Annotated in this window: 46 protein-coding genes and 2 pseudogenes (1 of these 48 only partly in view); 20 read left to right on the forward strand and 28 right to left on the reverse strand. The window is 69.1% G+C overall.

Features of this window, described 5'->3' with window-relative positions; all coding sequences use genetic code 11:
- Positions 1-2,188: the 5' portion of an efflux RND transporter permease subunit gene (locus HNR51_RS18500; RefSeq protein ID WP_182555920.1), read on the reverse strand. It extends 1,007 nt beyond the left edge of the window; 2,188 of the gene's 3,195 nt are visible here — the first part of the coding sequence; it begins with the start codon at positions 2,186-2,188; its stop codon lies off the left edge, out of view.
- Positions 2,189-2,291: 103 nt separating this feature from the next.
- Positions 2,292-3,554: an efflux RND transporter periplasmic adaptor subunit gene (locus tag HNR51_RS18505; RefSeq protein WP_182555921.1), complete on the reverse strand. Its 1,263-nt coding sequence runs from the start codon at positions 3,552-3,554 to the stop codon at positions 2,292-2,294.
- A gap of 88 nt (positions 3,555-3,642) precedes the next feature.
- Between HNR51_RS18505 and HNR51_RS18510 the strand changes: the two genes are divergently transcribed.
- Positions 3,643-4,257, forward strand: a complete 615-nt coding sequence (locus tag HNR51_RS18510; RefSeq protein WP_182555922.1) for a TetR/AcrR family transcriptional regulator — start codon at positions 3,643-3,645, stop codon at positions 4,255-4,257.
- A gap of 150 nt (positions 4,258-4,407) precedes the next feature.
- On the opposite strand, the gene rnk is transcribed toward HNR51_RS18510, so the two are convergent.
- The gene (gene rnk, locus HNR51_RS18515; RefSeq protein WP_182555923.1) at positions 4,408-4,821 is read right to left on the reverse strand and encodes a nucleoside diphosphate kinase regulator; all 414 of its coding nucleotides are present in this window, start codon (positions 4,819-4,821) and stop codon (positions 4,408-4,410) included.
- 890 nt (positions 4,822-5,711) lie between these two features.
- Here rnk and HNR51_RS18520 point away from each other — a divergent pair.
- Positions 5,712-6,161, forward strand: a complete 450-nt coding sequence (locus tag HNR51_RS18520; protein WP_182555924.1) for a GreA/GreB family elongation factor — start codon at positions 5,712-5,714, stop codon at positions 6,159-6,161.
- 185 nt (positions 6,162-6,346) lie between these two features.
- Here HNR51_RS18520 and HNR51_RS18525 read toward each other — a convergent pair whose 3' ends face one another.
- The 3 genes from HNR51_RS18525 to HNR51_RS18535 are packed head-to-tail and all read right to left on the reverse strand — an operon-like array spanning position 6,347 to position 9,497.
- Positions 6,347-7,198 (reverse strand): ABC transporter ATP-binding protein, encoded by an 852-nt coding sequence (locus tag HNR51_RS18525; protein WP_182555925.1) that lies wholly within the window; start codon positions 7,196-7,198, stop codon positions 6,347-6,349.
- Positions 7,195-8,046, reverse strand: a complete 852-nt coding sequence (locus HNR51_RS18530) for an ABC transporter permease (RefSeq protein ID WP_239681563.1) — start codon at positions 8,044-8,046, stop codon at positions 7,195-7,197. The genes HNR51_RS18525 and HNR51_RS18530 overlap by 4 nt, the downstream gene beginning before the upstream one ends.
- Before the next feature lie 8 nt (positions 8,047-8,054).
- The gene (locus tag HNR51_RS18535) at positions 8,055-9,497 is read right to left on the reverse strand and encodes an ABC transporter substrate-binding protein (RefSeq protein WP_239681562.1); all 1,443 of its coding nucleotides are present in this window, start codon (positions 9,495-9,497) and stop codon (positions 8,055-8,057) included.
- Between the two features lie 299 nt (positions 9,498-9,796).
- Between HNR51_RS18535 and HNR51_RS18540 the strand changes: the two genes are divergently transcribed.
- Both HNR51_RS18540 and HNR51_RS18545 read left to right on the forward strand, forming a co-directional pair.
- Complete coding sequence (locus tag HNR51_RS18540; RefSeq protein ID WP_012455910.1) at positions 9,797-10,561, forward strand: Crp/Fnr family transcriptional regulator; 765 nt, start codon at positions 9,797-9,799, stop codon at positions 10,559-10,561.
- A gap of 169 nt (positions 10,562-10,730) precedes the next feature.
- Entirely contained in the window at positions 10,731-11,351 is a 621-nt protein-coding gene (locus tag HNR51_RS18545; protein ID WP_182555926.1) for a pyridoxamine 5'-phosphate oxidase family protein, read from the forward strand.
- A 39-nt stretch (positions 11,352-11,390) separates the two neighbouring features.
- On the opposite strand, the gene HNR51_RS18550 is transcribed toward HNR51_RS18545, so the two are convergent.
- From HNR51_RS18550 to HNR51_RS18565, 4 genes are read right to left on the reverse strand one after another with little or no spacing between them, the layout of a single operon-like run.
- The gene (locus HNR51_RS18550) at positions 11,391-12,350 is read right to left on the reverse strand and encodes a HEAT repeat domain-containing protein (protein ID WP_182555927.1); all 960 of its coding nucleotides are present in this window, start codon (positions 12,348-12,350) and stop codon (positions 11,391-11,393) included.
- Positions 12,351-12,355: 5 nt separating this feature from the next.
- On the reverse strand, positions 12,356-12,589 hold the full coding sequence (locus HNR51_RS18555; protein WP_012455913.1) for a 4Fe-4S dicluster domain-containing protein: 234 nt from the start codon (positions 12,587-12,589) through the stop codon (positions 12,356-12,358).
- A gap of 15 nt (positions 12,590-12,604) precedes the next feature.
- Positions 12,605-14,347, reverse strand: a complete 1,743-nt coding sequence (locus tag HNR51_RS18560; protein ID WP_182555928.1) for a fumarate reductase/succinate dehydrogenase flavoprotein subunit — start codon at positions 14,345-14,347, stop codon at positions 12,605-12,607.
- Positions 14,348-14,358: 11 nt separating this feature from the next.
- Entirely contained in the window at positions 14,359-14,658 is a 300-nt protein-coding gene (locus HNR51_RS18565) for a gamma-butyrobetaine hydroxylase-like domain-containing protein (RefSeq protein ID WP_182555929.1), read from the reverse strand.
- Between the two features lie 265 nt (positions 14,659-14,923).
- Between HNR51_RS18565 and HNR51_RS18570 the strand changes: the two genes are divergently transcribed.
- On the forward strand, positions 14,924-16,960 hold the full coding sequence (locus HNR51_RS18570; RefSeq protein WP_182555930.1) for a YgiQ family radical SAM protein: 2,037 nt from the start codon (positions 14,924-14,926) through the stop codon (positions 16,958-16,960).
- 318 nt (positions 16,961-17,278) lie between these two features.
- Here the strand turns inward: HNR51_RS18570 and chrA are convergent, their stop codons facing one another.
- Both chrA and HNR51_RS18580 read right to left on the reverse strand, forming a co-directional pair.
- Entirely contained in the window at positions 17,279-18,688 is a 1,410-nt protein-coding gene (chrA, locus tag HNR51_RS18575; RefSeq protein WP_182555931.1) for a chromate efflux transporter, read from the reverse strand.
- Between the two features lie 2 nt (positions 18,689-18,690).
- Positions 18,691-19,521 (reverse strand): chromate resistance protein ChrB domain-containing protein, encoded by an 831-nt coding sequence (locus tag HNR51_RS18580; RefSeq protein WP_182555932.1) that lies wholly within the window; start codon positions 19,519-19,521, stop codon positions 18,691-18,693.
- A 349-nt stretch (positions 19,522-19,870) separates the two neighbouring features.
- On the opposite strand from HNR51_RS18580, the gene HNR51_RS18585 reads away from it, so the two are divergent.
- Both HNR51_RS18585 and HNR51_RS18590 read left to right on the forward strand, forming a co-directional pair.
- Positions 19,871-22,027 (forward strand): ATP-binding protein, encoded by a 2,157-nt coding sequence (locus tag HNR51_RS18585; RefSeq protein WP_182555933.1) that lies wholly within the window; start codon positions 19,871-19,873, stop codon positions 22,025-22,027.
- Between the two features lie 167 nt (positions 22,028-22,194).
- Positions 22,195-22,338: a hypothetical protein gene (locus HNR51_RS18590; protein WP_182555934.1), complete on the forward strand. Its 144-nt coding sequence runs from the start codon at positions 22,195-22,197 to the stop codon at positions 22,336-22,338.
- 223 nt (positions 22,339-22,561) lie between these two features.
- Here HNR51_RS18590 and HNR51_RS18595 read toward each other — a convergent pair whose 3' ends face one another.
- From HNR51_RS18595 to HNR51_RS18620, 6 genes are all read right to left on the reverse strand, one after another.
- Complete coding sequence (locus HNR51_RS18595) at positions 22,562-23,485, reverse strand: substrate-binding domain-containing protein (RefSeq protein ID WP_182555935.1); 924 nt, start codon at positions 23,483-23,485, stop codon at positions 22,562-22,564.
- A 26-nt stretch (positions 23,486-23,511) separates the two neighbouring features.
- Positions 23,512-25,200: a methyl-accepting chemotaxis protein gene (locus HNR51_RS18600; protein WP_239681561.1), complete on the reverse strand. Its 1,689-nt coding sequence runs from the start codon at positions 25,198-25,200 to the stop codon at positions 23,512-23,514.
- Positions 25,201-25,328: 128 nt separating this feature from the next.
- The gene (locus HNR51_RS18605) at positions 25,329-26,714 is read right to left on the reverse strand and encodes a carbohydrate porin (RefSeq protein ID WP_182555936.1); all 1,386 of its coding nucleotides are present in this window, start codon (positions 26,712-26,714) and stop codon (positions 25,329-25,331) included.
- Between the two features lie 553 nt (positions 26,715-27,267).
- The gene (locus HNR51_RS18610; RefSeq protein WP_182555937.1) at positions 27,268-28,602 is read right to left on the reverse strand and encodes a c-type cytochrome; all 1,335 of its coding nucleotides are present in this window, start codon (positions 28,600-28,602) and stop codon (positions 27,268-27,270) included.
- Positions 28,603-28,612: 10 nt separating this feature from the next.
- A complete protein-coding gene (locus HNR51_RS18615; protein ID WP_182555938.1) occupies positions 28,613-30,385 on the reverse strand; it encodes a GMC family oxidoreductase in 1,773 nt (590 codons plus the stop codon).
- Between the two features lie 38 nt (positions 30,386-30,423).
- On the reverse strand, positions 30,424-31,134 hold the full coding sequence (locus HNR51_RS18620; RefSeq protein ID WP_182555939.1) for a gluconate 2-dehydrogenase subunit 3 family protein: 711 nt from the start codon (positions 31,132-31,134) through the stop codon (positions 30,424-30,426).
- A 426-nt stretch (positions 31,135-31,560) separates the two neighbouring features.
- On the opposite strand from HNR51_RS18620, the gene HNR51_RS18625 reads away from it, so the two are divergent.
- Both HNR51_RS18625 and HNR51_RS18630 read left to right on the forward strand, forming a co-directional pair.
- Positions 31,561-31,998 carry a hypothetical protein gene (locus HNR51_RS18625; RefSeq protein WP_182555940.1) on the forward strand — a complete coding sequence of 146 codons (438 nt, stop codon included), beginning with the start codon at positions 31,561-31,563 and terminating at the stop codon, positions 31,996-31,998.
- A complete protein-coding gene (locus HNR51_RS18630) occupies positions 31,989-33,626 on the forward strand; it encodes an L-dopachrome tautomerase-related protein (RefSeq protein WP_182555941.1) in 1,638 nt (545 codons plus the stop codon). The genes HNR51_RS18625 and HNR51_RS18630 overlap by 10 nt, the downstream gene beginning before the upstream one ends.
- 7 nt (positions 33,627-33,633) lie before the next feature.
- On the opposite strand, the gene HNR51_RS18635 is transcribed toward HNR51_RS18630, so the two are convergent.
- Both HNR51_RS18635 and HNR51_RS18640 read right to left on the reverse strand, forming a co-directional pair.
- Positions 33,634-34,515, reverse strand: coding sequence for an IclR family transcriptional regulator (locus HNR51_RS18635; protein WP_182555942.1), 882 nt, complete (start codon positions 34,513-34,515; stop codon positions 33,634-33,636).
- Between the two features lie 45 nt (positions 34,516-34,560).
- On the reverse strand, positions 34,561-35,331 hold the full coding sequence (locus HNR51_RS18640; RefSeq protein WP_182555943.1) for an HpcH/HpaI aldolase family protein: 771 nt from the start codon (positions 35,329-35,331) through the stop codon (positions 34,561-34,563).
- 195 nt (positions 35,332-35,526) lie between these two features.
- Here HNR51_RS18640 and HNR51_RS18645 point away from each other — a divergent pair, with 195 nt between their 5' ends.
- Genes HNR51_RS18645 through iolE form a run of 6 tightly spaced genes read left to right on the forward strand, consistent with a single transcriptional unit; the run spans position 35,527 to position 43,139 of the window.
- Positions 35,527-36,660 (forward strand): M24 family metallopeptidase, encoded by a 1,134-nt coding sequence (locus HNR51_RS18645; protein WP_182555944.1) that lies wholly within the window; start codon positions 35,527-35,529, stop codon positions 36,658-36,660.
- Positions 36,661-36,706: 46 nt separating this feature from the next.
- On the forward strand, positions 36,707-38,581 hold the full coding sequence (locus HNR51_RS18650) for a thiamine pyrophosphate-dependent enzyme (protein WP_182555945.1): 1,875 nt from the start codon (positions 36,707-36,709) through the stop codon (positions 38,579-38,581).
- A gap of 11 nt (positions 38,582-38,592) precedes the next feature.
- The gene (locus tag HNR51_RS18655) at positions 38,593-39,801 is read left to right on the forward strand and encodes a mandelate racemase/muconate lactonizing enzyme family protein (RefSeq protein ID WP_182555946.1); all 1,209 of its coding nucleotides are present in this window, start codon (positions 38,593-38,595) and stop codon (positions 39,799-39,801) included.
- 2 nt (positions 39,802-39,803) lie between these two features.
- Positions 39,804-40,628, forward strand: a complete 825-nt coding sequence (locus HNR51_RS18660; protein ID WP_182555947.1) for an SDR family NAD(P)-dependent oxidoreductase — start codon at positions 39,804-39,806, stop codon at positions 40,626-40,628.
- Complete coding sequence (locus HNR51_RS18665) at positions 40,625-42,124, forward strand: sugar porter family MFS transporter (protein ID WP_301549780.1); 1,500 nt, start codon at positions 40,625-40,627, stop codon at positions 42,122-42,124. Before HNR51_RS18660 ends, HNR51_RS18665 begins: the two co-directional genes overlap by 4 nt.
- Positions 42,117-43,139: a myo-inosose-2 dehydratase gene (gene iolE / locus HNR51_RS18670; protein ID WP_182555948.1), complete on the forward strand. Its 1,023-nt coding sequence runs from the start codon at positions 42,117-42,119 to the stop codon at positions 43,137-43,139. Before HNR51_RS18665 ends, iolE begins: the two co-directional genes overlap by 8 nt.
- 59 nt (positions 43,140-43,198) lie before the next feature.
- On the opposite strand, the gene HNR51_RS18675 is transcribed toward iolE, so the two are convergent.
- On the reverse strand, positions 43,199-44,113 hold the full coding sequence (locus tag HNR51_RS18675; protein WP_012455937.1) for a LysR family transcriptional regulator: 915 nt from the start codon (positions 44,111-44,113) through the stop codon (positions 43,199-43,201).
- Positions 44,114-44,253: 140 nt separating this feature from the next.
- Between HNR51_RS18675 and HNR51_RS18680 the strand changes: the two genes are divergently transcribed.
- Entirely contained in the window at positions 44,254-45,753 is a 1,500-nt protein-coding gene (locus HNR51_RS18680) for a CoA-acylating methylmalonate-semialdehyde dehydrogenase (protein WP_182555949.1), read from the forward strand.
- A 553-nt stretch (positions 45,754-46,306) separates the two neighbouring features.
- On the forward strand, positions 46,307-47,311 hold the full coding sequence (locus tag HNR51_RS18685) for a LysR family transcriptional regulator (protein WP_182555950.1): 1,005 nt from the start codon (positions 46,307-46,309) through the stop codon (positions 47,309-47,311).
- Positions 47,312-47,334: 23 nt separating this feature from the next.
- Here HNR51_RS18685 and HNR51_RS18690 read toward each other — a convergent pair whose 3' ends face one another.
- Entirely contained in the window at positions 47,335-47,631 is a 297-nt protein-coding gene (locus tag HNR51_RS18690; protein WP_182555951.1) for a SemiSWEET family transporter, read from the reverse strand.
- Between the two features lie 200 nt (positions 47,632-47,831).
- Between HNR51_RS18690 and HNR51_RS18695 the strand changes: the two genes are divergently transcribed.
- The gene (locus HNR51_RS18695) at positions 47,832-49,232 is read left to right on the forward strand and encodes an amidohydrolase family protein (protein ID WP_210280120.1); all 1,401 of its coding nucleotides are present in this window, start codon (positions 47,832-47,834) and stop codon (positions 49,230-49,232) included.
- A 247-nt stretch (positions 49,233-49,479) separates the two neighbouring features.
- Here the strand turns inward: HNR51_RS18695 and HNR51_RS18700 are convergent.
- Positions 49,480-50,625: pseudogene (locus HNR51_RS18700) on the reverse strand (IS3 family transposase).
- A 67-nt stretch (positions 50,626-50,692) separates the two neighbouring features.
- Here HNR51_RS18700 and HNR51_RS27020 point away from each other — a divergent pair.
- Positions 50,693-50,913, forward strand: a pseudogene (locus tag HNR51_RS27020) (IS3 family transposase); the annotation flags it as partial.
- Between the two features lie 84 nt (positions 50,914-50,997).
- Here HNR51_RS27020 and HNR51_RS18710 read toward each other — a convergent pair.
- The 4 genes from HNR51_RS18710 to HNR51_RS18725 all read right to left on the reverse strand — a co-directional run bounded on the left by HNR51_RS18710 (position 50,998) and on the right by HNR51_RS18725 (position 56,082).
- Positions 50,998-51,762, reverse strand: a complete 765-nt coding sequence (locus HNR51_RS18710) for an ABC transporter ATP-binding protein (protein ID WP_182555952.1) — start codon at positions 51,760-51,762, stop codon at positions 50,998-51,000.
- Positions 51,759-52,799 (reverse strand): FecCD family ABC transporter permease, encoded by a 1,041-nt coding sequence (locus tag HNR51_RS18715; RefSeq protein WP_182555953.1) that lies wholly within the window; start codon positions 52,797-52,799, stop codon positions 51,759-51,761. The genes HNR51_RS18710 and HNR51_RS18715 overlap by 4 nt, the downstream gene beginning before the upstream one ends.
- The gene (locus HNR51_RS18720) at positions 52,796-53,773 is read right to left on the reverse strand and encodes an ABC transporter substrate-binding protein (RefSeq protein ID WP_182555954.1); all 978 of its coding nucleotides are present in this window, start codon (positions 53,771-53,773) and stop codon (positions 52,796-52,798) included. Before HNR51_RS18720 ends, HNR51_RS18715 begins: the two co-directional genes overlap by 4 nt.
- Positions 53,774-53,880: 107 nt before the next feature.
- Positions 53,881-56,082 (reverse strand): TonB-dependent siderophore receptor, encoded by a 2,202-nt coding sequence (locus tag HNR51_RS18725; RefSeq protein WP_373325217.1) that lies wholly within the window; start codon positions 56,080-56,082, stop codon positions 53,881-53,883.
- Between the two features lie 40 nt (positions 56,083-56,122).
- Here HNR51_RS18725 and HNR51_RS18730 point away from each other — a divergent pair, with 40 nt between their 5' ends.
- The gene (locus HNR51_RS18730) at positions 56,123-56,356 is read left to right on the forward strand and encodes an integrase core domain-containing protein (protein ID WP_283215068.1); all 234 of its coding nucleotides are present in this window, start codon (positions 56,123-56,125) and stop codon (positions 56,354-56,356) included.
- A 125-nt stretch (positions 56,357-56,481) separates the two neighbouring features.
- Here HNR51_RS18730 and HNR51_RS18735 read toward each other — a convergent pair.
- On the reverse strand, positions 56,482-56,857 hold a 376-nt coding region (locus tag HNR51_RS18735), incomplete at its 5' end, for a HupE/UreJ family protein (protein WP_182555956.1).

Below are 56,857 nucleotides of genomic sequence, written 5' to 3' on the forward strand. Positions count from 1 at the left end.
TCATCTGGAAGCTGGAGAACAGGCCGGCGAGCTCCGGCGCCTGCGCGGCCTTGGCCATGAATGCCTTGGTCGCCTCGTTCAGCGCCTCGTAGCCGAGGCCGGCGCGATCCTCGATCTGCAGCTTGAAGCCGCCGATCGTGCCCAGGCCATTGACCGGCGGGGGCGGGAACATCGCGATGAACGCTTCCGGGATCGCGGCGAACTTCCTGTTCAGGGATTGCGCGATGGCAGCCCCGCTCAGCGCGGGATCCTTGCGCTCCGCGAAGGGCTTGAGCGTCGAGAACACGATCCCCGAGTTCGAGCTGTTGGTGAAGCCGTTGATCGAAAGCCCCGGGAAGGCGACGGCACTCTCGACGCCGGGCTCCTTCAGGGCGATCTCGCTCATCGCCCGGATCACCTCCTCGGTCCGGTCGAGGGTCGCGCCGTCGGGCAGCTGCGCGAAGCCGACGAGGTACTGCTTGTCCTGCCCCGGTACGAAGCCGCCCGGGATCTGGCGGAACAGCGCAACGGTCAAGCCGACGAGCACGAGGTAGAGGACCATCATCGCGCCCTTTCGCGAGACGACGCCGCCGACACCGCGCCCATACCCGTCCGAGGCGCGCCCGAAGGCGCGGTTGAAGCGGCGGAAGAACCAGCCGAGCAGGGTGTCGAGCACCCGGGTCAGCCGGTCCTTGGGCGCGTGATGGTCTTTCAGGAGCAGCGCCGAGAGGGCCGGGGACAGGGTCAGCGAGTTGATCGCCGAGATGACGGTCGAGATCGCGATGGTCAGGGCGAATTGCTTGTAGAACTGGCCGGTCAGGCCACTGATGAAGGCGAGCGGCACGAACACCGCGACGAGCACCAGCGCGATGGCGATGATCGGCCCCGAGACCTCGCGCATCGCCTGGTAGCTGGCGTCCCGCGGCGACAGCCCGGCCTCGATGTTGCGCTCGACATTCTCCACCACCACGATGGCGTCGTCGACGACGATGCCGATGGCGAGGACGAGGCCGAACAGGCTCAGCGCGTTGATCGAGAAGCCGAAGGCATGCATCACCGCGAAGGTGCCGACGATGGAGACCGGCACGGCGAGCAGCGGGATGATCGAGGCCCGCCACGTCTGCAGGAACAGGATCACCACGAGGACGACGAGGGCGATCGCCTCCAGCAGCGTGTGGATGACGGCCTCGATCGAGGCGCGCACGAACTGCGTCGGATCGTAGACGATCTGATAGTCGACGCCCTCCGGCATATTCTTCTTGATCTCGGCCATGGTCCGGCGGACCTCGTCCGAGATCTGGATCGCATTCGATCCCGGCGACTGAGAGATCGGGATCGCCACCGCCGACTTGTTGTCGAGGAGTGAGCGGAGCGCATAATCCGAGGCGCCGAGCTCGATCCGGGCGATGTCGCGAAGCCGCGTGATCTCGCCGTTCTCTCCGGTCTTCACGACGATGTCGCCGAATTGCTCCTCACTGGTGAGGCGCCCTTCCGCGTTGAGCGAGAGTTGCAGGTCGAGGCCGGGAACGGCCGGCGAAGCGCCGATGACGCCCGCCGCCGCCTCCACGTTCTGCGCCTGGATCTCGCGCACCACGTCGCCCGCCGAGAGGCCGTGCTCGGCCACCTTCTGCGGATCGAGCCAGATCCGCATCGCGTAGTCGCCCGAGCCGAACAGCTGCACCTGTCCCACGCCGTCGAGACGGGCGAGGCGATCCTTGATGTTCAGCACGGCATAGTTGCGCAGATAGGTCATGTCGTAGCGCCCATTGGGCGAGACGAGGTGCACGACCATGGTCAGGTCGGGCGAGGACTTCACCGTGACGATGCCGAGCTGACGCACGATGGCCGGCAGGCGCGGCTCGGCCTGCGAGACACGGTTCTGAACGAGCTGCTGCGCCTTGTCCGGATCGGTGCCCAGACGGAAGGTGACGGTCAGGGTCATGATCCCGTCCGTCGTGGCTTGGCTCGACATGTAGAGCATGCCCTCGACACCGTTGATCTGCTCCTCGATCGGCGTCGCCACCGTCTCGACGATGACCTTGGGGTTGGCGCCCGGGAAGGTGGCCCGCACCACCACCGAGGGCGGCACCACGTCCGGATACTCGGAGATCGGCATCGCAAAGAGCGAGATGAGGCCGCCGATGAAGATGAGCACCGAGAGCACGCCCGCGAAGATCGGGCGATCGATGAAGAACTTGGACAGGTTCATGTCGCCCTCCGGGGACGGGCATCAGGCACAAGGCGTCGGGCGGCCGCCGTGAGGGCGGTCGCGCGCGTCGGGTCGGGTCGGGAACGGTCGGAGGCGCTGGACGCTACGGGGCCTCGGCGCTGGCGAGCGTGCGCGCTCCGGCACCGGGCGTGCGCTCGCCCATCGCCACCGGCTCAGGGCGCAGGAGCGTGCCGGGGCGGATGCGCTGCAATCCGTTGACGACGATGCGCTCGCCGCCGGAGAGGCCCGCGGTCACGACGCGCAGGCCCTCGACCGCCCGGCCGAGGGTGACGGCGCGGAACTCGGCGCGGTTGTCCGCTCCGACCACGAGCACGAACTTCTTGTCCTGATCGGTCCCGACGGCCCGTTCATCGACGAGGAGCAACCGCTCGGGCTTGGCCTGACCGAGGCGCATCCGCGCGAACTGACCGGGGATGAGGCGGCCGTCGCCATTGGCGAACGTGGCGCGCACCCGCACCGTGCCGCTGCGGGCATCGACCTTGTTGTCGATGAACTGCAGGTGCCCGCGGGCGCGAGCCCCGTCCACCGTCACCATCTCGACGGGGATGCGGTCGAGCCTACCGCGCCCGCCCGCCGGGCCGGCGATCGAGGCCAGTGCCTTCAGAACGACGGTCTCGTCCGCATCGAAGCTCGCGTAGACCGGATCGACCGAGACGAGGGTGGTGAGCACCGCCGCCCCCGCTCCCGTCGCCACGAGGTTGCCCGGCGTGATCTCCCGGCGCCCGACGCGTCCCCCCACCGCTGCCCGCACCTGGGTGTAGCTCAGGTTCAGGCGCGCCGCCTCCAGCGCTGCCTTCGCCGCATCGAGGCTCGCCTTCGCCTCCTTGAAGGCGTTGGCGCGCACGTCGAGGTCGCGTGCCGTGACGATCTGCTGGTCGGAGAGGCGGCGCCCGCGCTCCAGATCGCTCGAGGTCAGGCCGACGCGCGCCTCGGCGCCGGCCACCTGGGCTTCCAGACGCTGGACCTCCGCCGCGTAGGGCGCCGGATCGATGGTCACGAGAAGATCGCCGGCCTCGACAAGCTCGCCTTCCACGAAGTGCGTGGACTGGATCGCGCCGCCGACACGGGCGCGCACGTCGATCCGGTCGACGGCTTCGAGCCGGCCGGAGAACTCATCCCAGAGGAGGACGTCACGCGGCTCGACGGTGGCGACCGAGGCCGGCGCGGCCTGCTCGGCTGGCGGCGTCGCGGCAATCGCCGCATTCCCCTCAAACAGCGGAGCCGAAACGAATTGATAGGAAGCTCCCGCCAGCAGGGCGAGAGCGAGGCCGACCCCGGCGCTGCGCCGGACGAGAAAATGGCCTAGGGACGTTTCGCGATGGGGGTGCACGGCCGGCTCCGACATCTGTATCGTCCGATACACATGTCGACATGGACGCGGCCCGTCAAGAGACTTATCTACCACTCGATACAAAACTTGGAGCTTGCGGACAATGGCGATGGGGCGGCCCCGGTCGTTCGACACGGACAAGGCCCTTGATGATGCGATGGAGGTGTTCTGGCGCCACGGCTATGACGGCGCGAGCCTCGCGATGCTGACCAAGGCGATGGGTATCAAGCCGCCGAGCCTCTACGCGGCCTTCGGCAGCAAGGAGGGTCTGCTGAAGGCTGCCCTCGACCGTTACGCCCAGCGTCGGTCCGAGCACATGCGCTACGTGCTTGCGGGCCCCACCGCCCGCGACGTGGCCGAGCGCTTCCTGTTCAGCATCGCGGAGAGTCACACCGACCCGGCCAACCCGCCCGGCTGCCTCCTCGTCCAGGGCGGGCTCGCCTGCGGCCAAGGCTCGGAGAACATTCCGTTCGAGCTGGCGTCTCGGCGCGCGCTGTCGGAGACGGAACTGCGCGAGCGCTTCGTCCAGGCGCAGCAGGACGGCGACCTTGCCGAGACCGCCGATCCCGCAGCACTGGCGCGGTTTCTCTCAACGGTCGCCTCGGGCATGGGTGTCCTGGCGTCGTCCGGAGCGGATCGGGGCGCCTTGCGGGAGGTCGCGCGCGTCTCGCTCAGCGCCTTCCCGGAACGCGACGAGATGCGGATCGTGAAGCCGTGAGAAAGCGGTGAGCACCGCCGAGCCCATCACGCGGGGCTCCCGCGTTCTCCGGCCGGCCGCTGCCGACGCGCTCGCCACAAAGGGCCATCTCGTAGGGCCGGAACAGGACACGCGGAATCGTTCGTCGCTCGAATCGATCCGCAGGCCGTTTCAGGCGAGCGCGGCCTCGCGGACCTCGAGCACGGTCAGGCGTCGGATCTCGCCCGTGCGAGTGGCCCAATCGATGGACTGACCCTTGCTCAAGCCGATCAGGGCTGCGCCGATCGGCGTCAGGATGGAAACCTTGCCCTGCTCGATGTCGGCATCCCCGGGGTAGACCAGCGTCACGGATTGCATCCGACCCGTCGAATTGTCGCGGAAGTCCACCCGGCTGCCCATGCGTGCGAAATCGCCCTCAGCGGTCCCGCCACGGACGATCTGCACCCGGTCGAGTTCGTCCGAAAGAAAGGAGGCGACCTCCGGCGCGCGATCCATGGCGCTCGCCGCCAGTCGCGACAACCGTTCGTGGTCATCGGCCGTCATCTTGATGCGCGGCTTCGACCGAGCAGGGGAAACCTTCGTCAATTCCTTGGATCCTTTTCAGGGTGTTTTTACGACGTTGCACGCGGCCCCGGATCGTCCCTCTTCTCCGAACCAAGCAGGAGATCTTCTTCGATTTTTGCTGGACCGGACGAATACGCGTCGTTTCGGCGCGAGAACGGAAGCACGGTGCCTGAACGCGGTGCCGCGTCATGGACGGAGATAGGTTTTTCTTGTTTCGTCACCGCCTCACCTTCGCCGCCCGGAGGGTGAGGTGGCGGACCGCGCTCAGGGGCATCCATAGATCCCGCTCCGATACGGCATGAGAACGGCCTGTCCGGCAGCGAGACCGCGCATGGTCGTCGACGCGAAGGACGCGTTCGCTTCATAGGTCGGATGAAGGATTTGGTGTGGCGGTTGCCATGCGCTCTTGCCGCGACAGGCGACAGCGCCTCGGCAAAACCCTCGCGCATCCCCGAACTCTGCGGACGCTGCGCGTCGCCGGCCCGGGGCTACTCGCCCGCGATCAGGCGCCCTGCCCGAAGCTGGGCACGGTTGAGGACGGTCATGCTGCACATGATTGCCTGAGCATCAGCGAAGTTGATGATCGTGTCAATTCGCTGCGACAAGGCAATCGAGGCGACCCAGCATCGCAAAACCATCGTCCTTGGCCTGCTTGACAGCCGCACGGCCTAGCCTATGCTCGACTAGATTATGCCGAACCGTCTTCAAAGCATTCGCCTTCTCGGGCGTGCGGGCAGCTTGCAAGCAGGCTCTTAAGCCCTGGCGCTTGGCCGGCCTGACAAGGCGCGGCCCGCTCCAGGGATCGATCTCCAGCACTTCGTTTTTTCGACGCGCAGGTCCCGAACGGGCAGCGCCGTCAGCCACCCTGCGCGGCTTGGCCGTGCAGAGCGGTCCTGCTGTGAGGTGTCAGAATGGGCGCTGTTCGGAAACGTCCCCCGATTACGCTTCCAACCTACGACTTTGATCGTCTCGTCGCTTCTGGGCTTGCTGCGTATCAGCGCGGCGATCCTTATGCCGACCTTCTGCTTTCAAAACTCGAACGTGCGGCATCCTTTGCCGCTTCCCCGCCGCCCCGAGATGTCGTTGCCGTCACTTGTCGCGTGCGCTATCGGCTCGACGATGAGCCGACGGTGCGGGCGCATCGACTTGTCTATCCAGGCCACGTGATCGCCTCGGAAGAGGAGATCTCTGCGGCGAGTCCGCTCGGCGTTGCGATGCTCGGCCTCAGAAGAGGGGACCGCATCCCGTTTCGCGACAACGCCACGGGAAGCGAGCACGTCGTCGAAATCGCCGATGTCGGACCGCCACGGTCCACGGTCGACACCGTGCCGCCCAGGCCATTCGATCGTCTTCTGCGCTGATCCTCAGCCCTTGCCGGCAGCCGACCGGATCTGCGTTCGGCCGCATCATCGCGGCCGCAGCTTTGTAAAAACCTCACTCCCACAGGACCTTGCCTGATGATCGAGAGCCGTTGGCCCGTGCATCGCCGCATCACCGGTCCGATGGTCATGATCGGCTCCGGTCCTCGGAGCGGAAGGCGCCGAGGTCAGGCCGGCACCCCGATCGGGCTCAAGCGGGCGAGCGGCACATGGCCGGGATCGCTGTGCAGGAGCGCGAGGCAGCGTTGCTTGATCGCCGTGAAGCGCGGATCGGTGATCAGGCCGCGGTCGCGCGGGCGCCCGAAATCGAGAGGGATGTCGTCGAGGATGCGCCCCGGCCGCGGCGTCATGACGAGGAGGCGGTCGGCCAGGAACAGGGCCTCGTCGATGTCGTGCGTCACGAACAGGATCGTGGTGCGGTGCCGGGTCCAGATGTCGAGCAGCAATTCCTGCATCGTCAGCCGCGTCTGCGCGTCGAGCGCCCCGAACGGCTCGTCCATCAGCAGGATCCGGGGCCGGTTGATGAGCGCGCGGGCGATCTCCACCCGCTGCTGCATGCCGCCCGACAATTCGGCCGGATAGCGCCCGGCGAAGTCGGACAGGCCGACCTGCGCGAGCAGCGCGCGGGCGCGCTCCCGGCGCTCCCGGCGGCCGACGCCCTTCATCTTCAGGCCGAAGGCAACGTTGTCGGTGACGCTGAGCCAGGGAAACAGGGTGTGCTGCTGGAAGACGATGCCGCGGTCGGGATGCGGCCCGGCGATCGCCCGGCCGTCGAGGCTGACGCTGCCGCGCGACAGGGCGAGGTGCCCGGCGACCGCGCCGAGCAGGGTCGACTTCCCGCAGCCCGAGGGCCCGAGGATGCAGACGAACTGACGGCCCGGGATGTCGAGGCTGATGGCCTCGACCACGTCGAAGGCGGCCGTGCCCTGACCGAGGCGGATCGCCCCGTCGCGGATGGCGACGTGCCCGGCCTCGCTCCGATCGGTGCCCGCTTGGATCCGTGCCGCGCCCGCGCTCATCGCTGGCCTCCCGCGCCGATCCAGGGCGTCGCCCGCGCGCCGAGCCAGCGCACGATGAGGCTCGACCCCATCCCGAGCACGCCGATCAGCAGCATGCCGACGACGATGTCGTCGTAGTTCTGCAGGGTGTAGGATTCCCAGGTGAAGTAGCCGATCCCGTACTGGCCGGAGATCATCTCGGCGGTCACGAGGCAGAACCACGCCGTGCCCATGCCGATCGCCGCGCCCGTCACGATGCTCGGCGTGGCGCCGGGCAGGATCACCTCGCGCAGGATCGCGGCATCGCCCGCGCCGAGGCTGCGGGCGGCGGCCACCAGCCGGGGATGCACCGATTCCACGCCATGCACGGTGTTGAGCAGGATCGGGAACAGCGCGCCCGTAAAGGTGATGAAGGCCATCGACACCTCGGAGGACGGGAACATCAGGATCGCGAGCGGGATCCAGGCCACCGCCGGGATCGGCCGCAGCACCTCGAGCGGCGGCCACAGCAGGTCGCGGGCGGACCGTGAGCGGCCGATGGCGAGGCCGAGCGCGACCCCGACCACGAGCGCGGCGAGAAAGCCCGACAGCACCCGCGCGAGGCTGGCCCCCAGATGGGTTGGCAGCGCGGGGGCGTGGAGCAGCGCCCAGGCCGCCTGCGCCGCGGCCGCCGGGGTCGGCACGTTGCGGAAGGTGACGAGGCCGAGATCGAGCCGATAGCGCGCCGCCACGTGCCACGCGAGAAGGCTGAGGCCCAGGGCGAGCCCGCGCAAAGCGAGCCGCCCGAGTGGCAGCGTTCGCGGGAGCCGCACCGCCCGGCCGCGCGGCGCGCGGATCGGAGCACCCGTCTCGATCACCGAAGCGCTCATCGGCAGGCTCATCGCGCCGACAGCCGCGCGTGGCCGCCGCGCGCGGCAGCGAAGTCGATCACGTCGCCGCCTTTCGCCGCCGCATGGGCCTGCGCATCGCCCTTGAGCAGGAAGGCGCTCAACCGGCCTTGCGCATCGCGCACGTACCAAGCCTGATTGGCGAACAGCTTGATGCCGCTGCCCCGGTCCTGCGCGTAGATCGCGCGGGCCTCGCGTCCCTGGCTCTCCTGCTCGGCGAGCGCGGCGAACGCCGCCTCCGGCGAGGCGTAGTGGCGGACCTTGTCCTCGCCGCGGATCCAGAGCTGCGCGACGCGGGACGGATCGGTGATCGGCTGGCCGGTGGCGCTGTCGTTGGCCGTAAGCGGCAGCGGGGCGTATGCTTTCAGCCGCGCCTCGTAGTCGAGGCCGGCCTCGGCCGTCGCCGCGCGGATGAAGCGGTCATCGACGAAACGGTCGAGGTCGATGTCGGAATCGGCCTTCTTCAGGAGCTTGAGCGTCTCGAACGAGGTCTTCACCGCCTGCCGGTATTCCGGCTTCCAGGTCAGGTCGCGGGTCTGGAGGCCGAGCGGTCCGTGGAACAGGTAGGCGACCTCCGCCTCGATGCCGGTCACCCGCTCGATCAGTTCCGAATATTTTTCCGGCTCGGCGGCGATCAGCCGGTCCGCCTCGAGGGACGCGCGAAGATAGGCGGTGACGATCTCCGGGTATTTGTCCGCATAGTCGCCGTCGGCCAGGGCGCCGTGGAAGGTCGGGGCGTCGGCCTGCGCGCCGTCGTAGATCTTGCGGGCGAAGCCGCGCCAGGGGAACAGCTCGGCGAAGGGCACGAAGTCGGCATGCGCGTCGATCTTGTTGGCCAGCAAAGCCGCGCCCGCCACCTCCGGCGCCTGGGTGATGATGGTGACGTCGCGGCCCGGCTCCCATCCTTGCGCCTTCACCGCCCGCAACAGCAGCCCGTGCGCGGTCGAGGCGAACGGCACCGAGACCGTCTTGCCCTTGAGCTCGGACAGCGACTGCACCGGGGATTCCTTCGGCACGACGATGCCGTTGCCGCTGCCGCGCACGCTGCCCGACAGCACCGAGATGAACAGCGAGCGGCGCCCGGCCTTGGCGAAGGCGTAACCGTTGAGCGAGCCGGGGAAGTCGGCCATCGCCCCGAGATCGAGCTTGCCCGCCACCATCTCGTTGGTCAGCGGCGCGCCGCTGGTGAAGTTGCGCCACTGGATGTCGTAGGTCGCGTCCTTGTAGCGGCCGTCCCGCGGCAGGAATTTCTCGAGGAGCTTCAGTTCGCGGATCAGCAGGCCGCCGGTGGCGCAATTGATCGTGGTGTCCTGCGTGCCGACGGCGACCCGGATCGTCTCGGCCCGGGCCAAGCCGGGCGTCATCGCGCCGAACGCCGTGGCGGTCAGGAGGAGAGCGGCGAGGCGGCGGCTGAGCGGGGCGTGCTGGGTCACCGGGAGGCTCCGTGGGGCAGGTGTTTCCACCGCTCACGCGGGCGGCGATCCCCCGGATGTGCCGTTCGAACGCCGCGCGCGACGAGCAATTAATTTCGTCGGAGCCACGAGATGTGGGCAGAGGCACGACTGTTCTTGGTCATCGAAAAATCTCTTCTCGCGGAATGTTCGAGGGGAGAAGAATCTGTTCTGACGACATCCTGATTTGGAATTGCTCTCAGGCAGGCCGCGCCGATAATCGAGGCGGACGACGGGGCGGGCCCGCGGCTCCGTGCGCGAACGTTTTTCCGAGGTCCCTCATGTCGTCGGCATCGCTCGCCCTGTCCGAACCCCGCCGTCCGGCGCCCCTGATCGCCAGCGCCCTGTTCCTCAGCGAGACGGTCGAGGGCCTCGACGACGGCGCCGGCTTCCTCGACGGGCTCACCCCCGCCGAGATCGCCCGGGTGCGCGCCGCCGGCCGCCCCGTCAGCCTCGCGCCGGGCGAGAGCGTGTTCACGCAGGGCCAGCCGCACGAGGGGATCTTCCTGATCGAGGAGGGCCGGGTCCGGGTATTCTATTCCGGTCCGTCGGGCCGGCAGGTGACGCTGGCCTATTGGACGCCGGGCCACTTCATCGGCGGCCCGAGCATCTACGGCGGCGGTTGCCACCAATGGTCGGGCACGGCGATCGAGCCGGTGCGGGTCACGGTTCTGTCGAGCGCGACCCTGCGCGGGCTGATCCGCCAGATGCCGGGCTTCGCGCTCTGCCTCATCGCCGCTCTGGAGGCCAAGGGCCGCTGCTACACCGCCATGGCGCAGATGCTCGGCACGCGCTCGGTGATCGAGCGGCTGGCGCAGTTGCTGCTCAACCTCGGCGACCTCTACGGCAGTTCGGAGAACGGCACGGTGATCATCCGCCGCCGCATCACCCACGACGAACTCGCCGCCCTCGTCGGCTCGACGCGGCAATGGGTGACGATGATGCTCAAGCGCTTCCAGCGCGAGGGCATCGTGTCGATCGACGCCGCGCATATCCGCCTGCTGCGGCCGGGACGGCTGCAGGAGATCGTCCTGACGGAAGGCTAGCCGGACAGGTCCAGGGCCGATGCCTCGGAGCGCTCGGTTCGGGCCGTCATGGCGCCGCCGGTGCCGAGGTCTCGACCGATACGACCGGCAACGCCAACCCCGCGCCGGTCTTTGCGGCTGCAACCGCCCAGGCTAAGCCGTCCGGCGGCGTGAGGGGGGATTGCGAGCGATGGCGGCTGTCCGGACGATCGCGGAGCTGGAGCGCATCTACGGCGATTTCGGTGCCGTCGGCGAGGCATCGACCGCGAAGGTCGCCGACCACATCACGCCGCATTACCGGCGCTTCATCGAGGCAGCGCCCTTCCTCGCCCTGGCGACGTCCGGTCCCGGCGGCCTGGACTGCTCGCCGCGCGGCGACGTTCCGGGCTTCGTGCGCATCGCCGATCCCCGGACGCTGCTGCTGCCCGACCGGCGCGGCAACAACCGGATCGACAGCCTGCGCAACGTCGTCGAGGACCCGCGGGTGGGACTGATGTTCCTGGTCCCCGGGGTCGGGAACGCCATGCGGGTGAACGGCCTCGCGTCGATCGAAGACGATCCTGCCCTGTGCGCGTCCTTCGCGGTGGCGGGCAAGGCGCCGCGGACGGTGATGGTGATCACGGTCCGGGAGGTCTACTTCCAGTGCGCCCGCGCCCTGATCCGCTCCGGCCTCTGGCGAACGGAGAGCCACGTCGATCCCGGGTCGCTGCCGACGCCCGGTCAGATCCTGGCCGAGATGAGCGACGGCCGCGTCGGCGGAGCGGCCTACGACAGCGCCTGGGCCGAGCGGGCGCAGCGGACCCTCTGGTAACGGGACCGCCGCCGGCCGGCGCGGCTTCCCCGGCGCCCTCTACGCCGCCAGCCGCGCAAGCGCCCAGCGCGCGGTCTTGCGCACGTCCGGGTCGGGATCGTTCGCGACACCCTCCAGCCCCGCCCGCGCCGCCGGATCGGCGATCTCCCCGAGCGCGGCGGCGGCTTCCTTGCGCAGGGAGGCCATGTCCTCCGACAGGGCCGCGACCACCGTCGGCACGGCGCGGCGGGCCTTGAGACGGCCGAGGCTGCGCAGCGCCTTCTGGCGAACCTGCCAGGTGGCGTCATCGAGCGCCGCGATCAGGACCTCGGCGCTCTCCGATGCCCCGACCCGTCCGAGCGCCTCGGCAGCGGTCTCGCGCACGCTCCATTCGGGGTCGCGCAGCGCGCCCGCGATCGCCTCGACGGCGCTGTTGTGGCGGGAGAAGGCGAGGCCGCCGACCGCGGCGCGGCGCACCTCGGCATCCGCGTCGCGGGTCGCGGCGATGAGCGAGGGCAGCGCCTCCTCCCGCTTCAGGTAGGCGATGACGCCGACGCCCTGCGCCCGCACCGCCGGCTCGGGGTCGCCGAGCGCCGCGACGGCAGGTCCGAGCGCCTCGGGCAGCCTGAGGCCCCGCAGGGCCCGTAGGGCGGCCGCCCGGACGAAGGCGTCGGCATGCCCGGCGAGCGGCAGCAGCGGCGCGCCGGCGCGAACATCCTTCAGCTCGGTCAGGCTCTCGGCGGCGGCCGCCGCCACCGTCCGGTCGGGATCGGTGAGCGCAGCCGCCAGCGCCGCCGCCGTGTCGGGGCCGTCGAAGCCGGCGAGAGACAGAGCCGCCTGCCGCCGCACATCCGGGTCGGAATCGGCGGCCGCCCGGGCAAGGGGGGGCACGGCCTCCGGGTCGGCGGTCTCGGCGAGCGCGAGCACCGCGACCCGGCGCACCGCCGGATCGGCATCGTCGAGGCCGCGGGCGATCTCGGCGACGTCGCCGAAATCCTCGAACGGATCGGTGAAGGGCATCGGGCTCACCGCAGCAGGTAGGGGATCTGGACGGTGACGGCGCCGGTCGGGCAGTCGGTCTCGCAGGGCATGCAGTACCAGCACTCGTCGTACTTCATGTGTGCCTTGCCGGTGAGGTCGCTGATCCGCAGCACGTCGAGCGGGCAGACATCGACGCAGACCGTGCAGCCCTTGTCGGCGATGCATTTCTCGGCGTCGACGGTGACCGGGACCGTGCTGGGCTGGTGGGCGAGAGGCATCGGGATCTCCTTGGCTCAAGCCTGCCGGCGGACGCGCTGGCGGTCGTAGGCGCCGCGCTCTTCCGCTTCGATCGGCACGATGTAGGGGGTGACCGGCCGCTTCTCGCTGACCATGCGCCCGTCCACCTTCCGCAGGATCGTGTGGCAGAACCATTCCGCGTCGTTCTTCTCGGGGAAGTCGGTGCGGTTGTGGTAGAGGCCCCAGCGGCTCTCGGTGCGGTAGAGCGAGGCGTGGGCGGCCATCTCGGCGCAGTCGAGGATCGAAGACGCCTCCAGCGCGCGCATCAGTTCGTGGCTGTCGCGGGCGACCATGCGCGTCTCCAGATCCTCGCGGATCTCGGCGAAGCGCCGCTGCCCGATCTCCATCTTCGCCGTCACTTTCGGCGGCTGCAGGTAGTCGTTGACGAAGCGGCGGGTCTTGTACTCGATCTGGTTGGGAGGGATGCCGTCCTCGCGCCGGGTCGGCGCCAGCACCCGCGCGCGCTCGCGGGCCACCGCCTCGGCGTCGATCTCCGGCAGATCGATCTCCCCCGCGCGGTCGATGGCGTGCTCGCCCGCCACCGCGCCGTTGGTGAAGGCCCCCAGCATGTAGTTGTGGGGGACGTTGGCCATGTCGCCGGCCGAATACAGGCCGGGCACGGTGGTGCGGGCGAATTCATCGACGAACACGCCCGACGCGCTGTGGCCGGAGCAGAAGCCCACCTCCGAGATGTGCATCTCGACCATCCGCTGGCGATAATCGGTGCCGCGGTTCTCGTGGAAGCGTCCGCGCGAGGGCCGCTCGACCTTGTGCAGGATCGTCTCGATCTCCGAGACCGTGTCGGCGTGGAGATGGTCGAGCTTGAGGAAGACCGGGCCGTTGCCGCTCTGAAGCTCGTTGTAGAATTCCTGCATCATCTGGCCCGACCAGTAGTCGCACTCGATGAAGCGGTTGCCGGCGCTGTTGGCGGTGTAGGCGCCGAACGGACCGGCGACGTAGGCGCAGGCCGGACCGTTATAGTCCTTGATCAGCGGGTTGATCTGAAAGCATTCGAGGTTCGCGAGTCCGGCGCCTGCGTGATACGCCATCGCATAGCCGTCGCCGGAATTGGCGGCGTTCTCGTAGGTGCCCCACAGATACCCCGAATGCGGCAGGCCGAGCCGCCCGGCCGCGCCCAGGCACAGGATCACCGCCTTGGCGCGGATCACGAGAAACTCGGCGGTGCGGGTGTTGACCGCCACCGCGCCGGCCGCCGCGCCGTCCGGGGCGTTGAGAAGGCGGGTCGCCATGAAGCGGTTCGAGATCAGCACCTGCGCCTTGCGCAATTGCCGGTAGAGCGCCTTCTTGACCGTGTCGCCATTGGGCATCGGCAGCACATAGGTGCCGAGATGGTGCACCTTCTTGACGTCGTAATCGCCGTTGCCGTCGCGCTGGAAGCGGATGCCGAAGCGGTCGAGTTCCTGGATGATCTCGAAGCAGCGCTCGGCGTATTTGTAGACCGGCGCCTGATCGCAGATGCCGTCGTTGGCGATGGTGATTTCCTTCGTATACTGCTCCGGCGTGGCGTAGCCGGGGATGACGGCGTTGTTCAGCCCGTCCATGCCCATGCTGATTGCGCCCGAGCGCTTCACATTGGCCTTCTCCAACAGGATCACCCGGGCCGCCGGGTTGCGCAGCTTGGCCTTCAGCGCCGCCATCGGCCCGGCGGTGCCGCCGCCGATCACCAGCACGTCGCAGGCGACCTCCGAGGTCGCATCCTGAATCGCGTCCTGACCCATCGCCGCCTCCCTCACGCCGCCGCGCCGTCGGCAAGAGCCCGCAGGTAGGGCCAGGGAAAGATCCCGCGGTCGTGTCCGTCGGAGAAGACGAGGTTCACGGCGTAGGCACCGACCGGCACGACCCCGGTGATCGCGATGTCGTGCGGCAGGGCAGGGGGAAGCCCGTCGATCCCGGCACGCACCGTCTCGGCGCTGCGGCTGTGGGCCCGAAGCGTCGCGGCCATCAGGCGGGAGGCCGTGCCGTCCTCCCAGATCACGTCGAGGCGTCGGCGCTCTTCCGTCAGCCTGATCTCGCGCGGGGTCGCCGCCATCTTCGTCCTCCTCGACGCTGGCCCAGGCACCGAACAGGCGGGCCCGACCTCCGCGGTTAGACCGCCACGGCGAGGACGATTGAAGAAACTAATTGCCTGCCGTTCGCGGCGGCCGCCCTGGCTGCGGCGGCGTCACTCCAGCGGGTCGCCGGAGCGCCTCGCGGCGAACCCTGGCGTTCCCGGCACCGGCGTGCGGGTTCAAGATCACGCCACCGGCCTTGCCCTTCGTTGAGCTCGCGGTCCTGTGGGCCTATGGATCAACGCCATGGAACTCCGAGCTTCAGCCGAACGATCCTTGGCTCCCTTCGCCTGCAGACCGTCCCCCGGAAAGGCTGCGCCGTTCCTGCCGATGAGCCGCGCCGAGATGACGGCGCTCGGGTGGGACGCCTGCGACATCGTGCTGGTGACGGGTGACGCCTACGTGGATCATCCCAGCTTCGGCATGGCCATCATCGGCCGGCTGCTCGAAGCGCAGGGCTTCCGGGTCGGCATCATCGCGCAGCCCGACTGGCATTCGGCGGAGCCGTTCAAGGCGCTCGGCAAGCCGACCCTGTTCTTCGGCGTCACCGGCGGCAACCTCGATTCGATGGTCAACCGCTACACCGCGGATCGCCGCATGCGCCACGACGACGCCTATACGGCCGGCGGAGAGGGCGGAAAGCGCCCGGACCGCTGCACCATCGTCTACACGCAGCGCTGCCGCGAGGCCTACAAGGACGTGCCGGTGGTGCTCGGCGGCATCGAGGCGTCGCTGCGCCGCATCGCCCACTACGATTACTGGTCCGACAAGGTGCGCCGCTCGATCCTGGCGGACGCCAAGGCCGACCTTCTCCTCTACGGCAACGCCGAGCGCGCCGTGGTCGAGGTGGCCAACCGCCTCGCGGCCGGCGAGGCGCCGCACCAGCTCGACGCGGTCCGCGGCGTCGCGCTGTTCCGCCGCGTGCCCGAGCATTACACCGAGCTGCCCGCCGACGACCTCGATTCGACCGACGAGGCCGCCGCCCGCCGGCCCGGCGACACCGTGATCCGGCTGCCCGCCTACGACGAGGTCAAGGACGACAAGGAGGCCTATGCCCGCGCCTCGCGCGTGCTGCATCGGGAGGCCAATCCCGGAAACGCGCGCCCGCTGGTCCAGCGCCACGGCGACCGCGACCTGTGGCTGAACCCGCCGCCGATCCCGCTCTCCAGCGACGAGATGGATGCGGTCTACGACCTGCCCTACGCCCGCGCGCCCCATCCGTCCTACGGCGACGCGAAGATCCCCGCCTGGGACATGATCAAGTTCTCGGTCACGATCATGCGCGGCTGCTTCGGCGGCTGCACCTTCTGCTCGATCACCGAGCACGAGGGCCGGGTCATCCAGAACCGCTCGGAGGGCTCGATCCTGCGCGAGATCGAGCGGATCCGCGACAAGACCCCGGGCTTCACCGGCGTCATCTCGGATGTCGGCGGGCCGACCGCCAACATGTACCGGATGGCCTGCAAGGACCCGAAGATCGAGGCGGCGTGCCGGCTGCCCTCCTGCGTCTTTCCGGACATCTGCCCGAACCTGAACACCTCGCACGACGACCTGATCCGGCTCTACCGCAAGGTCCGCGAGGTGAAGGGCGTCAAGAAGGTGATGGTGGCGTCGGGCGTGCGCTACGACCTCGCGGTCCGCAGCCCCGAATACGTCAAGGAGCTCGTGACCCACCACGTCGGCGGCCGCCTGAAGATCGCGCCCGAGCACACCGAGCGCGGCCCCCTCGACAAGATGATGAAGCCGGGGATCGGCACCTACGACCGCTTCAAGGAGATGTTCGACGAAGCCGCCAAGCAGGCGGGCAAGAAGTACTACCTGATCCCGTACTTCATCGCGGCCCATCCCGGCACGACCGACGAGGACATGCTGCAGCTCGCGCTGTGGCTCAAGAAGAACGATTACCGCGCCGACCAAGTGCAGACGTTCCTGCCCTCGCCGATGGCGACCGCGACGGCCATGTACCACACCGAGGTCAACACGCTGAAAGGTGTGCGGCGCGGCGGCAGCGAGCCGGTCGAGGCGATCAAGGGGATGCGGCAGCGCCGACTGCACAAGGCGTTCCTGCGCTACCACGATCCCGAGAACTGGCCGCTTCTGCGCGAGGCACTCAGGGAGATGGGCCGCGCCGATCTCATTGGGCCGCGGCCGGACCAGCTCGTGCCGTTCTCGCAGCCGCCGGGAACGGGCCTGGGCGCGGGGAAGGGGCGGGGCCAGCCGCGGCCTGTGCGTCACGGCGGCGGCCAGCGGTTCACCACGAAGGGCGTGCCGCTGAGGAAGTGACGCACTCACGCCTCCGACACCTTCATGCCGGCGAGCCGGGTCTAGGTCGGCGTCCACTCCGCGACGGACGTCCTGGCCGGCGGATGCGTCGGCTCGGCTTGGGCTGTGCTGTGCTGGATCGTGGCATTGCGCCTCCAGCGCTGCGGCCAGGTCGAGCAACCCGGTGGCAGGCCCAACCGGACGTGCCGCGGGACATGGCAACCGACAGGCTGACCGCCGATCCGGCGAGCGGCCGGTCGGCTGGCCCAGGCTCGCCGCACCGGCCGACCGGCGTGGGGCTCGGCCGATCGCCGCAGCGTCAGCGAGGCTCAGTCGCCATCACACGAGCCCTGCCAGGCGCAGAGCCATGCCCGCCGCAGCACAGGCCGCGAGCGTCTGGATCATGCCAAGCTTGAACCTGAAGACCGCCATCACCGCCGCGGCAGCCAGGGTGAGCGCCCAAGGGTTGAGGCTCGATGGGATCGGCACGTCGAACCGGAGCGGCCCGACCGTCATCGGTCGCGTCTGGGCGAAGATGGTGTGCAGGGCGAACCAGACGGCAAGGTTGAGGATCACCCCCACCACCGCGGCGGTGATGGCCGAGAGCGCCGCCGCGAGCGCCCGGTTGCCGCGCAGGCGCTCGACGTAAGGGGCGCCGACGAAGATCCAGAGGAAGCAGGGCGCGAACGTGACCCAGGTGGTGAGCAGACCGCCCAGCGTCCCGGCGACAAGCGGAGGCAGGGCGCCCGGATTGCGGAAGGTTGCCATGAAACCCACGAACTGGGTGACCATGATCAGGGGCCCTGGCGTGGTCTCGGCCATGCCAAGGCCGTCCAGCATCTCCCCGGGCCTGAGCCAGCCGTAATGCTCCACCGCCTGCTGGGCGACGTAGGAGAGCACCGCGTAGGCGCCCCCGAACGTCACCATCGCCATCTTGGAGAAGAACACCGCGACGTGGCTGAAAACATCGTCCGGCCCGAGGGCGAGGATGAGGGCGGCGACCGGCACCAGCCAGATCGCGCCCCAGGTCAGCAGCCGCCGCAGAGTAGGCCCGGCCGCAGCCCGCTCCTGCGGAAGCTCGTGGTCGTCGAGCAGGAAGGGGCCTTCGAGGACCTTGCCACCCCCGCCATGCCCTCCGGCCTTGAACTGCGGCAGCCGGGCTCGACCGCCGAGATAACCGATGACGCCCGCCGCCAGAACGATCAGCGGAAAGGGCACGTCGAAGAAGAAGATGGCCACGAACGCCGCCGCCGCGAGCCCGACCATCACGGGCCCCTTGAGCGCCCGCTGGCCGATGCGGATCACGGCCTGCAGCACGATGGCGAGCACGGCGGCCTTCAGGCCGAAGAACAGGCCGGCGACGAGGCCCACATTGCCGTAGAGCGCGTAGACCCAGCTCAACGCCATGATGGCGACGACCCCCGGCAGGACGAACAGCCCGCCCGCGACGAGGCCGCCACGGGTCCCGTGCATCAGCCAGCCGACATAGGTGGCGAGCTGCTGCGCCTCGGGGCCGGGCAGCAGGGTGCAGAAGTTCAGGGCGTGCAGGAACCGGTTCTCGGAGATCCACCGCTTCTCCTCGACGAGGATGCGGTGCATCACGGCAATCTGCCCGGCCGGGCCGCCGAAGGAGAGCGCGGCGATGCGCGCCCAGACCGGAACGGCTTCGGCCAGGGTCACGGGCAACGGCGCTTCCTGGGCGGCCGCGCCGGGCTCCGGCGCGGTCTGGATGCGTATGGTCGCGGCCATGGTCAGGCTCTCTCCCAGGGCTTGTTGGTGGGCCAGTTGTGCGTCTCGGCGGTGGCGTCGCGGCACCAGCGGTAGAAGGCGTCGTAGAGGAGCATGCCGGCGTCGAGTTGCTGCAGGTCGTCGGTGTAGATGCGCGACAGGCCGAGCGAGGCCGCGAGCAGGCCGGCCGCCTCCGGCGCGAGGTTGGGTCGGCCGGTGTCGGCCCCGCGCACCAGCGTGGCGAGATGCAGGAGCGGCGGCGTGGCGAGGCCGAACGCCTCGACCATGACGTCGAAGGTGCAGAGCTCGCCCCTGTGGCTCCAGACGACGTCCGGGTCGTCGAGATCGAAGGGGGCTGCCCGGAAGCGCTCGGCCACGCCGAGGACCTCCGGGGCCGGCACGAACAGGAAGACCGCGTCGGGGTCGACGAAGCGGCGGATGAGCCAGGGGCAGGCGATGCGGTCAACCTTCGGCCGCGCCCGCGTCACCCAGACGGTGCGGCCCTGCGCGTCGCGGTCGGGCAGCGTGTCGGCCGGGACCATCGGCAACCCGGCCGCCGCCCAGCCGAGCAGGCCGCCCTCCAGGGTCTCCGCCCCGACGCCGGCGCTTCGCAGCCACGCGGCGACGCCGTGGGCGTGCCGGTGGCCGTCCGTGCAGACGATGACGGCGGACCGACCGCGCAGGGCCGATGCCCACTCGGCCGGACGCGAAGGGGATCGGACGAGGGAGCCGGGGACGTAGCGCGGGTCGGTTTCGAACGCGTCGTGCGTGCGCACGTCGACGACGACCGGCCCCCCCGGGGTGCCGATCAGGCGCGCAAGCTTCTCGACGGAGATGGTGTTGGGCACGGGCATGACGCGTCCTTGCAGCAATTGCAGGCGGGACGCGATTCTTCGGCCGGAGCCTCGTCGGGGGATCGCTCCCCGAAGCCTCCATTCATCGCCTCCGGCCCCGCCCTGTCAAGGCGGGGCGACCGCACCGTGACCCGCTTCATCCTCGCGGCAACCGCGTCCCCGGTGTAGAAGGCGTCGCGAACGGTGGCGAGGCTGGTACGTTCCAGTCCAGGAGGCGAGAGACCCGTCGGCCATAGGGCGGCCAGGCTCCCGCGACGATGACCAAGCTTGGTGACGATGCGGGACCACGACGAACGATGCGAGCGACCGGGGCGAGAAGCGCGACCCAACTTTGCTTGGCCGACGCGGAATGGCTGAGCGCGAGCGCCTCGACCCCGCCCCGCCGTCGTCGAGGGAACCAGCCCGATCCGCTCCCAGGGCGCGCTTGATCGCGCGGGCGAGCGGCGGCGTCGGCCTCGCGGCCGCCCTGACCGTCCTGTCCGGCTGGGCCTTCGACGTGCCGATCCTGAGGCGCATCGTCCCCGGCCAGCCGCCGATGGTCGTCCTGACCGCCATCGGCATCTTGATGCTTGCGACGGCGCTCCTGCTCGGCACGGGCTCCGGCGCATCCCGTCCGGTCCGCCGGGCAGGCCGATGGATCGCCGCAGCCGCCGCGGCCGTCGGCATCGGGGGGATCCTGCAATACCTCCTGCCGCTGCCGGTCCGCCTCGACGACTGGGTCCAGCGCCTCGCCTTCGGACCTCTGAAGCCCGGGAGCGGCATGGCCCTGGCGACGGCCGCGAGCATCGCGGCCGTCGCGGTTGGTCTCCTCTTCCAGGACGCGCCGAGGCGCTGGCTGCGCGACCTCGGCACGCTCGCAACCCTTTGGGGTTTCGTCATCGCGGCCGCGGGCGTTCTCGGCTACGCGTACGGGCTCGGCGCCCTGCATCAGGCCGGCCCGTTCTCGCGCATGGCGCTCGTGACCGCGGTCACCCTGGGCGTCCTTGCCGTCGGCGCGCTGTTCAGCCGCCCGACCCGGCCCTGGATCGCGCCGCTGCTCTGCGCCGGCGAGGCAGGGTCCCCGACGCGCCACCTGCTTCCCGCCGTCGTGGTGGCGCCGCTGGTCCTGGGCTGGCTGCAACTCCAGGCCGTCCGCTCCGACCTGATCGAGGCCGAGACCGGCACGGCCCTGCTCATGGCCGTCCTCACCCTCTGGCTGGCTGCGTTGGTCGTTCGTGTCGCACGCAACATCGACCGGCGCGCGGTCGCGGAGCGGCGGCTCCGGGAGACGCTGCACGGCATGAACGAGGCCCTGGAGCGGCGCGTGGCGGCGCGCACGCAGGAACTCGCCGAGGCGCAGGACGCTCTCGTGCAGGCGCAGAAGATGGAGGCCATCGGCCAATTGACCGGGGGCGTGGCGCACGACTTCAACAACCTGCTGACCATCATCCGGTCCTCGACCGACTTCCTGCGCCGGCCGGACCTGCCGGAGGAGCGCCGGCGCCGTTACCTCGACGCGGTCTCGGACACGGTGGAGCGGGCCGCGAAGCTGACCGCGCAACTGCTCGCCTTCGCACGGCGCCAGGCGCTCAAGCCCGCGGTGTTCGACGCCGGCGAGCGCATCCGCGGCATCGCCCAGATGCTCGACTCACTCACGGGCGCCCGCATCCGGATCGTGACGACCCTGGCCGAGGGCCCATGCGCGGTGCGCGCCGACTCGGTGCAGTTCGAAACCGCGCTGGTGAACCTCGCGGTGAACGCGCGCGACGCCATGAACGGCGAGGGGACGCTCACCATCGAGCTGACCTGCGGGCGACCCAAGCCCTCGATCCGCGGCCACGCGGGCTCGCCGAGCGCCTTCGTGGCGGTCTCGGTCTCGGATACCGGATCGGGGATCGTGAAGGAGCAGCTCACCCGCATCTTCGAGCCGTTCTTCACGACCAAGGAGGTGGGTAAGGGCACCGGTCTGGGATTGAGCCAAGTGATCGGCTTTGCCAAGCAATCGGGCGGCGACGTCGACGTTGCCAGCGTGGTGGGGCGAGGAAGCACCTTCACGCTCTACCTGCCCCAGGCCGAGGCCGGAATCGGCGGGGAGAAACCCGCCCCCGAACCGGAGGGACAGGCGCTGGAGGACGGCGACCAGTGCATCCTGGTGGTCGAGGACAACGTGGAGATCGGCCGGTTCTGCACGCAGATCTTGCACGACCTCGGCTACAGCACGGTGCTGACCCAGACGGCGGAGGCGGCGCTCGCCGAGATCGAGGCGGTGCCGTTCCGCTTCGACGCGGTCTTCTCGGACGTGGTGATGCCGGGCATGGGTGGGATCGAGCTGGCCAAGCGGCTGCGCGCGCTGCATCCGGAGATGCCGGTGGTCCTGACCTCCGGCTACAGCCACGTGCTGGCGGCCAACGACGCGCACGGCTTCGAGTTCGTGCGCAAGCCCTACTCGGCCGAGGAAGTCCGCAAGGTCTTGCGTGAAGCCGTGGCTGCCAAGCCGAAGGTCCGCCCGGCCCCGGCGGAGACCTAGAGTCCTCGCCGCTGCGCGACGGTCTCGGTTCGCCCCTGAGGGAGCGGGGCACAACCGCGTCTGGGGAGCCCCGCGACGGGAGCGTCCCGCCAAGCCTCTACGCGACGGGCAATGCCCCTTGTCTCGGACGAGCGGAGGCTCGCAGCGGGTCGACCCGACCGGTCCGAGTGAGCGCCGGATCGGACGGGCAGCAGGCCGCCCGGTCGGGCCTTCTCGTAGGGCGCGTTGAAGCCGGCATCGCCATCGGCCACCAGCGCGCCGGAGCAGCCCGCCAGATGTGCGAGCGGGCGCTCGCCCCGGCGGTCGGGTGAGGCGAAGAACACGGGCGACGCCCTCCGCCCTCCACGGTCCACCCGATGGGAAATCCAGCCCTCCGGCACCGTGCGCGGCATGGCATCCACCCTCTGTCAGGGATCAGGATGCCCGAAAAACCTGCGCTCGGCGCGGCCAACCCGGCGGGTCAGGGTCGAGGGTCGCAGACCCTGGAGATCGCGCAACGCCTTGGCTTGATTCCGATGCGATGAACGGCACCCGTCATCGTCCGCTCGCCAAGTCGCCGCGCGCCGGCAGGATCAATTGGTGGGGGACCCAGTCGTAGGGCTGCACGTACTCTCCGCGGGCAAGCTTCACGGCATCGTTCACCGCCTGAGCCCCCTGCAGCGGCGCATCTTGAAGGACGCTGACCGACACGTCGCCGCTCTTCACGGCCGCGATCCCGTCCGACGTTCCGTCGACGCCGCCGACCAGGATCTTGCCCGAGAAGCCGGCCGCCTTGAGGGCGGCCACCGCACCGAGGGCCATCTCGTCGTTGTTGGCCGCGATGGCGTCGAACTTCAGGCCACTGCGCAGCCACGCCGTGACCTGATCCTGCGCCTGCCGCCGGCTCCAATCGGCGCTCGCCTCCGCCAAGAGCTTCAGCCCTGGCCGTTGCCCGAGGATCTCCTTGACGCCGGCGGTGCGCTCCTGGGCGGCGTTGTCGCTGTCCTTGCCGCGCAGGATGGCGACGTTGCCGCGATCCCCGAGACGCTGCGCGAGCATTCGCATCTGCACCCGGCCCGCGACGAGGTGGTTGGCGCTGACGATCGCCATTCTGTTGGTCACCGGGCCGCTCGGACGCCTGTTCACGAACACCAGCGGGATCCCGGCTGCCGCGGACATCTCCGTGATCGTCCTGGCACTGGCGTCGTCGACGGGGGTGACGATCAGGGCTGCCGGCTTCGCGTCAAGGGCTGCGCGGGCCTGGACCACCTGGGTCTCGCCTTTGCCGGCCGCCTGCGCCACCTCGACCGAAGCGGAGAACTTGGAGGCGGCCGTGCTGACGACAGCGGACTGCAGACTATCCAGGAAACGGTCGCCCGCCTCCGGCATCAAGAAGGTGAGTTTCGTTTCGGCGGCGGCCGGCGCGGCGAGAGCGATCAGCAGCAGGGCGGCCGGCAGGGGATTGGTGCGTTGCTTCATGGCAAGCCTCGATGGGAGCGCGAGCGTCAGGCGGCACGGACGGTGTCGAGGAACGACTGCACCTGTCGGCGCAGTAGATCGGATTGCCCGGCGAGTTCGCTCGAGGCGCACAGAACCTGCGCGGCGCCGGTCCCGGTTTCCTCGACATTGCTCGCCACGCCGGAGATGTTGGCGGTCACCTCGCCGGTGCCGCTCGAGGCCTGGGCGATGGCCTGAACGATCTCGCGCGTCGCCGCCCCCTGCTCCTCGATGGCCGACGCGATGGCGGTCGCCGTCTCGTTGATCGCGCGGACCGAGGCGGAGATGCCGTCGATGGCCGTGGCGGTCCGTCCGGTGGAGGACTGGATCGCCTCGATCTTGGCCGTGATCTCGCTGGCCGAACGGGAGGTCTGGTTGGCGAGTTCCTTGACCTCCGTGGCCACGACCGCGAAGCCGCGGCCCGCTTCGCCGGCCCGCGCCGCTTCGATCGTGGCGTTGAGCGCCAGCAGGTTGGTCTGGCCCGCAAGGGTGGCGATGGTGTCGACGACGTCGCCGATGCTGGCGGCCACGCCCGTCAGCTCGCGCACCAGCACGGTCATGCCTTCCGTCTCCCGAACGGCGGCCCGCGACATCGCCGAAGAACGCTCGACTTGGACGCCGATCTCCGTCACCGAGGCATCGAGTTCTTCGGCAGCGCCCGCGATCGACTGGATGTTGACGGAGGCTTCCTCGGCCGCCGCAGAGACCGCCACAGCGCGCACCGATGTGGCTTCGGCCGACACCGAGAGCTGGCGGGCGGTCGTCTGCATCTGAACGGCCGCCGAGGAAACGGTCGTGACGATCCCGCCGACCGACTGATCGAACGCGTCCGCCAACTCGCGCATGGCGATGCGGCGCTGCGCCTCCGCCCCGGCGCGCTGGGCGGCCACTTCGGCCTCGAGAGCCTTGTTGCGGATCATGTTGTCCTTGAAGACTTGAACCGCAGCCGCCATCAGGCCGATCTCGTCGGAGCGGCGCTGAGCGGGGACCTCGACGCCGGTGTCCTCATCCGCAAGCCGGCCCATCGCGGCGGTCATGCGCCCGATCGGGTGGGAAATCGTCATCGTCAGAAGCCAGCCGGCCAGCGTGCAGAGCGTCAGCAGACAGGCCAAGGCCGAGACGATCCAGAAGCGGGCCGAGGCGCGGATCGCCTGGGCCGCGGCCGTGGCGATCTCGACCTCCTGTTGACGATAGGCCTGCACGGCCCGCACCGCGGTGTAGAAGTGGGCGGCCTCCGAGAGCATGTCACCCTGCAGCACAGCCGTTCCGGTCTCGCTCAGGCCGGCCCGGTCGAGGATGCGGATCTCTTCTCCGATTGCCAGGAAGTGCTGCCACGCGTTGCGCAGGGTCTCGGCGAGCTGGGTCTCGCGCGCGCCCTCGATCAGGGTCGCGTAATCGCCCCAGGCCTTCGAGAAGGCGACGCGGCCCTCCTCGGCCTCCCGCGCGTAGGCGCTGCGCTGCGTCTCGCTCGGGCTGTAGTGCTGCAGCGCCGTCAGCGCACGGAGCTGCTGGCTGAGGCGGGCGAGGTCGCCCAGCAAGGTCACGGCCGCGACCTGACGGGCCAGCGCCGCGCCGATCGCCGAGACCTGATCGACCTTGATGATCGCGAAGCCGCCGGTCAGGCCGGACAACACAACCAGGATCGCGAAGGTACCGATGATTTTCGACTTGATGGATCGTAGGTTGATCGAGCGCATTCTCTTGCCGATCGGCATGGCGGCGAACCCTTGAGGAGGACGTGTCCGAATGGAGTTTGATCGTGGAAGGGTGGGGCGCTTGCGTCGACGCAGGTCGCGTTGCTGCGCTGGCCCCCTGCCTGTCCGGGTCAGAACGTGACGCCGCTCTTGACGCCGAAGACGAGAATGTCGGTCCGTCCGCCGAAGCCACCGGGACGGTTGATGAACTGGATGTTGGGCCGGACCACCACGTCGGGAGAGAGGGCAAGGCTGTAGAAGACCTCCAGCACTCGCTCGTATCCGGGGATCGGGCGGACGCCGCCGTCGAGCAGGTTGGCGCGTTGGATGCTCTGCGCCAGGCCGTGGCTGGCATGCGACTGGCCGATGCCGAAGCCGATCCAGTCGAGCGGACGCGCGGCCCAGAAGCCTTTGTAGACGAAGCCGATGGTCTCCTGCCTGTCGATGAACGAGGTCGAGGAATTGGCCATCGTGACGCGGACGAAGGCGGAGAGGCTGGCCAACGGATTGGCGGGGTCGGGGCGGTAGAGCTCCTGTACGGCCACGCCGTAGAGGCCGCTGCGCTCGCGGTCCGCGAGCGGCACGCCTCCGGCCACCGCCAGGGGCAGGCCTTCGCGGTTGAGGAAGAGGTCGGGCCCGCCTCTGGTCTGATACCACGCGCCGACCGTATAGCTGCCGCGATACGCGAAGGGTGGAAGCGTCGGGAAGGCCGCGGCCTCGACGATGGCCAGTGCGCCCGCGGCACCGGACGGGTCGAAGTTGAAGCCGTCCTCAAGATCGCGCGGATTGACTTGATAGACGCCGGCCATCAGGTAACCGGTGTCGGTGTTGCCGAGCCGCAGGCGGGCGGCATATTGCGAGATTGGCCAGTTGTACCAGTAATTGCCGACGAGGTTGCCGGGTTGGTTGCCGCAGAAGGTGAGGTTCTGGAATTCGCAGGCGAAGCCGGCAAAGTCGGAGCTGACCGGCAGGCGGCCGAACTTGAGGTCGACGAACTCGCCGAAGCGCTGGGTGTAAGAGAGCTGGGTCAGGCGTGGGAACCGGCCGCGGCCGAAGATCTCCTCGGTCTGCTGAAGCACCCCGAAGTGCTGGTCCGCGGTGAGGCCGCGGCCGAAGCGGTAGGTGAGAGTGACGTTGAAGGTGCCGCCGGTAAGGCCGGCGAGGCGATCCATGTCGACGGTGGAACGGACGGCGAGCTGTCCTGCGCCGCGCAGCGACTGGTAGGGGCCGCCCTGGATATTGGTCGAGGTCTGATAGTCGAAGCTGCCGTCCATGCGGATGCCGGCGCGGAAGAGGTCGTCGCGCACACCGCCGAAATTGCCGAGCACGCCCCATTGCGGGGCGGCGCTCTGGGTGTCGAGGCTGCCGGCCGGGGCCGTGTTGACCCCGGCCGCCGTCGAGGGGCGCGCCAGGGGCGTATTGGCGCGACCGAGGGCCGATCGCCCCGGCCTGGAGAGGCGGCGGAGGCGCGGAATGGTCGAGAGGGTAGGGGGCTCGGCTCCGGGCGCCGAAGCCATCCCACGGTCGGGGCCGGTTTGCGCGAGGGCAGGGATCGTCCCCGACGCGACGATGTGCACCATCGCAAGCGAGAGCGACAGAATGAGTGGTCTTCCTGGCGGCGACATGGATTTCAGAGGTCCGGGGAGGAGGCGATCGGAGCAGGAAACCTGCCGCATATTGACTGGTATTGACTTGCTGCAAATACTGTCACAAAACCGGGATTTATTTAATTAGATGCGCGAATTGAGAAAGATGCAGATTTTATTATTAGGACCCACCAGAAATCGATCGTTTTCTTCATTCGCTAAGTAAGTAAAATCGGACTAACATAAATTAAATTAACAAATGATTTCCGAGCGCCGGGTGGCAGCGAATTCGCATCCCATCCTAAGCGTAAAATCGAACAACCTTAGATGCGATACGCACTCTTAGACTGTCTCTGCCCGGCCAGATGGCAATACAAGATCCCGATTGGCAGTGAGCCGAAGCAATACGGCCCATCTCAGATTGAAATACGGTCGGATCAACTTCGGAGAGAAAGGCCAGCCCAGGCGTCGCCCGGGCAACGGCTCACGGTGCCGGATGGGGCGCGCGCCCGACGGCGTTGAGATTGAGGGTCTTGCGCGTGCTGGCAACGGCCTCTGCGGTGACGGGGGGCGCGCGGTTGCTCCAGCTGTTGCGGATGTAGGTGAGAGCCGCGGCGATCTGCTGGTCAGACAGGTTCCAGGCGAAGGACGGCATCGCCGCCCCCGTCGGGTTCTCGGCCGTGATGGCGCCGCGCCCGCCCGCCAGCACGGTCCGGACGATGCCGGCGACCTCGTTCGACTGGATGGCCGTGTTGCCGGGGAAGCTCGGCGTGATGTGCCGGATCCCGGTGCCGTCGGAGGCGTGGCAGGCCTTGCACTGCGCGTCGAAGACACGCTTGCCCTGGGCCATGACCGCTCCGGTGACGGCGGTGCGCGGCGCCTCGGTGGCGGGGCCCGGCGGCAGCGTCTGGAGATAGTCGGCAATCGCGGCGAGGTCGGCGTCGGTCAGGTGCTGGGTCGAGTTCGTCACGGCCTCGGCCATCGGCCCCGAGGCGACCGCCATCCGGTTACTGCCGATCTTGAGATACTGGACGATGTCGTCCTTGGACCAGTCGCCGATACCGCCGGTCTTGCTGGGCGTGATGTCGGGGGCGTACCAGGATTGCAGCACCTCGCCCTGATAGGCCTCGCTGCTCTTGTCGCCGCCGAGAATATTCTTGGGCGTGTGGCAGGCACCGCAATGGGCGAGGGCGTCGGACAGGTAGGCGCCGCGGTTCCAGGCGGCGGACTTGTCGGCTCTCGGCTGGAACCGCTTCTGCTCGAAGAACAGCAGGTTCCATCCCATCAGCAGGGCGCGGATGTTGAAGGGAAACGGAAGCTGGTTGGTGACGACGGCGTTGCGGACCGGCGGCACCGTCTTCATGTAGAGCCACAGGTCGTGGACGTCCTGATCGGACATCTTGGTGTAGCTCGTGTACGGCATCGCCGGATAGAGGTGCTGCCCGTCCTTGCCGAGCCCCTCGCGCAGGGCGCGCGTGAACTCCGCCTCGGTCCAGCGGCCGATGCCGGTTTCCGGGTCGGAGGTGATGTTGCTCGACAGCAAGGTGCCGAAGGGGGTTTCCAGGGCATAGCCGCCGGAGAACGGCTTCCCGCTCTTCGGATTGCTGTGGCAGGCCACGCAATCGGCGGCCACCGCGATGTAGCGCCCGCGCTCGATGGCGGGATCGGGCGCCGTCTTCGGGGCCTCCACCACCTGGGGGGTGTCGACGTCCTTCGTCTGGACGGGGGCCGGCTCGGTTTCGGCCGAGGCGACGAGACCGAGGGGCAGGCACAGCGAGAGTGCCGCGGTGGCGAGGAGGGCGCGGGAACGCAAGGTCACGGTCGTCACCTCAATTCGCCACCAGCGGACCGCGCTTGTCGAGATACGTCTCGATGATCGCTTTCGCAGTCCAGAGCGTCAGGGCGCCGACCGTTCCGGTCGGGTTGTAGCCGGCGTTGTTGGGAAAGGACGAGGCGCCGAGGACGAAGACGTTGTGAACGTCCCAGCTCTGCTGGAAGCGGTTCAACGCGCTGGTCTTCGGGTCGAGCCCCATCACCGCGCCGCCGTTGGTGTGGTCGCTGGCGAGCTGGTAGGGCGAGGCGTGCTGGTTGGTCGCGTTCGTGGCGACGACGAGCTTCGCCCCCATCTTCTTGCCGATCTCGACGCTCTTGTCCTCGATCAGCTTCGCCGAGCGGCGGTCGTTCTCGTTGTAGTCGTAGGTGAGCCGCAGCAGCGGGAGGCCGTGGATGTCCTTGTACTCGGGATCGAGGTCGAGATAGGCGTCCTTGTGCGCGAAGCTCGTACCCTGGCCGAAGATGAAGGTCCCGTTCTGGAAGCTGTGGGTGTAGGCCTTCTTCCATTCGCTGCCCCAGCGGGGCGTTCCCGGGGGAAGGAAGTCGGCATTGCCGATCGGGCGGGCGCCGCGGGAGACCACGAGGATGCCCGCGCCGCCGATGAAGTCCATGCCGGTATGGTCGAAGTTGTCGCCGTTGAAGTCGTCGATCTGGGCCGAGAGAGCGCCGGCGCCGATGAACTGGTTGAGGTACTCGTTCTCGAAGAAGATGTTCGCGCCGGAGACGGTCTGGAAGCTGTAGGCCCGGCCGACGACGCCTTCCCCGGTCGCGTGGTCGTAGGGCTTGCCGATCTTCGAGAGCAGCATCAGCCGCACGTTCTGCATCTGGAACGCGGAGAAGACGACGATGTCGGCCGGCTGCTCCCAGGTCTTGTTATCCTTGTCGACGTAGGTCACGCCGGTTGCGGTCTTCCCGTCCGGGGCGAGGTTGGCGCGCAGGACCGTGGACTCGGTCAGGACGCTGAAGTTCTTGCGCTGCATCAGCACCGGGACGACGCAGTTGTTGGGCGTCGATTTCGACCAGTTGCCGCAGCCGTAATACATGCAGTAGCCGCAATAGGTGCAGGGCCCCATCCGGACGCCGAGCGGGTTCGTGTAGGCCGCCGAGGTCTGGCCCGCCGGGACCATGAAGGGGTGGTAGCCGAGGCTGGCCGAGGCCTCGCAGAAGAGGTCGGTCAGGCGGGTCGTCTTGAGCGGCGGCAACGGATACTCGTCCGAGCGCGCGCCCTCGAAGATGTTGCCGCCGGGGATCTTTTCGCCCTTGAGGTTGCCGGCCTTGCCGGAGACGCCGGCGATCTTCTCGAACCGGTCGTAGAACGGTTCGAGGTCGTCGTAGGTCACGCCCCAATCCTGCACGATCAGGCCGTCGACGAACTGCGCGGCGCCGTAGCGCTCGACGGTCATGCTGTAGGGCTGGAAGTCGAACGGCAGGAAGCGCCACGCCATGCCGGCCCAATGGGTGCCCGACCCGCCGACATTGTAGCCCCACTCGTTGAAGTGCCAGTCCCGCGCGGGCAGCGCCTTCTGGGTCGGGTCGTTGCGGAAGGTGATGGTCTCGATGGCCGGCGGCAGCAGCATCGCCCGCCGCGTGTCCCAGCGCAGCTCGTCCATGTCGACGGAGGGCGGAAAGTCGACCGCCGTCTCGACCCAGGGACCCCGCTCGATGGCGACGACGGTGAGGCCGGCCCGGGTGAGTTCCTCGGCCATGAGCGAGCCGCACCAGCCGAGCCCAACGATCACGGCATCAACTTTGGGATGAACGTTGGCCATATCGGACGACAACTCTCAAAAGAAAAGACGGAAGAGGCTCAAAGAGTCTTGTCGATCATGCTGACCGGAACGAAGTCGAGCTTCTTTCCCTTCAAGTCGATGACGTCGCGGAAATCGTACTGCGCTCCGGGAAACCCGAGCATCCGCCAGCTGACGAGATCCTTGTTGCCGCCGTAGAGCGGGTCGGCGAGGAAGCCTTCGCGGACGTTCTGCAGGATCTGCTCGAACATCTCCTTCGCATCGACCACGCCGAGATCGAGCGTTCCGGCCTCCATCGCCGAGAGGACCTTGTCCTGCTCGGCCGGCGGCAGGGCCGCGTAGCCCTTGCCGTGGGCGGCGCGGCAGTGGCGATCGAGGGCGGCGAGGCCGAGCCGGTAGCGGTCGGCCGGGGCGAGGGGGGATTGGATGCCCTGCTCGGGGGTCCCCTTGACGAAGCGGCCGAGGCGGTACTGCGTCGCCGCCCGGCCGTAAGGTCCGGCCAGCTCACGGTCGATGAAGCGGACGCAGCCCGCCTCCTTGCCGCCGACGCTCAGGTCGTCCGCCGGGATGATCCGGTCGGCCATGGCACCTACGGCCTCGGCTTCCGCGAGCGTGAAGAACACGAGGCGGTCCGGTCCCGGATCGGGCAACGGCGGAACCTTGGCCTGACCGGGCTCCCAGGGCATCTCGCCGCTGAGTTCCGCAGCCTGCGCGGTGGAGGCGTTGCCAGCAAGGGCCGCCATCGAGGCGAGGATTTGCCTTCTGTTCATGTTCCCCCCGGCGCCGATACTTTGATCGGCATGCGCTTGGCCTTCGAGATTGTGCCGAGCGTCAACACTTGCCGACCGGATTCATGTTGAATCCGGATGTGGGCAAATAAGACAGGGCATCACACAACTGTCGCGAAGCATGAGTGTCTGCACAAACGGCAGCACGCTCGATCACGACGGACGCCCCACGCTGCGCTCGAATTGACCACCTCTCGTTGCATTAGCATTTGTATAGATCAAGCCTGCGCGGCGGTCTCTTTCCGAAACGGACACGGTGTCTCCCCGGGCCGGCAGAAATTCGGGGTTGGCGCATCGCCGTCCCTTCCTGCCCGGCGCGCCCGCCTCGGGGCGGATCGAGAAGCGTGTCGCCCCGCAGGCCATGAGCTTGCGTGAGACCGCGGCAGCGCCACGGCCGAGTAGCCGGGCATGGCGGGCCTCGACGACGAGATCCGCGCCGTGGCCGACGGCGGCGACCCGCTCGATCTCGGCATCGGCACGCTCTTCGTGGCCGACCCGGAGGGCCACACGATCGAGTTCGTCGCAGCCGACAAGGGCACCTTCGCCGGGATCCCGCCCGAGGCGCAGGATGCGTTGCGAGAGCCGTGCTCCGCCCCGATGATCGGACCGGCATTCCTCAGCCCTTGTCGTGACGCGCCTTCTTCGTCGGATTGGGCTCGAGCCCGCCACGCGCTTCCGCGACCGACCTCGGAACTCTCGCCGAGGACGCAAGAGACCCTTGCCCCGGCGGCCAGCCACGATCGATTGTACCTCCCGTTTGCCTCCCTATGCTGCCGCCGCCTTTCACCCGTCGATCCGCGCTCGCCGTGCTTGCCGCCAGCGGAGTTCTGCCCCCCATGTCGATGACCGTCGCAGCGGAGGCGCGTGCCGCCTCCGCGCCGACGCCGGCCCTCACGGTCGCGGCGCAATCCCGCTGGCTGTGCAACGGCGTCGCCGCCGCCCCGGACGGCACCCTGTTCCTCGGCCTGCCGCGCTTCCCCGACCACACCGCGACGCCCTCGCTCGTCAGGGTCGAGCCGGACGGGGCGCTGTCGCCGTTCCCCGGTGGGACGTGGAACGCCTGGAGCCGGGACGGCGACGGGCGCGAGACCTTCGTCACCGTGAACGCCGTCCACGTGTTCAACGACGGCACGCTGTGGGTCGTCGATCAGGGCGCGGTGGGCGGTCAGGCCGTGCCGGGCGGGCCGAAGATCGTCCGTATCGATCCCCGCACCGGAACCGTGCTCGCGGTGCTCCGCTTCGGCGACGACATCCTCCCGGCCGGCGCGGCGATGAACGACCTGCGCCTGCACGACCACATGCTCTACGTCACGGATTCCGGGCTCGGCGGCCTCATCGTCCACGATCTCGCGGCGAACCGGACCCTGCGCCGCCTCTCGGGCCACCCGCTTCTGCGCAAGCCCGAGGGTGCGGCGCAGAAGGGGAAGGGCGGCCGCATCCTGGCCGATGCCGCCGACCGCCACCCGGCCGTCGCCAGCGACATGATCGAACTCGATGCCGACGGGGCCTGGCTCTACTGGGCGACGCCGACCGGGCCGGTCCGCCGGATCGCGACGGCTCTGCTCACGGACGAGAGCCTGACGGACGCCGACCTCGCGGCGGCGATCCAGACCATCGCCGAGATCCCGACCATCGGCGGCACGGCGATGGACACGCTGGGCAACCTCTATCTCTCCGACGCCGAGAACCGCCGGATCGCCGTGCTGACGCCGCAGGGGCGGATGCTGACGCTGGTGCAGGACGACCGCTTGGTCTCGCCCGACGCGATCTGCATCGACGGGCAGCGGCGTCTGCTGGTTCCCGCGTCCCAGCTCGAGGATCTCGCCTCCGGAGCCGGCGGAGACGACCGGACGCGGGCGCCCTGGCAGGTTCTCGCCCTGCCGCTGCCGCGGGAACTGGCCGGCCTCCGGCTCGGTGAGGCGGTGACCGGCCGCTCGCCGCCGCGCGGTCTGTCCAACATCCACGGCATCGAGCATGTCGCGATGACGGTGCCCGACATGGAGGCGGCGATCCGCTTCCTTCAGGAGGCGTTCGGCGCGACGGTTCTCTACCGCCACCTCAAGCTGACGGACGAGCCGCTCACGGCCGCCGATGTCGGCCGGATCAACGGCCTGCCGGAGACCGCGACCCTGCGCGGCGCCTGCCAGATGCGCCTCGGCGACGGGGCCAATATCGAGCTGTTCCAGCTCACGGGAATCGCCCGCACCGAGGCGGCGGAGATCAACGATATTGGGCTCAACCACTTCAGCCTGTTCGTGGACGACATCGCGCTGGCAACGGAGCGGTTCGCGGCCGCGGGCGGGACGCTGCTCGACGGCCCCAACGACCTCGGCCTCAACGAGACCGGGGCGGGCAACCAGCTGTGGTTCGGCCGGATGCCGTGGGGCACCTGGGTCGAGTTCATGACCTTCCGCTCGCCGCTCCGCTACGATGCCGGCGCGACCCAGGAGCGCCGGTTTCCGGCCCGCGGCTGATCCGGGATCAGGTGCCGACCGCCATCGGCACCGACCGGCGCGAGATCGCACCGAGGGAGGCGGTGAGGTCGCGCGCGACCGTCCGGTCTCCCGGAACCCGGCGCCGGCTCAGGTCGGCCAGCAGCGCGTCGCGCGTGGTGAGAACCGCCAGGATCAGCGCGTCATGCTCGACCTCGAACCGCGCCTCCGTGGTGGAGAGGCTGACCCCCAGAAGGTCGCCCGGACCGGGGCCGGCCTGGAGCGTGAAGGCGATGCAGCAGCGGCCCTGGACCAGTTCGGAATGCTCGACCGCGTAGCCGCGCAGGCGGGCTTCGGCGAGGTTGCGCAGGAGCGCCTCGGGATCGGTGATCGTGTTTCCGGTGAAGCGCCGGAGTTCGCCCCGCCCGTAGAGGGCGCGGATCTCCCCGTCGTCGAACCGGGCGAGCAAGGCCTTGCCCATGGCGGTGGCGTGGGCGGGCAGCCGCTTGCCGACCCGCGAGACCGCGAGCACCGAGTAGCGCCCCTCCTCGCGCATCACGTAGAGCACGTCCTCGCCCTCGATCGTCGCCACGCTCGCCGTCTCGCCGGTCCGCTGCGCCAGGGCGCGCAGGGTGGAGCGGACGCTCTCCTCGAACGGAACGTTGCTCTGGTAGGCGCCGCCGATCTCCGCCGCGGCCGAGCCGAGACGGTAGTGCAGGCTTCCCGAGATCCCGGGCGCGGCCTCCTCGACGACGAAGCCGCGGGTGCCGAGGGTCTTGAGGGTGCGATAGAGCAGCGAGCGCGAATAGGTCGTCCGCTCGATCAGTGCCGCCAGCGTCATCGGGCCGTCCGCCCGCGCGAGGGCGAGCAGGAGGTCGGCCGCGCAGGCGGCGGCCGGGGCACTATACTTGAGCTTCTCGTCGGATTGCATCGGCAACTCCCCGTCGTCGAGGATCGACCTCGCCGAGACGGCGCCTCACGTCAACGCCTTGACCGCCCGGATCGCCTGCTGCCCGCCCTGGGCGATGAAGGCGGAATCGGAGCCGATTCCGACGAAGGCGAAGCCCATCTGGACGTAGCGCGCGGCGGTGGCCGCATCGCCCGCGAGCACGCCGGCCCCGATGCCGGCACCGCGGCAGGCGGTGACCACAGAGCGCAGGGCGGCGGCGAAATCGGGCGCGTCGGGGGAGGGTGTCGTGCCGAGGGCCGCGGCGAGGTCCCGCGGCCCGACGAAGAGGACATCGACGCCGGGCGTGCGGGCGATGCGCTCCACATCCGACAGGGCCGGCTGCGTCTCGATCTGCACGATCGCCACCACGGCGTCGTTGGCGCGGCTGAGATAGTCGGGATCGAGGCCGAAGGCGGCGGCGGAGTGGTAGGTCGCGACGCCGCGGTCGCCCTGCGGCGGGTAGCGCAGGTGGCTGACGAATTCCGCCGCCTCTTCGGCGCTGTCGAGCCGGGGCGCCATCACCGCCTCGACGCCGAGATCGAGCACGCGGCCGCACCGGATACGTGTCGGTGTCTCGACGCGGACCGCCGTGCCGACGCCGTGGCGCTTGGCGACGGCGATCTGACCGATCAGGTCGCGCTCGTTGCCCGCCCCGTGTTCGAGGTCGAAGAGCAGCCAGTCGAAGCCCGCGATCGCGCAGACCTCCGCCGCGACCGTCGAACCTAGGCCGACGAAGGTGCCGTAGGTCGTGCCCGACCGGACGAGTTCCCCGAACGGCATCGGTTTGGTGCCCACCATCTGCTGCGCCCCGCTATTTCATATTTGAACTCAATGCTCAGACAATGAAGCATCCTGACATCCGGATTGCAATATGAACTAAAGGTGAAATTCTGGGTTGAACTGTCGATCATCTTGTTTTAGCAATCATCGCAAGAAATGACTGTTCAAATATGAACCGCTAGCAGCTCCCTCGAAGGGAGCGCAGGAGGAGGCATGACGCCGGAGCATCTGTGCGATCGGGATGTCGAGGCCGTCGTCGCGACGACGCCCGAGAGCGTCTTTCTGCTCTCCGGCCATCTCACGTGGCTGGGCGAGCGGATGCGGGGCTGGATGAGTGGCACTGAGGGCGACGCCGCCTTCCTGCCGGGATATGCCGTCCTGACCCGGGACGGTCGGGTCGGCCTCGCGGCAGGCGCGGTCACCCGGACGGCGGCCGAGGCCGCGGCGCCGGACAGTCTCGTGCTGTACGGCCGCGCTTGTCCGTCGGCCGGCGCCGACGATGCGCTGTCCCGGTTGCTCGCCGAGATGGGCCTTACCGACCGCACCATCGGGGTGGAATGGGACGGGGCCGGCCGCGGCCTCGCCCGATGCCTGGAGTCGGTCGCGACCCGGGACGCCTCCCTCTGGCTGCGCAACCTGCGCGCGGTGAAGACCGAGGCGGCGCTCGACACGATGCGGGCGGCCGCGACGGCGACCGAGGCGGCCATGGCGGCGGTGTTCGCCGCCTGGACCGCCGACGCGGATCCGCGGGCGCTGCGGACGGTGTTCCGCGTTGCTCTGGCGGAGCGGGATTGCGACTTCGACCATCTGGTCTACGGAGCGCCCGGCGGCGGCGTGTGCGACGCCGTGAGGCCGCCGGAACCGGTCACGGCCCTCTTCTTCGACGCCGGCGCCCGCTGCGGGCGCTACTACTCGGATACCGGCACGACGCTGACGCGCACCGGCTTGACGGCCGCCGACCGCGAGCGCCACGCCGCGGCCCTCGCCGCGCTGGCGGTGGCCGAGCGCGCCCTGCGGCCGGGCCAGCGCGCCTCCTCGGCCTGGTTGGCGATGCAGGACGAGGCGCGCCGGATTCCGGGCCTCGTCGCGCAGGGGCACGGCCTCGGTCTCGGCATCCGTGAATGGCCGCTGCTCGGTCCGCCGAGCGACGCCGTGCTGAGCGACGGCCTCGGCACCTACCCGGTCGATGCCGTCCTCGCTCCCGGCATGGTGGTGAACCTCGAGGCCGGCGGGCACTTCGCCGACGGCACCTCCGTGCAGATCGAGAAGAGCTTCGTCATCGGCGCCGACGCCGCCGTCCCGCTGGCCGCGCAGCCGCGCGACGTCCCGATCCGCCTCCCGGCCTGATCCCACCCCCGAACCGATCCCCACCCTGACGAAAGGCACTCTGCCTATGCCCCGACAGAAGACCATCCGGCTGACGACTGCCCAGGCGATCCTGCGCTATTTCGCGGCCCAGCACACCCGACGCGACGGACGCGAATTGCCGCTCATCGGCGGCGTGTTCGGCATCTTCGGCCACGGCAATGCCAGCGGCTTCGGCCACGCCCTCGCGACCGGAGCCGGCGGGCTCACCTACCACCAGGGCAAGAGCGAGCAGGCGATGGTCCATGCGGCGATCGGCTATGCCCGCGCCCACAACCTCGCCTCGACCCTGGCGGTGACGGCCTCGATCGGACCGGCCTCCACCAACCTCGTCACCGGTGCCGGTACCGCCACGCTCAACCGCGTGCCCGTGCTGCTTCTGCCGGGCGACGTCTTCGCCAGCCGCCGTCAGGGCCCGATCCTGCAGGGGCTGGAGATGGCGGGCAGCTACGACATGACCGTCAACGACACCCTGCGTCCGGTCAGCCGCTTCTTCGACCGCATCACGCGGCCCGAGCAGATCATCCATTCCCTGCCGCACGCCACCGCCGCGCTGCTCGACCACGGCCAGGCCGGCGCCGTCACCGTGGCCGTCTGCCAGGATGTCGAGGGCGAGGCGTTCGACTTTCCCCTGGCGCTGTTCGAGACGCGCGTCCACGACCTCGAGCGGCTCGCGCCCTCCGAATCCGTCCTGGCGGCCGCCGCCGAACGGGTACGGACCGCGCGCAAGCCCATCATCATCGCGGGCGGCGGCGTCCGCTACGCCGAGGCGGAGGCGAGCCTCGCCGCCCTGTCCAACGCCTGCGGCATCCCGGTGGTCGAGAGTTTCGCGGGCCGCGGCGCCGGCCGGGCGGCGAGCCTCAACGCGGGCGGCATCGGCTTCATCGGATCGCCGGCCGCCAACGAACTCGCGACCGAGGCCGACCTCGTGCTCGCCGTCGGCACCCGCCTGTCGGACACGCTGACCGGATCGCACACGCTGTTCCAGAACCCCGATGTCAGCTTCGTGGCGCTGAACCTCGCCGAGCGCGACCTGTGCAAGATGGGCGCGCTGGCGCTGCGGGCCGATGCCCGGGCCGGGCTCGACGGGCTCGCGGCGGCCCTGGAGGGCCACACCGCCCCGGCCGAATGGCGGGACCGCGCCGACCGGGCGATCGTGCGCCACGTCGCCCGGGTCGGCGAGATCGTCGGGACCGAGAATCGCCGCATGACCGGCTACGAGGCGGTCGCCGAGATCAAGGACGCCGCCCGCCGCGAGGACCGCGTCGTCTTCTCGTCCTCGACGGCGATCGGGCAGGCCCACACCATCTGGGACAGCCGCAGCGATGCCCCGGTCGACATGGAATACGGCTTCAGCTGCATGGGCTACGAGATCCCGGCCGCCCTCGGCGCGGCGATGGCCGGCACGGTGAAGGGCCGCATCCTCGCGCTCATCGGCGACGGCACCTTCCTGATGGGCAACACCACCGAGATCGTCACGGCGATCCAGGAGGGCCTCGCCTTCACGATCGTGGTCGTCGTCAACCGCGGCTGGCAGTGCATCCGCGGCCACCAGCTCGGCTCCTACGGCGAGGAGTTCGGCACGCAGTTCCGCCGCCGCGAGGGGAACGCCCGCAATCTCACCGGCGAGACGCTCGCCATCGACTACGTCGCCAATGCCCGCTCGCTGGGCGCCGACGGCGTCGACGTGCACAGCCGCGCCGAGCTCCGGGCCGCCCTGGAGCGGGCGCGCCGTTCCGACCGGCCCTTCCTGATCGCCGCGCATGTCGAGGACGCGCCGCTGCCGATCGAGAGCGGCGCCTGGTGGGAATTCGGCATTCCGCAGGCGGATGCCCCCGAGAGCCTGCGCGAGACCCGCGCCGCCTTCGAGGCGGCCGCCGCGAAGCACCGCTGGTTCGTCTGAGGGAGGGGATCATGAAGGGTACGACGATCACGCGCGTCTCGACGCTGCGCAGCGCCCTGCAGCCGAACCTGCTGTGGGTGGAGATCGAGGATGCCGACGGGGCCGTCGGCCTCGGCGAGACCTTCTCGCTGGCCGAGACGGTGGAATCCTACATCCACGAAGGCGCGGCCGATTACCTGCTCGGTAAGGATGGGGGCGACATCGCCGGGCACTGGACGACGCTGTTCCGCCAGCGCGGCCGCTCCGGCATCGGCGCGGAGACCCGGGGTGCGGCCGCCATCGACATCGCCCTGTGGGACCTGCTCGGCCACCGCACGGGCCTGCCGCTGTGGCAGCTCCTCGGCGGCCGCTCGCGGGAGCGGATCCGCGTCTACAACACCTGCGGCGGCCCGAACTACGTGCGGGCCGCGGCGGTGGCGGGGCGGCAATATACCGGTGACTTCGTTCGCGACCGCTACGACGACCTCTGGGGCTTCATGAACGAGCCCGAGCGGCTCGCCGAGAGCCTGCTCGCCGAGGGCGTGCGCCATATGAAGATCTGGCCCCTCGACGACATCTCCGTCGTGAACCAGGGGCTGCACATCTCGGCGGCGGAGCTGCGCACGGCGCTCGCCCCGCTCGCCCGCATCCACAAGGCCTTCGAGGGCGAGATGGAGGTCGCCCTCGAGATGCACGCGCGCTGGACCGTGCCGGTAGCAAGCAAGATCGCCCGGGCCGCCGAGCCGTACCAGCCGATGTGGATCGAGGATCCGGTCAAGCTCGACAACCTGCGGGCCATCGACGAGGTCTGCCGCGCGACGACCATTCCCGTCCTCGTCGGCGAAACCCAGGGCTCGCGCTACCCCTATCGCGAGATCCTCGAACGCACGGGTGTCGGCATCATCATGTCCGACCCGTGCTGGACCGGCGGCGTGACCGAGCTGCGGCGCATTGCGGACCTTGCGGCCACCTACCAGCGCGCCTTCACGCCCCATGACTGCACCGGCCCGATCGGGCTCGCTGCCGGCGCGCATGTCGCCCTGCACGCAGAGACGGCGATCTTCCAGGAATTCGTCCGCGCCTTCTACCACGGCTGGTACCGCGAAGTGAGCGAGGGCCTGCCGGTGATCGAGAACGGCTGGCTCAGCGCGGCCGACCGGCCCGGCCATGGCGTCACGATCCCCGACGAAGTCCGCAAGCGCGCCGAATGGTCGATGCGCACGAGCCGGAAGGGAGCCTGACCATGGCGAACCCGACTTCGACGCCCGGCCTGCGCGAGGGCCTGAGCCACACGCCGCGGCACCGCCCGTCGGACCGGCTCGCGGGCGAGACGGTCGTGATCACCGGTGCCGGCAGCGGCGTCGGGGCCGAGACGGCCCGCATCCTCCACGCCGAGGGCGCCCACGTCGTCCTGAACGGGCTCACCCCCGAGCGGCTTGAAGCGGTCGCCGCCGAACTCGGCACCCGCGTGACGGTCCTGCCCGGCGACGTCACCGACCTCGCCTATCTGGAGCGCCTCGCGGAGCGGGCGCAGGCCATCGGCGGGGGCCGCGTCGGCGTCCTCGTGAACAATGCCGGCGCCACGATCCGCGGCTCCCTGGCCGAGACCACCCCCGACAACTTCATGTCGACGGTGGAGCTCAATTTGAACGGGGCGGTGCAGCTCACCCGCCTCCTGGCACCGGCTATGTGCGAGGCGCGGCAGGGATCGATCGTCAACATGGCGTCGATCACCTCGCTGAAAGGCTTGGGAGGTGCTGTCGCCTACACGGCCTCCAAGGCGGGCATGACGGGGGTCACCCGGGCGCTGGCCGTCGAGCTGGCCCCGTTCAACGTCCGCGTCAACGCGGTCTGCCCCGGTGTGATCGATACGCCGATGACCTGGGAGCACGCCGAGGCGCAGCCCGATCCGGCCGCCCACTACACGATGCTCCGGGCACGCCAGCCGATGAACCGGCTCGCCTCCGCCCGCGACTGCGCCCTGGCGGTGCTGTTCCTGGCGAGCCCGGATTCCGCCTTCATCACCGGGGCCGCGCTACCGGTCGATGGCGGGCGCCACATCGCCTGAGAACGCCGACCTCGGCCCGCGACGACAAGCCGACACAGATCAACCCAGGGAGGAACGAGCACATGTCCCATGGAGTCATGGCGCCGGACACGGTCGCCCTCGATTTGCCGGAACTCGGCAAGGGCCGTCACACCGCCCGGCTCAGCCTGATCGGCGTGATCGCCACCTTCGGCGGGCTGCTGTTCGGCTACGACACCGGCGTGCTGAACGGGGCGTTGCCCTACATCGCCGACTATTTCCGCCTGTCGCCGCTTCAGGAGGGGCTGGTCACCTTCAGCCTGCTGATGGGCGCAACCCTCGGCGCCTTGGTCAGCGGCCGGATCGCGGACCGGATCGGCCGTCGCGCCACCATCACCGGCCTTGGAGCGCTGTTCTTCGTCGGCGCGCTCGGCTGCGTCGTGGCGCCGACCTACCACATTCTCATCGCGTTCCGCGTGGTGCTCGGCCTCGCGGTGGGCGGTGCGTCGGTCACGGTGCCGGTCTACCTCTCCGAGGTCGCGCCCACGGAGCAGCGCGGCAGCATGATCGGCCGCAACGACATCATGATCGTGTCGGGCCAATTCCTGGCCTTCCTGTTCAACGCCATCATCGGCAACCTGCTGGGTGACAGTGATTCCGTCTGGCGCCTCATGCTCGCCGTCGCACTCTTGCCCGCCATCGTCCTGTTCGTCGGGATGCGTCGGATGCCCGAGAGCCCGCGGTGGCTGATGGCGCAGGGCCGCTCCGCCGAGGCGCTCCAGGTGCTGCGAACGGTCCGCTCCGAGGAGCGCGCGCAGGCAGAGATGGAGGAGGTGCGCGCCCTCACGAAGATTGACGCGGTCGCGCGCTCGACGGGTTGGCGCGACCTCCTGGCGGAACCGTGGTTGGTCCGCCTGCTCTTCGTCGGAATGGGCCTCGCGGCGCTGGCGCAGCTCACCGGCATCAACTCGGTGATGTATTACGGGACGCAGGTGTTGGAGCAGGCGGGCTTCACCCGGAACACCGCCCTGATCTTCAACGTCCTGAACGGCGTCATCAGCATCGTCGCGATGCTGATCGGCGTGGCGGTGGTCAACCGCGTCAACCGCCGCACGATGCTGATCCTCGGCTTCGGCTGCGTGACGGCGCTCCACGTCTTTATCGGCGTGACCGGCATCGTGCTGCCCATCGACAACCCGATCCGACCCTATCTTCTGACCATCGGAATGCTCGGCTTCCTGGGCTTCGTGCAGGGCACGATCACACTCGTCGGCTGGATCGTGATGTCGGAGATCTTTCCGCTGCGTGTCCGCAGACTGATGATCGGCGCGAGCGTCGCCGTTCTCTGGCTGACCAACGCGCTGATTTCGCTTGTTTTTCCTCCCGTTGTGCAGGCCCTCGACTTCGCGACGTTCCTGTTGTTCGGCGGCTGCTGCCTGTTCGGGGTGATCTTCACCGCACGCTGGCTGCCGGAGACGCGGGGCCGAAGCCTCGAATCGATCGAAGCCGAACTGGCGACGGGAGGCACCCGTGCCTGAATCCATCCGACTCGGGGTTAGTCCGATCGCCTGGATCAACGACGACCTGCCGGAACTCGGGGCCGGAACGCCGCTGGAGCGCATGCTCCGCGAGGCCGCCGCGATCGGCTACGAGGGGATCGAGCTCGGCGGCACCTTCCCCCGCGACCCCGAAGCCCTGTCCGCCCTCCTGGCGCCGTCCGGACTCGTCCTGGCGGCGGGATGGTACGCGAGCAGCCTCCTGACCGGCGATGCCGAGGAAGAGATCGAAGCGCTTCAGCCGCATCTCCGGCTGCTGCGGGCGATGGGCTGCGACGTCTTCATCGCCGCCGAGTGCTCGACCTCCGTCCATGGCTGCCGCGCCGTGCCCCTGTCCGACCGACCGGTCCTCGACGGGGCAGCTTGGCGCCGCTTCGGCCGGGATCTGACGCATCTGTCCGAGTACCTCGCGCGGGAGGGTTTCCGCCTCGCCTACCACCACCATCTCGGCACGGCCGTCCACGGCTTGGCCGACCTGACTGCCCTTCTCGCCTACACTCCGAGCCATGTCGGCCTCGTGCTCGACACGGGCCATGCTGTCCTGGGCGGAATCGACCCGGTCGCCGTGATCCGCGAGCACCCGGAGCGCATCGTCCATGTCCATTGCAAGGACGTGCGTCTGCCGGCCTTCGCCGCGGTCGAGGCGAGGGGCAGCTTCCTCGATGGCGTGCTGGCGGGCATGTTCACGGTGCCGGGGGACGGCAGCCTCACCTTCGGCCCGGTCTTCCGCGCACTCGCCGACATCAGGTATCGCGGCTGGCTGATCGTCGAGGCGGAGCAGGATCCCCGGATCGCCGATCCGCGCATCTACGGTCGGATCGGACTGGAGACCGTGCGTCGAGAGGCGGTCGGTGCGGGCTTGGCGGCGGGAACGGGGCTGGGCGGGGCACTCGCCCGCGCCGCGATCGAAGCGCCCGCGCCCCTCGACACGCCTTCGCAATCGCCGGTAGCGACGCCGCTTCCTCTCGCGGAGCCGGCCCTGTCCGGGCTCGCCTAGGACCCAGCCGTTCCGTCAAGCCGGGCCTCGAAGAGGCCGACTCCGCGCACATGGTGCGTTCAGCCCGCGCCGCCTCGGAGCGCGGCAGGCGGGGGCAGGAAGCGGTCGCGCTCCTCACGGAAGCGCCGGGCGAGGAAGTCGCGGCAGGCGGCGATGCGGCGGCTGCCGTGATCGTCGGGATGCGACATCAACCAGTAGCTCCGCCGGAACGCCGTCTCCGGCAGGATGCGCACGAGGTCGGGCAGCGCCGCGGCGGCGAAGTCGTGCAGGATGCCGAGGCCGGCTCCCGCCCGCACCGCTTCCAGCTGCGCGACGGCGCCGACGCAGCGGAACACCCTGGCCACGCGATCCTGCAGGAAGGCGGTATAGTCCAGCGCCGAGGCGTAGGCGTAGTCGTCGACGCCGATCACCGCGGCATGGCTTCCGAGATCCGCCACGCTCTCCGGCATCCCGGCTCGGTCGAGATAGGCCTTCGCCGCGTAGAGGCCGAGGCTGTAATCCGACAGCTTCGAGAGGATCAGCCGGCCATGCGCCGGCCGGTCGAGCCCGATCGCGAGGTCCGCCTCCCGGCGCGAGAGCGAGAACGAGCGCGGAAGCGGCACGAGTTCGATCACGAGGTTGGCGTATCGGCTCGCGAACAGGCCGAGTTCCCGCGCCAGGAACAGGGTGCCGAGGCCGTCCGGAGCACCGATCCGCACCGTCCCGCTCGGCTCCGCCTCCTGCGCCCGCATCCGCGCGGCGACCGCCAGCACCTCGGCCTCGATCCGCTCCGCCACCGGGACGAGTTGCTCGCCCGCCTCCGTCAGCGCGGAGCCGTTCGGCCGGCGATGGAACAGCGGGGTGCCGAGCGCCGCTTCCAGCGCGTCGAGCCGGCGCGCCACCGTGGCGTGGTTGAGGCCGAGCCGACGGCCGGCTTCGAGCATCTGACTGTGCCGGGCGACCGCGAGGAAGACTTGCAGGTGGTCCCAGTTCACGTGTCCCTCGCCGAAGGGCTATAAAATCCGCACAACGGTTCTATGAAATATACCGTTGAGCTTTATTTTTTGTAGGGCGATGAGCGGCCCGTCAATCTGCAGCGGCGTATGCCGCCCGACGCGTGACGAGAGGAAGCGCCATGGCCACACCGATTCCCCACTTCATCGACGGCGCCCGCGCCCCCGGCCGCTCCGGCCGCTCCGCGCCCGTCTACAACCCGGCCACCGGCGAGGAGACCGGCGCGGTGGCTCTGGCGAGCCGCGACGAGGTCGAGGCCGCGGTCAGTTCGGCCCGCGCCGCCTTCCCGGCCTGGGCCGCCACGCCGCCGCTGCGCCGCGCCCGCATCCTCAACCGCTTCCTGCGCATCCTCGAGGACCGCATCGACGAACTCGCCGCGCTCATCACCGCCGAGCACGGCAAGGTGCTCTCCGACGCCAAGGGCGAGATCCAGCGCGGCGCCGAGGTGGTCGAGTTCGCCACCGGCATTCCGCAGCTTCTCAAGGGCGAGGTGACGGAGAATGTCGGCACCCGTGTCGATTCCCACTCCCTGCGCCAGCCGCTCGGCGTGGTCGCCGGAATCACCCCGTTCAACTTCCCCGCCATGGTACCGATGTGGATGTTCCCCGTCGCGCTCGCCTGCGGCAACTGCTTCGTGCTGAAGCCCTCCGAGCGCGATCCCTCCGCCGCGCTGCTGATGGCGGAATGGCTCAAGGAGGCCGGCCTGCCCGACGGCGTGTTCCAGGTGGTGCAGGGCGACAAGGAGGCGGTCGACGCGCTGCTGTACAGCCCCGGCATCAGCGCGGTGAGCTTCGTCGGCTCGACGCCGATCGCCCGCTACATCTACGCCACCGCCACGAGCCAGGGGAAACGCGCCCAGGCGCTGGGCGGCGCCAAGAACCACATGATCGTCATGCCCGACGCCGACCTCGATCAGGCGGTCGACGCGCTGATGGGCGCGGCCTACGGCTCCGCGGGCGAGCGCTGCATGGCGATCTCGGTGGCGGTGCCGGTGGGCGAGAAGACCGCCGACGCGCTGATCGAGCGGCTGATCCCGAAGGTGCGCGCCCTCAAGGTCGGTCCGGGCACCGACCCCGAATCGGAGATGGGTCCGCTGGTCACGCGCCAGCACTACGACAAGGTGCGTGGCTACATCGACCGCGGCGTGGCCGAGGGCGCCGAACTCCTGGTCGACGGGCGCGACCTGAAGCTCCAGGGCTACGAGGACGGCTACTTCGTCGGCGGCTCGCTGTTCGACCGGGTGACGCCCGACATGACGATCTACCGGGAGGAGATCTTCGGGCCGGTGCTCGCGGTGACGCGGGCCCCGGACTACGCGACGGCGGCGCAACTCATCAACGCGCACGAGTTCGGCAACGGCACCGCGATCTTCACCCGCGACGGCGACGCGGCGCGGGAATTCGCCCACGCGATCGAGGTCGGCATGGTCGGCATCAACGTGCCGATCCCGGTGCCGATGGCGTTCCATTCCTTCGGCGGCTGGAAGGCCTCCTTGTTCGGCGACCACCACATGCACGGGCCGGAGGGCGTGCGCTTCTATACGCGGCTCAAGACGATCACGACGCGCTGGCCCACCGGCATCCGCGCCGGCGCGGACTTCGTCATGCCGACGATGCAGTGACGACGTGATCGCCTAAACTCATCGGGCCTCGTCCGCGAAACGTCGTGGGCGAGGCCCGGCGCAGGGCACAGCCATTCTCGTGCCCCGCACCCCTCGGTGCGTTGCAAGCCGGTCGGCGAACGGGCGCGCCGATCTGAGCCAAGCGGGGGTAACGAAACGAGGTCGATCGGGATTCGTCCGGTACGGTCTCGGCCGACCGCGCCTTCCCTTCCGCGGAGGCTTGTCCTTGCCCGGGCCGGGCTCGACGCATCGACACGATCGGGCGGTGCCAGTCGGTACCTGCGCCGGCATTTGCTGAAGCTGTTCCGAGAGGTTGATGCGCTGGGTGCGGGTGAACGGCTCGCGCCGCACCGGGCCGCCGGTCTGCCGCGCCTTCAGGATGCCCTCGATCCGGCAACGCCGATCGCGCCCGCAAGCAAGAATGACGGGTGGCGACTGGACACCGCCGGAACGGCCGCGGCAGAGCCATGCGCATGACAATCAAATGTGAATCGTAGGGTAATGGTCCTATCGATCCCTTGATACCCCGAAAATCGGCGTTCTAATGCAGCGGATGGGGCGGCTCGACAGCATTGACGATCTTCGCGTCTTCGACGCCATCGTGCGCGCGGGCAGCCTGTCGAGGGCCGCACAGGAACTCGACGTCTCGCTCACCCTGGTTTCCAAGCGTCTCAAACGGCTGGAGGCGCAGCTCGGCGTCCGCCTGCTCCAGCGGACCACACGTCAGCTCGGCCTGACCGAGGAAGGCCAGGAATTCCTCGGACGCTGCCGGCTGGCCCTGGATGCCATCCAGGCGGCGGAGGAGGTCTGCGGTGACGGCCACAGCGGGATCGTCCGCGTGACGGCCACGGCCGCCTTCGCGCAGCGGCAGATCGCACCACGCCTGCACCGCTTCCTCGCCCTTTATCCCGACATCTCAGTCCAGATTCTGACCAGCGACGACGTTCTCGATCTCGTGGAGCGCCGCATCGACCTGGCCATGAGGCAGGCCCCTTTGGCCGACAGCCGCCTCATCGCCCGTCCTCTCGTGCCCGACGCACGCATTCTGTGCGCCTCTCCGGCCTATCTCGCAGAGGCCGGTACACCGCGAGATCCCATCGATCTGACCAAGCATGCCTGCCTGACGGTGGGCGATCCGCCGCCGGCCCAGTGGCGGCTTTGGCGCGGTGAGGAGTCGGTTGAGGTCTCGATACGCTCCGTGGCCGGCGGCAATGATGGCGAGATCTGCCATGTCGGCGCGCTGGCGGATCTAGGCATCGCGATGAAGGCGGCCTGGGATGTGGTCGACGACGTGCGTGCGGGCTGCCTCGTGCGCATCCTGCCGGAATGGTGGGGCGGGACCGACCGATGGGTCCGCATCGTCTACCCGGCGCGCCTGCATCAGCCCCGCCGGGTCCGCGCCTTCGTCGCTTTCATGGAGGAGGAGATGATGCAAGCGCTGGCCGAGTCCGCGGATCTCGGCCTGTTCGAGGCTTCGGCGCTGGCCAAGCTGCAGCCGCGCCTCGGGACTGCCCGGCGCCGTCCCCTGCCCACCCACCCCGCCGCGGAACCGGGCTGACGCAGGCGCGCCGGGCGGACCCGTCAAAGCGCGCTGATCAGCGCGAGCGCCCCGAGAACGACCCCGGGGGCATTGGCGAAGGAGACCGGCCAATCGCGGCGCAATGCGCCATAGGTCGTCCACAGCCCGCAATTCACCACCGTGGCAAGCGGTTGGATGATCGAGCCCTTCTGACCGGACAGGTTGAGCGGAATCTGGTCGAGGTAGGAGACGAACATCAGCACGCTCGTGGCGGTCGCGATCCAGCCGAGCCAGCGCACGAAGCTGTCGCTCGTGCCCGTGGGGTGGCTCCGGGTGATGGCGTGTCCGTTCGAATTCACACATGTCTCCTCGTTCGGACGGCCTTGCCGGCAGCGCCGGCGCCGGTCGCCGTCCTGCGGCGTCGCGCATCAACGCGCGGCACGGTCCGGCCGGCCGGCCCGGAACGGAAAGGAACCTTGTCAAATCCGGCCACAATGATCCGATCGCCGATGTCCCATACTGAGGCGAGCGGCGATCGGGCGGGAGGCCGGACGAGACGATGGCGATGCGTCGGCGGGATCTGGGCAAAGCGATGTGCGGTGCCGTGCTGGCGAGCGCCTCGACCCATGCGGCGGCGGACGCGCCGCCGGGCGACACGACCCTGATCCGCGGCGGCTACGTCATGACGATGGAGGCCGCGCGGGGCGATCTTCCCGAGGCCGACATCCTCGTGCGCGACGGGCGCATCGCGGAGATCGGGCACGGCCTGCCTGCCCCGGCCGGAGCCGACATCGTCGAGGCGGCGGGCACGGTGGTCCTGCCGGGCTTCGTCGATGCCCACACCCACGGCTCGATCAGCCAGATGCGGGGCCTCTACGGCAACACGCCCGAGACCGCGTTCTTCTCGGTGACCAGCCGGCTGTCGGCGCATTACACGCCGGAGGACACCTATCTCGGCATGCTGCTGAGCGCCGTCGAGAGCGCGGCCTCCGGCATCACCACCACGGCGGATTTCTTCGACAACGTGCGCGACCGCGCGCATGCCGAGGCCGGCCTCACGGCGCTGCGGGATGCCCCGATCCGGGCGAGGCTGCTCTACGGAATGAAGAGCAAGACCACCGCGGACCCGATCGATCTCGCCCAGGTCGAGGAATGGCAGTGGGGCTGGGAAGAGCGCTCGGCCGGCGGCCGCCTCTCCCTCGGCCTCGCCTGGCGCCTGCCGCAAGCCCTCGACGACGCACAAGCCTGGGCGGTCAAGGACCGGGAATGGGAGACCGCGCACCGGCTCGGGCTGCCGATCCAGGTCCATGTCAGCGGCACGGTGCCCGGGCGGGCGGAGGCGATGTTCGACGCCCTGATCGCCCGGCGGATGCTGCGTCCGGGCCTACAGGTCATCCACGCGACAGACGCCCGCGACGACCAGATCGCCGCGTTGGAGGAGGCCGGTTCCGGACTCGTGGTCACCCCCTTGACCGAGCATCGGGTCGGCTACGGCCTGACCCGGATCGATCGCTTCGCCGGAATCCGGCGCCTCGGCTTCGGCATCGACGGCAGCGCACTCGCCGGCTTCACCGACATGTTCGCCCTCATGCGCCTCGCCGCGCTCACCCAGGCCGGCTCCGCGCGTAACGAGCAGGCTGTCTCTCCGCGTCGGCTTCTGGAATTGGCGACGGTCGGCGGCGCGCGGGCGTTGGGCCTCGACGCGACGACCGGCTCCCTCGCGCCGGGCCGCGCCGCCGACCTGCAGATCATCCGGCTCGACGCATGGAATTTGGCGGGATTCGACGGAGGCGACCCGTCGGCACTGCTGGTCTACTCGGCCCGGCCGGAGGATATCACGGCCGTCATGGTCGCTGGCCGTTTCGTGAAGCGCGACGGTCATCTCACGTCCTACAATGTCGCGGCACTCCACAACCAGGCTCGTCAGTCTATTCGAAACATCCGCAGACGCGCCCGATAGATCAATGATCGCAGACCTTGACCCGCGGGGAGGGATGCGGGATGGCCCAGGCTCTGCACGGCCGTGCCCGCCGGACAAGGCGACCGTGCGGAAGGCCCGTCTGGACCTCGGGCTGCCGGTCAAGAGGCGCAAGACAGATTCGCGCGTCACGGCCGCGCAACCGGGCGCCCGCCGAGATAAAGCGCCGCAACATCGTCGCGTGCGCGCAGTGACCTGACCGGTATTTTGGACCGGGCCAGTTGCGAGGCTACTGCATGGTGGTGGCCATGGGTAGCCGGAAGGTCAGATCCGAGAAGCTGACAGGCGCGGGCGGCCGGTAGCCCAAGGATGAGTGCGGCCGGACGCGATTGTAGGTGTTCTGCCAGAGATCGATCACGGCCTGTGCTTCTCTCAGCGAGTAGAAGATCTCCTGGCGTAGGCACTCATCGCGCAGCTTGCCGCTGAAGCTCTCGCAATACCCGTTCTCCCACGGCGAGCCCGGGGCGATGTACTGGATCTGAGGGCCCGTCTTGGTGACCCATTTGCGGAGTGCCTTCGAGATCATCTCAGGACCATTGTCGCACCGGATATGCTCCGGGATGCCGTGTAGGCACATCGCGTCGGCCAGCGCCTCAATCACACCAAGGCTGTTGATGCGCCGCGCTACCTTCAGCGCGAGGCACGTCCGGCTATGCTCGTCGATCAGCGTCAGAATGCGCAGGCTTCGCCCGTCGTGCGTCTAAGCCCGCACGAAGTCGAAGCTCCAGACGTGATTGCGGTGGAGCGGTCGTAGCCGCACGCACGAACCGTCGTTCAGCCACAGGCGGCTGCGGGGTCTCTGTCGGCTAGAGACCCTCAGCCCCTCGCGACGCTTGGATCGCGCTGAACCCGATCCTTGCCGACCTGCCAGCCGTCTGCTTGCAGCAGCGCGGTGACACGGCGATAGCCGTAGCGCCCGTACTCAGACGCCAGGGCAACGATGGCGCGGGTCAGCTCATCCTCGTCGGCCAGCACGGTCGGCACGTAGCATTGTGTGCCGCGGTGCTGACCGACGATCCGGCAGGCGTGACGTTCCGAGAGGCCGTACTTCTCCCGAATGCCGTCGACCGCCTGCCGGCGCCGCTCGGGGGCGAACCACGTTTCCCGAGGCGACGTCCGCCAGCACCTGACCCACCAGGGATAGGTCAGCCACGAGCCGGCGCAACCGAGCATTCTCGCGCTCAAGGTCCTTCATCTTCCTGGCTTGATCGACCTGCAGGCCGCCGTACTCCTTGCGCCAGCGGTAAGAGCTCTGCTCGGAGATCTCTGCCTCCTTGCACGCCAGCGCCAAGCTCTTGCCCTGGGCGGTCTGCACCTCGATCTGGCGCAGATTCAGCACCACCTGCTCCGCGCTCGTCTTCTGACCTCGCCGCATGTCCGACTCCTTCAGTTCCGGCTGATCCTCTCAATCAGCCCGGTCCAAAGCCAGCCGGTCAGGTCACAAGGAGTACGGCGGCCTCCAATTCGATAAGGCGGGTAAGATGAAGGATCTAGAGCGCGAGAACGCTCGGCTGCGGCGGCTTGTGGCCGACCTGTCCTTAGTGAAGCATGCGCTGGCAGACGTCGCCTCGAGGAACTTGTAGCCCCCGAACGACGCCGGCAGGCGGTGGCGGCAATCCACGAGAAGTACAGTCCGGGGTGCAGACATGCGAGGCTGTGCCGTTGAAGTATGGGGCCCGGGCTTCCCAATAGGCGGTTACGCCCGCGGTGACCTCGGATGCGCTCATGCCGTGTCACTCCTTGACGGTCAGTTCGGACGGTACTCGATGTGGGGCCGACCGCTGAGGGCGGAGACGCGGACCTCGGCACAAACCCCAAACACCTCCGCGATCATCTCGGGGTTCAGCACCGCCTCCGGCGTTCCCGAGCGGACCAAACGCCCCTCGGCCAGAACGGCGATCTCGTCGCAGAACAGGGCGGCTAGGTTCAGGTCGTGCAGGGCGACGATGCTGGTCACGCCGAGCCCTCGCACGAGGGTTAAGGCATCGAGCTGGTGGCGCACATCGAGATGGTTGGTCGGCTCGTCCAATACGAGCTCGCTCGGCTCCTGCGCGAGCGCGCGGGCAATCTGCGCCCGCTGGCGCTCTCCACCCGACAAGGTCTCCCAGGGCTGGTCGCGACGCGCGTCGAGCCCGACCCGCTCCAGTGCGCCCGCGACCGCCGCCTCGTCGACCTCGCTCCACGGGGCCAGGGCACTCCGGTGCGGAGACCGCCCGAGGCGCACGACATCCTCGACCGTCACCTGCGACTGCGTGCCCGCATGTTGCTCGACCACGGCGAGGCGACGCGCGACGGCCTGCCGGGACAAGGCGCCGATGTTCGTGCCGCCAAGGCTCACGACGCCGCTCCTGACCTTCCTCAGGCCGCAGAGCAGGCGTAGCAGGCTCGACTTGCCGGAACCGTTCGGCCCAACAAGCCCAAGCATCCGTCCTGGCGCCGCCTCCAGGGTCACGCCGTCCACGATGATCCGACCGCCCGCCTCCCATCGCAGGTCCCGCGCCGCGAGCGTCATGCCGGCCGCCGCGCGCGGGTGAGGATCAAGGCAAAGGCCGGCGCCCCGAACAGGGCCGTGACAACTCCGATGGGCACGACCTGCCGCGCGATCAGGACGCGGGACAGGATATCGGCCAGAACCAGGAACACCGCTCCGGTCACGAGCGCTGCCGGCAACAGGCGGCTGTGGCGCGGGCCGACGACCAACCGGACGGTGTGCGGGATCAGGAGGCCGACGAAGCCGACCGCCCCCGCGATGCTAACCATGACGGCGGTCATCGCGGCTGTCGTTCCGAACAGCACGAGGCGGACCCGAGAGACGGACACGCCGAGCGCGGCGGCGGCGTCCTCGCCGAAGGTGAACGCGTCGAGGGTGCGGGCATGCGTGAGGCAGACTGCGAACCCGGCAAGCGTCACCGGTGTCGCCAGCCACACATCCGGCCAGCGCACCCCGCCCAGGCTTCCGAGGAGCCAGAACATCACACCGCGCGCCTGCTCGGCGCTGGCGAAGGTGGTCACGATGGTGGCCGTCGCGGCATTGAAGATCTGTGCCGCGGCCACGCCCGAAAGGATGACGCGCTCGCTGGTGCCGCCGTCGCCTATAGCGAGAAAGGCGACCGTCACCAGGGCCATGACGGCGCCGAGCAGGGCGCCGCCAGAGACCCCAACCGCCGCACCGCCGAGGCCGAGCACCATGACCGCGACGGCGCCGGTGGAGGCGCCCGCCGAGATGCCCAGCAGGTAAGGTTCGGCAAGCGGGTTGCGGAGGAGCGCCTGCAGGATGACGCCGCAGACTGCCAGCGCGCCACCGCAGCACGCGGCAAACAGCGCGCGACTCAGGCGGTAGTCGACCAGCACGCCCTGCTGGATCGGGTTCACCGCGTAGCCGAGGTCGAACAGCGCGTTGCCGAGCGCCTGCAGGGCGACCTGCAGAGGGATATGCATCTCGCCGACCGTCATGGCGAGCGCAACGGCAAGACAGAGGAGTGCCAAAGACGCGAGGGCCGCGGCCACGCAGGGCAGCCACCCGGAACTCGAAAGCGCGGCGCCCCTCATCGAGCGAGCCCGAGCGCCTTGAGGTTGTCGGCCAGTTCCCTGATGCCGTCGATGGTCCCGAGCCCCGGCCGCGTCGCCGCGACATCCATGACGACGATGCGGTTCGCACGCACGGCGGCGAGGCGACGGGCGACAGGGTCGGTCCGCAGGAAGTCGAGCTTCACCGCGACGTCGTCGGCCGGGAACAGGCGCCGGTCCATGCGCACCAGCACGATCACGGCGGGGTCGGCGGCCGCAATGCTCTCCCAGCCGACCTGGGGCCACTCCTCGTCCGTGGTAATCACGTTGCGGGCCCCGAGCTTATCGAGGAGGTAGGCCGGCACGCCCTTGGCGCCCGCGACGAAGGCGTCGCCCTTCACGTCCCGGCTGGAGAACCAGACCACAACGGGCAGGTCGCGCGCCAAGCGCCCGGCCATGGATGCGACCGCGGCATCCTCCCGAGCCTTCAGATCGACCACGAGCGTCTCCGCCCGGGACGACACGTCGAAGAGCTGCCCGAGTTCGCGGATATTGCGGTAGACGAGGTCCATCCTGAATGGCTCCGCGCGCACGCCGTCCCCTGGCGCCGAGTTGTCCTTGCCAACACAATCGGCCGGTGAGACGTAGACCGGTACGCCCAGGTCGCCGAACTGCTCGCGGCGGGCGACCGCCCCATGCGGGCCGATATGCCAGGCGAAGGTCGCGGTCACGAGGTCCGGAGCCTCGCCGAGCACGGCCTCGAAGCTCGGCGAGTTATCAGCCAGCCGCTTCACCCCGGCGTTTGCCGCCTCGTAGGGCTCGGCCACGGGGCCGAACCAGACGGCAGTCCCGACGACGCGGTCCGCGAGGCCGAGGGCATACAGGATCTCCGTCTGCGTCTGGCCGACGGATACAACACGTCGGGGCGCCGCCTTCACCGTTATGGTCGCCCCGCAATTCTCCATGGCGAGCGGGTAGCGCGTCGGCTCCGCTCGGACTGCGCCGCAGGACGCCAACAAAAGGCTCCCGACAAGAAAAGTGGTGCTGGTCCGGCGCCAGGACGTCGATGTACTTCGACTTATGCGAGCGTGCGCCTCAGGCTTCGCCACCGTCACTCCCTCGCTCAGAACCGAACCAGCAGGGAGCCGGTGATGCGGCGGGGCGAGCCGGTGTCGACGCGAAACTGGCTAACGGAGCCGACATAGTAGGTGGTGTCGAAGACGTTCTCCACGTTCAGGCCGAAGCGGAAACTCTCGTACTTGTAGTAGCCCAGCGCGTCGGCCACGACGTAGGTTGGGAGCTTGAACCCTGAATTGGACGAATCCCCCGCGCGCTCGCCCGCCGCACGCACCCCGCCGCCGATGCCGAGGCCCCGCAGGGGGCCGCTCTGCACTTCGTAGACGGCCAGCATCGTGCCACTGTGCTCCGGGATGTTGAGCAGCGGGGCACCGACCGGGAGCACGTTGTCCTTGGTGATGAAGGCATCGGTGAAGGTGTAGCCGCCGATAATGCGTAGCTCTGGGGTAAGCTGGCCGGCGGCAGTGAACTCGAAGCCTTGGCTGCGCACGCCGCCGGCCGTGATCTGGAAGCCGCTGTTGCTGGGGTCGGCGGTGAGCACGTTCTCTCGGTCGATGCGGAAGGCCGCACCGGTCAGCAGGAGTGCGCCACCGTAGAGCTCGACCTTCGCTCCCACCTCGTAGCCGAGGCCGGTCTCCGGCTCGAAGGCGCGCGACCCTGCGCCGAGCCCCGCGTCCGTGCCGATATTCGGCCGGAAGCTGGTGCTGACGTTGGCGTAGAGCGCGAGCTCCGGGATGGGCTGGTAGACGAGCCCGGCCCGCGGCGAGGCGGCCGCTCGCGTCTGCTCGGCGCTGTTGCCTCCGATGCGCTGCTTGAAGGAGCGCTCGAACAGGTCGAAGCGAACGCCGGCCAGCGCTTTCCACTGCGGCGCGAGGTCGATCAGGTCCTGGGCGTAAAAGCCGGTGTCGGTCACGCTCTCCAGGGTGTTGGAGGCGCGCGTCAGCGGCGGCAGGGGCTGGCCGTAGCGCGGGTTGTAGATGTCGATCGCGTACGGGAACGTGTTGAAGTTCGAGCGCAGGTAGAGCTGCCGGTTGTCGAAGTCCTCGCGGTCGAAGCCGAGGAGCAGGATGTGGCCGACCTCGCCGGTTCGGAAGCGACCGACGAGCTCGGCCTGACCGATGACCGAGTCGTAACTGTAGTCGCGGAAGTTGCGGTCGCGGATGACCGTACGGTTGTCGGACAGGAGGCCGCGACCCTCGGCGCTCTCGCCGTTCAGGGTGCCGGTGTTGAACTGCGTGGCGAGCCGCATCTGCCAATCGGCGTCGAAGCGGTGGTCGAGGCGCACCTGGAGCACCGCGTCGCTCTGGCGGCTCACCTGCCCGGGCTCACCCAGGAAACGGCTGATCGGCACGAACCCGAGTTGCTTGTTCACAGCGACAACACCACGGTCGACGACGATGTTGTTGCGGGTGATGGCGGCCTCGACCGTCAGCTTGGTATCGGGCGTGATCTGCCAGCTCAGGACCGGCGCGATGAAAAGCCGGTCGTCGCCGACGAAGTCGCGGTAACTGTTCTGGCTACCCCCGGCGAAATTGAAGCGGTAGAGCAGCGTCTTCTCGTCGTTGAGCGCCCCACCGGAATCGATAGTGCCGCGGAACTGCTCGAACGAGCCCCATAGGCCGCCCATCTCGACGAAGCGGATTGTGGTGGGCTGCTTGGTGACGATGTTGACGAGGCCGCCCGGGTCGCTGCGTCCAAACAGGGCGCCGCCGGCCCCCTTGAGCACTTCAATGCGCTCGATGTTCTGGGTGTCGATGAGCGGGGGCGGACCGCCGCGGTTGGCCGCGAGCCCGTTCCGGAAGATCTCGGCCGTGGTCACGCCGCGGATGGCGTAGGCGAAGGTACCGAGCCCCCCGAAGTTGTTGGTCTGGGTCAGCCCAGGCACGTAGTCGAAGGCCCGGTCGACGCGGGTGGCGTTGATGTCGGTGATGAGTTCGCGCGGTACGACCGTCACGACCTGGGGGACATCGAGCTGGCGGGTGTCGGTCTTGGTGGCGCTCACGGCCCGATCCGAGCGGAAACCCGGCGTTGGCCCGATCAGGCTGATCGCGTCCACTGAGCGGCCGAGGACGTCCGGCTGGACGGGGCCACCCGCGGTGGACTCGACCGAGATCATTTCGAGTGCGACCCTTGTCTCCTCGGCTTGCGCTGCGCCGGTCGATAGGCTGGCGGCGAGGAGCGTGCCTCGGCACAGCTGAAGCGCCAAGCATCTGCCCGGCGAAGGAGCCCCGAGGCAGTTGTAGAGCATCGTGCGAGCCCTGCTGGCTTTACAATTATAAAATTCGTCGCTGGTCTGTATTGAAGCCGCCCATGAGCCAAAGGGCTGCTGCTACGACAATGCTCCGATGGAGAGCTTCCTCCTCACCCTCAAGTTTGAGCTCGTCCATCAGCGACGGTGGGCGACCCAGGACGAGGCACGAGGCGAACTGTTCGCTTACATCGAGCGCTACTCCAATCGGCAACGCATTCATTCGGCGCTCGGTTATCTCCCACCCGAGCAGGCCGAGCGGGCCGCGAAGTAATTTATCTTCGTTTGTGAAATCAGCGCAGTATTAACACACCCGTTCCGGCAATGGATCGTAGTACCATTGCCGGAACGATGAGGGTGTTAATCAGCGAGCTCGAGTTCGCCCTTCCTTTATCGTGATCACTGAAGGCCCGGAAAGAAGATGCCTTCAACATGTCCGACGAACAGCACCAGCCCCATGCCAGCCACGGTGGCGCCCACGAGGCGCAACTTCATTGGACGAGCAGCATCACTGTGGATCACCCAGCGCGTGCCGAGACCGGCGAGCACGCCCACGACCAACTGGACCGCCGTGAAGCCGGCAAGATAGGCGACGAGCGGCGTTTGCTCCGCACCGAAGATCGATTCGCCGTAAGCCCACCCATGAAAGATCCCAGCGCCGGCGAAGAGAACGGCAAGCATGTTGTTGCCCCCTAAAGACCGGACAAGGTCTCCTGGGTTAATCGGGCAATGAACTCGCGCGGCGAGCGGTAGCCCAGCGCGCGATGAGGGTGAA

Origin of the sequence: Methylorubrum thiocyanatum (assembly GCA_014138645.1) — a bacterium.
Taxonomy (GTDB): domain Bacteria; phylum Pseudomonadota; class Alphaproteobacteria; order Rhizobiales; family Beijerinckiaceae; genus Methylobacterium; species Methylobacterium thiocyanatum.

What these genes read in the sequence shown, in the direction of transcription:
- HNR51_RS18555 (WP_012455913.1), bottom strand. Translation starts at nt 12,589, where the DNA reads ATGCCTCTCGCCCACCAGCCCAGCACGGTCCCGGTCACCGTCGACGCC.
- HNR51_RS18655 (WP_182555946.1), top strand. Translation starts at nt 38,593, where the DNA reads ATGAAGGGTACGACGATCACGCGCGTCTCGACGCTGCGCAGCGCCCTG.
- HNR51_RS18525 (WP_182555925.1), bottom strand. Translation starts at nt 7,198, where the DNA reads ATGAGCGCGGGCGCGGCACGGATCCAAGCGGGCACCGATCGGAGCGAG.
- HNR51_RS18685 (WP_182555950.1), top strand. Translation starts at nt 46,307, where the DNA reads ATGGGGCGGCTCGACAGCATTGACGATCTTCGCGTCTTCGACGCCATC.
- chrA (WP_182555931.1), bottom strand. Translation starts at nt 18,688, where the DNA reads ATGGCCGCGACCATACGCATCCAGACCGCGCCGGAGCCCGGCGCGGCC.
- HNR51_RS18630 (WP_182555941.1), top strand. Translation starts at nt 31,989, where the DNA reads ATGTCGATGACCGTCGCAGCGGAGGCGCGTGCCGCCTCCGCGCCGACG.
- HNR51_RS18645 (WP_182555944.1), top strand. Translation starts at nt 35,527, where the DNA reads ATGACGCCGGAGCATCTGTGCGATCGGGATGTCGAGGCCGTCGTCGCG.
- HNR51_RS18530 (WP_239681563.1), bottom strand. Translation starts at nt 8,046, where the DNA reads ATGAGCGCTTCGGTGATCGAGACGGGTGCTCCGATCCGCGCGCCGCGC.
- HNR51_RS18620 (WP_182555939.1), bottom strand. Translation starts at nt 31,134, where the DNA reads ATGAACAGAAGGCAAATCCTCGCCTCGATGGCGGCCCTTGCTGGCAAC.
- HNR51_RS18600 (WP_239681561.1), bottom strand. Translation starts at nt 25,200, where the DNA reads ATGCGCTCGATCAACCTACGATCCATCAAGTCGAAAATCATCGGTACC.
- HNR51_RS18725 (WP_373325217.1), bottom strand. Translation starts at nt 56,082, where the DNA reads ATGCTCTACAACTGCCTCGGGGCTCCTTCGCCGGGCAGATGCTTGGCG.
- HNR51_RS18565 (WP_182555929.1), bottom strand. Translation starts at nt 14,658, where the DNA reads ATGGCGGCGACCCCGCGCGAGATCAGGCTGACGGAAGAGCGCCGACGC.
- HNR51_RS18545 (WP_182555926.1), top strand. Translation starts at nt 10,731, where the DNA reads ATGGCGGCTGTCCGGACGATCGCGGAGCTGGAGCGCATCTACGGCGAT.
- HNR51_RS18625 (WP_182555940.1), top strand. Translation starts at nt 31,561, where the DNA reads ATGGCGGGCCTCGACGACGAGATCCGCGCCGTGGCCGACGGCGGCGAC.
- HNR51_RS18570 (WP_182555930.1), top strand. Translation starts at nt 14,924, where the DNA reads ATGGAACTCCGAGCTTCAGCCGAACGATCCTTGGCTCCCTTCGCCTGC.
- HNR51_RS18560 (WP_182555928.1), bottom strand. Translation starts at nt 14,347, where the DNA reads ATGGGTCAGGACGCGATTCAGGATGCGACCTCGGAGGTCGCCTGCGAC.
- HNR51_RS18595 (WP_182555935.1), bottom strand. Translation starts at nt 23,485, where the DNA reads ATGAAGCAACGCACCAATCCCCTGCCGGCCGCCCTGCTGCTGATCGCT.
- HNR51_RS18650 (WP_182555945.1), top strand. Translation starts at nt 36,707, where the DNA reads ATGCCCCGACAGAAGACCATCCGGCTGACGACTGCCCAGGCGATCCTG.
- HNR51_RS18580 (WP_182555932.1), bottom strand. Translation starts at nt 19,521, where the DNA reads ATGCCCGTGCCCAACACCATCTCCGTCGAGAAGCTTGCGCGCCTGATC.
- HNR51_RS18695 (WP_210280120.1), top strand. Translation starts at nt 47,832, where the DNA reads ATGGCGATGCGTCGGCGGGATCTGGGCAAAGCGATGTGCGGTGCCGTG.
- HNR51_RS18715 (WP_182555953.1), bottom strand. Translation starts at nt 52,799, where the DNA reads ATGAGGGGCGCCGCGCTTTCGAGTTCCGGGTGGCTGCCCTGCGTGGCC.
- HNR51_RS18605 (WP_182555936.1), bottom strand. Translation starts at nt 26,714, where the DNA reads ATGGCTTCGGCGCCCGGAGCCGAGCCCCCTACCCTCTCGACCATTCCG.
- HNR51_RS18680 (WP_182555949.1), top strand. Translation starts at nt 44,254, where the DNA reads ATGGCCACACCGATTCCCCACTTCATCGACGGCGCCCGCGCCCCCGGC.
- HNR51_RS18505 (WP_182555921.1), bottom strand. Translation starts at nt 3,554, where the DNA reads ATGTCGGAGCCGGCCGTGCACCCCCATCGCGAAACGTCCCTAGGCCAT.
- HNR51_RS18540 (WP_012455910.1), top strand. Translation starts at nt 9,797, where the DNA reads ATGTCGTCGGCATCGCTCGCCCTGTCCGAACCCCGCCGTCCGGCGCCC.
- HNR51_RS18710 (WP_182555952.1), bottom strand. Translation starts at nt 51,762, where the DNA reads ATGACGCTCGCGGCGCGGGACCTGCGATGGGAGGCGGGCGGTCGGATC.
- HNR51_RS18585 (WP_182555933.1), top strand. Translation starts at nt 19,871, where the DNA reads ATGGCTGAGCGCGAGCGCCTCGACCCCGCCCCGCCGTCGTCGAGGGAA.
- HNR51_RS18615 (WP_182555938.1), bottom strand. Translation starts at nt 30,385, where the DNA reads ATGGCCAACGTTCATCCCAAAGTTGATGCCGTGATCGTTGGGCTCGGC.
- HNR51_RS18510 (WP_182555922.1), top strand. Translation starts at nt 3,643, where the DNA reads ATGGCGATGGGGCGGCCCCGGTCGTTCGACACGGACAAGGCCCTTGAT.
- HNR51_RS18640 (WP_182555943.1), bottom strand. Translation starts at nt 35,331, where the DNA reads ATGGTGGGCACCAAACCGATGCCGTTCGGGGAACTCGTCCGGTCGGGC.
- HNR51_RS18550 (WP_182555927.1), bottom strand. Translation starts at nt 12,350, where the DNA reads ATGCCCTTCACCGATCCGTTCGAGGATTTCGGCGACGTCGCCGAGATC.
- HNR51_RS18520 (WP_182555924.1), top strand. Translation starts at nt 5,712, where the DNA reads ATGGGCGCTGTTCGGAAACGTCCCCCGATTACGCTTCCAACCTACGAC.
- HNR51_RS18660 (WP_182555947.1), top strand. Translation starts at nt 39,804, where the DNA reads ATGGCGAACCCGACTTCGACGCCCGGCCTGCGCGAGGGCCTGAGCCAC.
- HNR51_RS18635 (WP_182555942.1), bottom strand. Translation starts at nt 34,515, where the DNA reads ATGCAATCCGACGAGAAGCTCAAGTATAGTGCCCCGGCCGCCGCCTGC.